This is a genomic window from Arcicella gelida (genome assembly GCF_034931025.1).
In the GTDB taxonomy this organism is placed as follows: Bacteria; Bacteroidota; Bacteroidia; order Cytophagales; family Spirosomataceae; genus Arcicella; species Arcicella gelida.
Genome location: NZ_JAYGIL010000022.1, coordinates 1 through 57671 on the forward strand (window position 1 = coordinate 1; position 57671 = coordinate 57671).

46 protein-coding genes (1 of these 46 running past the window's edge) are annotated in these 57671 nt (G+C 31.3%); 35 read left to right on the forward strand and 11 right to left on the reverse strand.

What is annotated here, in order from left to right; genetic code table 11:
* Positions 1-458 precede the first annotated feature (458 nt).
* The 3 genes from VB776_RS16505 to VB776_RS16515 all read right to left on the reverse strand — a co-directional run bounded on the left by VB776_RS16505 (position 459) and on the right by VB776_RS16515 (position 4130).
* On the reverse strand, positions 459-1208 hold the full coding sequence (locus VB776_RS16505) for an SDR family NAD(P)-dependent oxidoreductase (protein ID WP_323697943.1): 750 nt from the start codon (positions 1206-1208) through the stop codon (positions 459-461).
* Between the two features lie 31 nt (positions 1209-1239).
* Complete coding sequence (locus VB776_RS16510; RefSeq protein WP_323697944.1) at positions 1240-1998, reverse strand: NIPSNAP family protein; 759 nt, start codon at positions 1996-1998, stop codon at positions 1240-1242.
* A 71-nt stretch (positions 1999-2069) separates the two neighbouring features.
* Positions 2070-4130 (reverse strand): OmpA family protein, encoded by a 2061-nt coding sequence (locus VB776_RS16515; RefSeq protein ID WP_323697946.1) that lies wholly within the window; start codon positions 4128-4130, stop codon positions 2070-2072.
* A 91-nt stretch (positions 4131-4221) separates the two neighbouring features.
* Here VB776_RS16515 and pth point away from each other — a divergent pair, with 91 nt between their 5' ends.
* On the forward strand, positions 4222-4782 hold the full coding sequence (pth, locus tag VB776_RS16520; protein WP_323697947.1) for an aminoacyl-tRNA hydrolase: 561 nt from the start codon (positions 4222-4224) through the stop codon (positions 4780-4782).
* An 863-nt stretch (positions 4783-5645) separates the two neighbouring features.
* On the opposite strand, the gene rlmB is transcribed toward pth, so the two are convergent.
* Positions 5646-6431, reverse strand: a complete 786-nt coding sequence (gene rlmB / locus VB776_RS16525; RefSeq protein WP_323697949.1) for a 23S rRNA (guanosine(2251)-2'-O)-methyltransferase RlmB — start codon at positions 6429-6431, stop codon at positions 5646-5648.
* 536 nt (positions 6432-6967) lie between these two features.
* Between rlmB and VB776_RS16530 the strand changes: the two genes are divergently transcribed.
* Entirely contained in the window at positions 6968-7555 is a 588-nt protein-coding gene (locus VB776_RS16530) for a hypothetical protein (protein WP_323697950.1), read from the forward strand.
* Between the two features lie 142 nt (positions 7556-7697).
* Here the strand turns inward: VB776_RS16530 and VB776_RS16535 are convergent, their stop codons facing one another.
* On the reverse strand, positions 7698-8018 hold the full coding sequence (locus VB776_RS16535; RefSeq protein WP_323697951.1) for an MGMT family protein: 321 nt from the start codon (positions 8016-8018) through the stop codon (positions 7698-7700).
* 1 nt (position 8019) lies between these two features.
* On the reverse strand, positions 8020-8592 hold the full coding sequence (locus tag VB776_RS16540) for a DUF3109 family protein (RefSeq protein ID WP_323689088.1): 573 nt from the start codon (positions 8590-8592) through the stop codon (positions 8020-8022).
* 270 nt (positions 8593-8862) lie between these two features.
* Here VB776_RS16540 and VB776_RS16545 point away from each other — a divergent pair, with 270 nt between their 5' ends.
* Positions 8863-11280, forward strand: coding sequence for a LysM peptidoglycan-binding domain-containing protein (locus VB776_RS16545; protein ID WP_323697952.1), 2418 nt, complete (start codon positions 8863-8865; stop codon positions 11278-11280).
* Positions 11281-11425: 145 nt separating this feature from the next.
* Here VB776_RS16545 and VB776_RS16550 read toward each other — a convergent pair whose 3' ends face one another.
* Entirely contained in the window at positions 11426-12073 is a 648-nt protein-coding gene (locus VB776_RS16550; RefSeq protein ID WP_323697954.1) for an O-methyltransferase, read from the reverse strand.
* Between the two features lie 25 nt (positions 12074-12098).
* Positions 12099-13226 (reverse strand): glycosyltransferase family 4 protein, encoded by a 1128-nt coding sequence (locus tag VB776_RS16555; RefSeq protein WP_323697956.1) that lies wholly within the window; start codon positions 13224-13226, stop codon positions 12099-12101.
* A gap of 279 nt (positions 13227-13505) precedes the next feature.
* Between VB776_RS16555 and VB776_RS16560 the strand changes: the two genes are divergently transcribed.
* The 3 genes from VB776_RS16560 to mtgA all read left to right on the forward strand — a co-directional run bounded on the left by VB776_RS16560 (position 13506) and on the right by mtgA (position 16949).
* A complete protein-coding gene (locus VB776_RS16560) occupies positions 13506-14738 on the forward strand; it encodes a M16 family metallopeptidase (protein WP_323697957.1) in 1233 nt (410 codons plus the stop codon).
* A 108-nt stretch (positions 14739-14846) separates the two neighbouring features.
* Positions 14847-15968 carry a radical SAM family heme chaperone HemW gene (gene hemW / locus VB776_RS16565; protein ID WP_323697958.1) on the forward strand — a complete coding sequence of 374 codons (1122 nt, stop codon included), beginning with the start codon at positions 14847-14849 and terminating at the stop codon, positions 15966-15968.
* A gap of 174 nt (positions 15969-16142) precedes the next feature.
* Positions 16143-16949: a monofunctional biosynthetic peptidoglycan transglycosylase gene (gene mtgA, locus VB776_RS16570; protein WP_323697959.1), complete on the forward strand. Its 807-nt coding sequence runs from the start codon at positions 16143-16145 to the stop codon at positions 16947-16949.
* Positions 16950-16975: 26 nt separating this feature from the next.
* On the opposite strand, the gene VB776_RS16575 is transcribed toward mtgA, so the two are convergent.
* Both VB776_RS16575 and VB776_RS16580 read right to left on the reverse strand, forming a co-directional pair.
* On the reverse strand, positions 16976-18109 hold the full coding sequence (locus VB776_RS16575) for a glucosaminidase domain-containing protein (RefSeq protein ID WP_323697960.1): 1134 nt from the start codon (positions 18107-18109) through the stop codon (positions 16976-16978).
* Between the two features lie 135 nt (positions 18110-18244).
* Complete coding sequence (locus VB776_RS16580; protein ID WP_323697961.1) at positions 18245-19015, reverse strand: class I SAM-dependent methyltransferase; 771 nt, start codon at positions 19013-19015, stop codon at positions 18245-18247.
* 202 nt (positions 19016-19217) lie between these two features.
* Between VB776_RS16580 and VB776_RS16585 the strand changes: the two genes are divergently transcribed.
* The 27 genes from VB776_RS16585 to VB776_RS16715 all read left to right on the forward strand — a co-directional run bounded on the left by VB776_RS16585 (position 19218) and on the right by VB776_RS16715 (position 54907).
* The gene (locus VB776_RS16585) at positions 19218-20456 is read left to right on the forward strand and encodes a GWxTD domain-containing protein (protein WP_323697962.1); all 1239 of its coding nucleotides are present in this window, start codon (positions 19218-19220) and stop codon (positions 20454-20456) included.
* 708 nt (positions 20457-21164) lie between these two features.
* Entirely contained in the window at positions 21165-21830 is a 666-nt protein-coding gene (locus VB776_RS16590; protein WP_323697963.1) for a hypothetical protein, read from the forward strand.
* A 92-nt stretch (positions 21831-21922) separates the two neighbouring features.
* Entirely contained in the window at positions 21923-23497 is a 1575-nt protein-coding gene (locus VB776_RS16595) for a hypothetical protein (RefSeq protein WP_323697965.1), read from the forward strand.
* A 57-nt stretch (positions 23498-23554) separates the two neighbouring features.
* Positions 23555-25234 (forward strand): capsule assembly Wzi family protein, encoded by a 1680-nt coding sequence (locus VB776_RS16600; protein ID WP_323697966.1) that lies wholly within the window; start codon positions 23555-23557, stop codon positions 25232-25234.
* A gap of 153 nt (positions 25235-25387) precedes the next feature.
* The gene (locus VB776_RS16605; protein WP_323697967.1) at positions 25388-26227 is read left to right on the forward strand and encodes a polysaccharide biosynthesis/export family protein; all 840 of its coding nucleotides are present in this window, start codon (positions 25388-25390) and stop codon (positions 26225-26227) included.
* Positions 26228-26265: 38 nt separating this feature from the next.
* Positions 26266-28653 carry a GumC family protein gene (locus VB776_RS16610; protein WP_323697969.1) on the forward strand — a complete coding sequence of 796 codons (2388 nt, stop codon included), beginning with the start codon at positions 26266-26268 and terminating at the stop codon, positions 28651-28653.
* Between the two features lie 540 nt (positions 28654-29193).
* Entirely contained in the window at positions 29194-30387 is a 1194-nt protein-coding gene (locus VB776_RS16615; RefSeq protein WP_323697970.1) for a polysaccharide pyruvyl transferase family protein, read from the forward strand.
* A gap of 11 nt (positions 30388-30398) precedes the next feature.
* Entirely contained in the window at positions 30399-31604 is a 1206-nt protein-coding gene (locus VB776_RS16620) for a Coenzyme F420 hydrogenase/dehydrogenase, beta subunit C-terminal domain (protein WP_323697971.1), read from the forward strand.
* Positions 31605-31616: 12 nt separating this feature from the next.
* Positions 31617-32240, forward strand: a complete 624-nt coding sequence (locus tag VB776_RS16625; protein WP_323697973.1) for a CatB-related O-acetyltransferase — start codon at positions 31617-31619, stop codon at positions 32238-32240.
* Positions 32240-33757, forward strand: coding sequence for an oligosaccharide flippase family protein (locus tag VB776_RS16630; protein ID WP_323697974.1), 1518 nt, complete (start codon positions 32240-32242; stop codon positions 33755-33757). The genes VB776_RS16625 and VB776_RS16630 overlap by 1 nt, the downstream gene beginning before the upstream one ends.
* Before the next feature lie 16 nt (positions 33758-33773).
* Positions 33774-34997 (forward strand): hypothetical protein, encoded by a 1224-nt coding sequence (locus VB776_RS16635; protein WP_323697975.1) that lies wholly within the window; start codon positions 33774-33776, stop codon positions 34995-34997.
* On the forward strand, positions 34957-35961 hold the full coding sequence (locus VB776_RS16640; RefSeq protein WP_323697976.1) for a glycosyltransferase family protein: 1005 nt from the start codon (positions 34957-34959) through the stop codon (positions 35959-35961). Before VB776_RS16635 ends, VB776_RS16640 begins: the two co-directional genes overlap by 41 nt.
* A gap of 21 nt (positions 35962-35982) precedes the next feature.
* Complete coding sequence (locus tag VB776_RS16645) at positions 35983-37047, forward strand: glycosyltransferase (RefSeq protein ID WP_323697978.1); 1065 nt, start codon at positions 35983-35985, stop codon at positions 37045-37047.
* Positions 37044-37967: a glycosyltransferase family protein gene (locus VB776_RS16650; RefSeq protein ID WP_323697979.1), complete on the forward strand. Its 924-nt coding sequence runs from the start codon at positions 37044-37046 to the stop codon at positions 37965-37967. Before VB776_RS16645 ends, VB776_RS16650 begins: the two co-directional genes overlap by 4 nt.
* Positions 37964-40771: a hypothetical protein gene (locus VB776_RS16655; protein ID WP_323697980.1), complete on the forward strand. Its 2808-nt coding sequence runs from the start codon at positions 37964-37966 to the stop codon at positions 40769-40771. The genes VB776_RS16650 and VB776_RS16655 overlap by 4 nt, the downstream gene beginning before the upstream one ends.
* A 64-nt stretch (positions 40772-40835) precedes the next feature.
* Positions 40836-42029, forward strand: a complete 1194-nt coding sequence (locus tag VB776_RS16660; RefSeq protein WP_323697981.1) for an alginate lyase family protein — start codon at positions 40836-40838, stop codon at positions 42027-42029.
* 84 nt (positions 42030-42113) lie between these two features.
* Positions 42114-43289, forward strand: coding sequence for a delta-aminolevulinic acid dehydratase (locus VB776_RS16665; protein WP_323697983.1), 1176 nt, complete (start codon positions 42114-42116; stop codon positions 43287-43289).
* Positions 43276-43815, forward strand: coding sequence for an acyltransferase (locus tag VB776_RS16670; RefSeq protein WP_323697985.1), 540 nt, complete (start codon positions 43276-43278; stop codon positions 43813-43815). The genes VB776_RS16665 and VB776_RS16670 overlap by 14 nt, the downstream gene beginning before the upstream one ends.
* Positions 43816-43826: 11 nt before the next feature.
* Positions 43827-45134: a nucleotide sugar dehydrogenase gene (locus VB776_RS16675; protein WP_323697987.1), complete on the forward strand. Its 1308-nt coding sequence runs from the start codon at positions 43827-43829 to the stop codon at positions 45132-45134.
* Between the two features lie 11 nt (positions 45135-45145).
* Entirely contained in the window at positions 45146-46324 is a 1179-nt protein-coding gene (locus VB776_RS16680; protein WP_323697988.1) for a glycosyltransferase family 4 protein, read from the forward strand.
* A 552-nt stretch (positions 46325-46876) separates the two neighbouring features.
* A complete protein-coding gene (gene rfbB / locus VB776_RS16685; RefSeq protein WP_323697990.1) occupies positions 46877-47935 on the forward strand; it encodes a dTDP-glucose 4,6-dehydratase in 1059 nt (352 codons plus the stop codon).
* 11 nt (positions 47936-47946) lie between these two features.
* Entirely contained in the window at positions 47947-48810 is an 864-nt protein-coding gene (gene rfbA / locus VB776_RS16690; protein WP_323697992.1) for a glucose-1-phosphate thymidylyltransferase RfbA, read from the forward strand.
* Between the two features lie 35 nt (positions 48811-48845).
* Complete coding sequence (rfbC, locus tag VB776_RS16695) at positions 48846-49379, forward strand: dTDP-4-dehydrorhamnose 3,5-epimerase (protein ID WP_323697994.1); 534 nt, start codon at positions 48846-48848, stop codon at positions 49377-49379.
* A gap of 11 nt (positions 49380-49390) precedes the next feature.
* A complete protein-coding gene (gene rfbD / locus VB776_RS16700; RefSeq protein ID WP_323697995.1) occupies positions 49391-50251 on the forward strand; it encodes a dTDP-4-dehydrorhamnose reductase in 861 nt (286 codons plus the stop codon).
* Positions 50252-50303: 52 nt separating this feature from the next.
* Entirely contained in the window at positions 50304-51374 is a 1071-nt protein-coding gene (locus VB776_RS16705; protein ID WP_323697996.1) for a mannose-1-phosphate guanylyltransferase, read from the forward strand.
* Positions 51375-51770: 396 nt separating this feature from the next.
* Positions 51771-53165 carry an undecaprenyl-phosphate glucose phosphotransferase gene (locus tag VB776_RS16710; protein ID WP_323697998.1) on the forward strand — a complete coding sequence of 465 codons (1395 nt, stop codon included), beginning with the start codon at positions 51771-51773 and terminating at the stop codon, positions 53163-53165.
* 350 nt (positions 53166-53515) lie between these two features.
* Positions 53516-54907 (forward strand): undecaprenyl-phosphate glucose phosphotransferase, encoded by a 1392-nt coding sequence (locus VB776_RS16715; RefSeq protein ID WP_323698000.1) that lies wholly within the window; start codon positions 53516-53518, stop codon positions 54905-54907.
* A gap of 45 nt (positions 54908-54952) precedes the next feature.
* Here the strand turns inward: VB776_RS16715 and VB776_RS16720 are convergent, their stop codons facing one another.
* Complete coding sequence (locus tag VB776_RS16720) at positions 54953-55693, reverse strand: tyrosine-protein phosphatase (protein WP_323698002.1); 741 nt, start codon at positions 55691-55693, stop codon at positions 54953-54955.
* Positions 55694-55996: 303 nt separating this feature from the next.
* Between VB776_RS16720 and fucP the strand changes: the two genes are divergently transcribed.
* Both fucP and VB776_RS16730 read left to right on the forward strand, forming a co-directional pair.
* Positions 55997-57232 (forward strand): L-fucose:H+ symporter permease, encoded by a 1236-nt coding sequence (fucP, locus tag VB776_RS16725; protein WP_323698004.1) that lies wholly within the window; start codon positions 55997-55999, stop codon positions 57230-57232.
* Positions 57233-57450: 218 nt separating this feature from the next.
* On the forward strand, positions 57451-57671 hold the start of the coding sequence (locus tag VB776_RS16730; RefSeq protein WP_323698006.1) for a zinc-binding alcohol dehydrogenase family protein. 805 nt of this gene lie beyond the right edge of the window; 221 of the gene's 1026 nt are visible here — the first part of the coding sequence; it begins with the start codon at positions 57451-57453; its stop codon lies off the right edge, out of view.

A 57671-nucleotide genomic window follows, 5' to 3' on the forward strand; every position in this document is an offset into this window, starting at 1 on the left:
AAAATCAAACAAAATTGTATTTTTTAAATAAAGCACCTCAGATGAAAGCAAAAATCCACCCAGAACATGAGTGGATTTTATCGTAAAGCAATATCGAAAAACAATTTTCAAGGGAAGCCTATTTTTTGAAGTTCGTTCTAGTATAGCAAAACCGTAGAGAAATATACTCAATCAAATTCTACTAAAATCTAAATAAATTTAAGAAATACTTATAAATGAAATAAGGACAGGAGAAACCCCCGCCCTTATCTGTTTAACCTCTAAACCTATTTAACTATGAAAATTAATACAAATATAAGCTAAATTCTGGTTATTTAAACATTAAATGTCCCATGAATTTTTACTATTTTTTGACGAAATGGCATTTTAAGTGATAAGACTTGAAAATAGATGTACATACAGACATTTAATAAATTTAGTAAACAATTTATTAATGTATCAAAATGATAATTCTGTTTTCAAGCCCCACGATTGATGACAGTTGCCGATGCTTGTGCCACTGGAAATAGGGTAATGTCAGCCATGACAACATGAGCAGGACGACTAACGGCAAAAGCGATAATTTCTGCAATGTCTTCTGCCTTCAAGGGTTCAAACCCTTTATAAATAGCATCCGCCTTTTCTTCATCTCCTTTGAAACGCACTAATGAAAACTCAGTTTCAACTGCTCCGGGAGCTACGTTGGTTACTTTAATGCCGAATGGATTTAAGTCTAAACGCATTCCTTCTGAAATCGCTTCAACTGCTGCTTTCGATGCACAATATACATTTCCATTTGGATAGGTACTTTTGCCAGCAATTGAACTTATATTAACAATGTGTCCTTGCTTTCTAGCTTTCATCCAAGGCATAATTACTCTTGAAACATAGAGCAAACCCTTTACATTGCCATCAATCATAGCATCCCAATCGTCGGTTGAGCCATCTTGAATGGGACCCATTCCATGTGCATTTCCTGCATTGTTGACTAAGATGTCTATATCCTTTTCAGAAAGCGAATTCAGTGCTTTTTCTACTTGTTCTTTATCTCTTACATCAAAAGTTAGTATTTGTACATTTACTTTCTTAGAAAGATTTTCTTTTAAAGCATCAAGTTTTTCAATTCGTCTTCCGCACAAAATTAAATTGATTCCTAAATCTGCAAAGGCTTCAGCGGTAGCTTTTCCGATTCCAGAGCTTGCACCAGTAATAAGAGCTAATTTGGACATTGTTTCTATTTTAATAGATTAAGGCGTTGAATTATTTCAAAGGTGAAAATTCAACTGGGTACATATATTCTGATGTTACTTTTACTGTTAATGAACCTCCTCCTTTTTCTTCAGATGCTTTTCTTACTGATATCCACTCAGGGTCATCTCTGAAAGTCTTAAATGATGCTGTACCAGCTTCTTGACTTTTATGAGCTAACAGATAAATTAAAGTGTTTTCAGCACCTTGTTCTTTATCAGTTGGTGTCCAGTAAATGATATTACTCATGCCATGTCTTTCAAACAATTTCAAAGTATGATTTCTGAAACGGTCTAACAATCCTGAAAGATTATTTGGCGTAGCAATATAAGTTCTTAATTCAAAAACTCTGTCGCCAATACTTTTCAAATTATTAGGCGAAAAATCAGTTGTTTTCAAGAAAGTACTTTCTACTTTGGCTACAATTTCACCATTCGCTGTAGTTTCTTTGGCTACTTTAATCCAACCTTTATCTTCCGAAAATGACTTCCAAGATTTTTCACGAGCTTCACGAGAAGGATAGGATAACACATAAACCATTTTATTGTCTTTGTTATCTAAAGGCAACCAAAATCCTTCTAAACGCATTTTATGTTTCTTGAAATAATGAAGAGTATGTTCTTTGAAACGGTTCATCAATACATCAAATTTGCCATCACTAGCATAATAAACTCTTAATTCATATATACGGCTATTGGCATCATCAGCTTTGGCTTGCATCGAAAAGCTTGTCAATAAACATAAAAGAAAGACAACGATTTGGTTTTTCATGGTTTTTGGAAATGATTGATTTTGAATCAGTGAAAATAATTGTTTTGTTATTTGAAATACTTATTCAAAACTTATAAAACAGTCAATTCTACTCTTCTGTTTTTCTTTTTGTTCTCTTCCGAATTATTTGGCAAAAGTGGTTTATTACTTCCGTAGCCTTTGTAATGCAATCTATTTTCATTGATTCCTTTGCTGACGAAATAATTAAAAACAACTCTTGCTCTATTCTCCGAAAGGGCAAAATTCAGTCTTGTGTCTCCAATATTATCTGTATGTCCACTAATTTCAATCTTGACCTGTGGGGCATTTTTTAGCAACTCCACCATTTTATCTAGTTCTTCGTATGAAACCGATTGCAATATAAAACTACTTTGTTCAAAATAAACATTATCAAGCGTAATAGATTGTCCATGTTCAATCTGAACAAAATCTTTTATTTTAGAACTCTCGATGGGTGCTTTTGTTTTAGGAACATCTACAATTGTTACACTTTTGCTACTATTTGAAGACGGTTTTCTTTTCAGTAAAACTGTGTAAAAAACTGCTTTTTTAGAAGAAGAATATGGTACTTGTTCTACTTTTAGTTCGTAATCTTTTGCAAAAGATTCTATCTGATAATTATCTTTTTCTGTCAAAGCCAAGTGATATTCGGTTACATCATTAGAAGTATTTACCGTAAAGGCTTTCTTGGTTTTATTTCCAGTTATTTTAAAAGTAGCAGGTAAAATTTTACCACTTGTTGAATCAATCGCAGATAATACTAAGCCTTTTATTTTTTGTTTTGGAGTCAAAAAACAATCTAATTCGGCTTGTTTTAGTTTTACCAATTCCTGCTGATACTTTTCAAAACCATTAGTGTTGATTTCGAGATGATACTTATCTTCAGGAATTAAACTTATCAAAACATCCCCATTTTTTAGTTTTTCAATTTTGGGTTGATTGGCTTTATTACTAAGATTGACAAGCTCAATTTTATCTGCAATGATGGTTTCCCCATTGAGTTTATTTTTTGTTTTTATCGTTAAATGATGTAGATTTCTTTCAAGACGGATGGTATAAACATACTTTTTGGTAGGATTAAAATCTGCCATATTAAAAGTACTTTGCTTGGTAATATAATGTTCCGCAGCTGTTTCAACCGTGAAAATCTCTTGACTGCTTACTCTTACGCTAGCTTTTACTTCATTTTTGAAAACGATATTTCTCTTCAGATGCTCCAATTTAACATTAATGAAAGCTTTAATTGGCTTTTCTGTTTCTGCATCAATTACTTCAAAATGCACAGGAAGGCTGTTTTTATAGAGCATAAAATTGACTGAATTTCCTTGAGGTGCTTTCAGTACTTTTTCTTTGAGTTCTATATAATCTTCAGCATTGATGATGAATTCATATTTACTTGAAAGTTTCAAATTCGCACTATACTCATCAGAATTCGGTTTTTTTGACGCATTTTTAATTTCGGAAGCATTCAAATCAACCACTTTTACTTGTGCATTTTTGATAGATTCTTTCGTGTCGGCATCTAATACCTTAATTGATAATGGATAGCGTTCAAAAACCAATGGAATTGCAAAATCATGGTGATTGGTATTGACAAAATCTTTGATGGAAATCATTGAGTTACCATCCGCAAAACCATCCGCTTTGACCAATACTTTCAGATTATCTTGTTGTGATAATTGAATAGAAAAAAAAGTATTTTTTGAAGAAGTACTTCCTTTGAAAATCTCTCCAGTTCTTTCTGACGTAATTATAAAGTCTGCTAAAACACTTTCATTATTAGCTTTATTTATTGCAGTGAAATTGACAGTTACTGTCTTGTTTTGGACACCAGTTTTTGTCGTTGAAGCAATTGTATTATTAGTTTTTGTTGAAGTGTTTTTTAGGGAATCAAGAATGTTTTTTTCTGAAAAAGGCACTGATGCAAAAGACTCGGCACGATTTTTATAGTTTATTGAAGCAAGTAAATCATTTTTTGAATTGAACTCTACAGTGTTGAGGTCAGTAAGATTACCCCAATTAAATTGGGTTTCTGTTGTGCTTTGATTTTTTGAAAAGGCTGATTCCTTCATCAAGCACAACGTTAATGCGAGTAGGGCTGGGCTGATTTTAATAGTAGCTTTGTTTTTCATGGGTGGATAAATACTATACAAAATTACTTAATTTTGACGATTCATTCACGAAAAAGAGAATACAAAGTTAATTTCAAATATTTATTACAAAATGAAATACCTAATTGTTGGTCTTGGAAATATAGGTCCAGAATACTTGCTTACTAGACATAATGTTGGTTTTATGGTGTTGGATCGTCTGGCGAGTAATTTCGAAGTGAAGTTCTCAATGGGTCGTTTAGCTTATCATGTAGAAATTAAACATAAAGGGAAGCAAATTCATTTAATTAAACCAACCACTTACATGAACTTAAGTGGAAAGGCGGTGAATTATTGGATGAAAGAACTGAAAATCGAAAAAGAGAATACTTTAGTCATTACTGATGATATTGCACTCCCTTTTGGCAAGCTTAGAACCAAAGTAAAAGGTTCGCATGGGGGCCATAATGGTTTACGAAATATTGAGGAAATATTAGGTTCTTCAGCTTATCCTCGTTTGAGGTTTGGAGTAGGTGATGATTTTGGTAAAGGAAGACAAGTAGAATACGTTTTAGGAAACTTTGAAGGAGCTCAATTAGATGAACTACCAGAACATCTTGATCGTGCCATAGACATTATTTTGAGTTTTTGTTTACAAGGTGTAGATAAGACAATGAATGCTTTTAATCAATAATTGGATTATTCGAAGAATTTTAAAATTATTAAAAATAATTTATAACAAAATATTTGCAATGTTTTTGTTATGCAAGCAGAATAATATTTCGATTGTAATTGTTTTTGTTTCCTAATTAAGTGTTTTTCTGTTGATTTTTAGGTAGTTACTACTATAAAATTGGAAAGACTTAACACAAATCATTTGCATATTTATATAATATTGCACAACTTTGCATCGTTAATCATGTAAATGAATCTTTGTACAAAACCACGAATTATTTTTTTATTAATTTTAAAAAATAACTAAAAAAATAAACTTTTTTCAAATAAAAATTGTAGTATTGTTATAAAGAGGCGATGAAAGAGTTAATTGATAGTCGTTTAATAAAGTAGAAAATTATACATCGTTTATGAGGTCTGAATAGATTCATCCACCAGCGACGATTTGTTTATATAATTTAAGAATTTTCATAGTTAAATAGGTTTAGAGGTAAGATGGAAAGGGCGTTTCTTTTGGAGACGCCACTTTTTAAAAATTAAAGCTAAGTTTTGTGAATTTGGAATTGCGTTGAAAAAACTTAGTTTCTTGAATTGAATAGTTATTTTTCATAGTTAAATAGGTTTAGAGGTAAGACGGGAAAGGGCGTTTCTTTTAGAGACGCCTCTTTTTAAAAACAATTAGAGAATCAGGATGTGTTAAAGAATTGAGTTTATTCTTCTAATTTTTGAATTGAAAAGGTGCAGTTATTTTTCATAGTTAAATAGGTTTAGAGGTAAGATAATAAAGGACATAGCCATTGGGTATGTCCTTTTTTTTGTGTGTGATAAAAACAAAAAGCCCTCCGTATCCATTACGAAGGGCTTTCAAACGATGATTTGATTTTAAACTAATCGTTTACGAACTACTTCATAAAGGATTACTCCAGTCGCTACTGATACGTTTAATGAACCAACACGACCAACTAAAGGAATTGTAGCTAATTCATCAACCGAACGCATTAAATCATCCGAAATTCCGTCTTCTTCAGAACCCATGATGATGGCTGTAGGAATTGAAAAATCAACATCGTAAATATTTTTAGAAACCTTTTCAGAACAAGCTACCACTTGAATGCCAGAATTTTGTAAAAACCTAATTGTGTGGAATAAATTTTCTTCACGACAAACTGGTAAAAAGTTTAATGCTCCAGAAGAGGTTTTCATGGCATCTGCATTGATTTGAGCAGCACCTTTCGTAGGAATAACGATAGCATGAACGCCAGTACATTCAGCAGTACGAGCTATCGCACCAAAATTACGCACATCTGTAATTCTATCTAATACTAAAATTAGTGGTACTTCACCTTTTTCATACACATCAGCTACAACGTTCTCAAGTTTGGCGTAATTAATTGCCGAAACAAACGCAATAACACCTTGGTGATTTTTACGAGTAATTCTATCTAACTTTTCAACAGGTACTTTTTGAACTGGTACTCCTTTCAATCTAGCAAATTCTAAAACTTCTAAACTTCCAAGTTCTCTTTGAACAAGTAATTTGTCGATTTCTTTGCCAGAGCGAAGTGTTTCTAAAACTGATTGAATACCAAATACTATATCTTTATTTTCTGGTTTTGCTTGGTTAAAATATTTGAAAGGCTTCTTTGGTCCCTCAGAATGGTTTTCCATTGTTGTTGTATTTAATTGATTATTTTATTCGTCTTCAAGATATTGACAAAGCAATATTTATGCAAAGTTCGGAAACTTTTTACTCTATTTTTAATTTTTGATGAAGAAAGGCAATAAGAGTGTCTTTTTTACGTAAATATGAAGGTTTTTTAGGCTGTTTTTTCAAGTTTTATCTAAGAAGAAAAGGGTATAGGCAACTGATTTGAGCGATGGCGAAGCATCGCTTATTTATTAAACGGTTGTGTTTTACAAAAAAAATGTTTTATCTTTGCATCGTACTCTGTGGAAATGTACAAATCGTTCTTTGAATTCACATTAATATAATCCTTTCTTTAATTACTGTTTTTCAGTAGCTTACTTTTTATTATTTCATTCTCCTGAACAATCTCAGGAAACAAATTCCACAGAATAATCCTAATTACTAAATTTTCAAACATTATTTTTTTCTGTTAAGGTTTCGTCTTGCTTATCGAGTGATTCTTTAATTATTGTTCACGTAAACCAAAAGAGGTTTACCTAAATCCCAAATCAAGGATATGAAAAAATTGATTAAATTGACAGCAACCATGCTTATACTTGGTTCTGTAGTTTATGCTTGTAAGGTTAAGCAACAGCAACCTAGCCTTTCTTCCGAGATTAAACAAGCTATACTACCCAACAAAAGTGATGCTTTGATTACTGAAATGTTAGCCAAAAATTGGGTGATTAATGTAGTGAATTATCAAGCTGATACTCGTAAAAATGTTTTGTACGAACGTGGCGTAGCAGCCAACTTGCATGATTATTCGAAGGAGTCTTTTAGACTGACAACTGAGGAGCGTGTTGATTACACTGATGGTGCAGGAAAAAACCATCATGGTTCATGGACTTTGAAAGATGATAATACTAAATTACTAATGAATTTTGAGGATGGTCAAGAAATAACATGGGATATTATTAATACCGATAAAAACCATTTAGACTTACACCTTACTATTGATGCTAAAAAAGTAAAATGGGATATTCATGATTTGAATCATATTGATATACCGACTGCGGTAGTTTTTGCTGGTTTTTATGCAGGAATTGTAGATGAAGATACTCAGAAAGTAAATGTGACGTATCGAATGATGCCAAGAAGCTAAATAAGAGTTATGAATTATGAATGATGAGTTGTGAATTTAAAATATTTTTATAGTTATTTAATTCACTCAGTAACATCGTTTGTTTTACATAGACTACTTAAATTAAAAGCCATTTGTTGTTGAGGCAAATGGCTTTTTGATTTTATAGTAATTCCTTTGTTGGTGACCAGAAAAGCTCTTTAAAGTTTTGAATCTTGTCGTTTTTAACAATAATCCCTTCGTTTTCAAGTAATTCTTGCATCCTGTTCTCGCCAAAAAAGGCTTTGCCAGTGAGTACTCCATTACGATTCACCACTCTGTGTGCAGGAATCGTATCATCATTGTGTGAGGCATTCATTGCCCAGCCGACCATTCTAGCACCGCCTTTTCCGCCCAAATACTCAGCAATTGCTCCATAAGAACTTACTCTTCCATGTGGAATTAATCGAACTACTTCGTAAATATCATCAAAGGCATTTTTCATTTTATAATTGTTCTCGGTCTCTGGCTTCGTTCAATAATTCTTGATACCAAGCTTCTCCGTATTTTCTAATCAAAGGTTCTTTCAAAAATTTATACAGTTCAACACCCAATTGTTCTCCATGCGTGCAAGCATCTGAACAAATATGCCAGCGGTCATAGTTGAGGGCTTCATAATGTTCGTACTTGGTAATTCGGATAGGATAGAGGTGGCAAGAAATCGGTTTTCTCCAAGATATTTTACCATCAAAGAAAGCTTGTTCAATTCCACATTTCAGAATATTTCTATCATCATAAATAGCATAAGCACATTCTCTACCTTTGATGACTGGCGTAGAAAAATCGCCTTCCCAATCTTTTACGTAAATGCCTTCTTCTTCAATTGCTTTGATACCTTCTTGTGAAAGATATGGTTTTACATCTTGATAGATTTGTTCCATAATAGGAAGCTCGTCATCGTTCAATGGAGCGCCCAAATCGCCTTCCACACAACAAGCACCTTTGCATTTGATGAGGTCACAAACGAAGAATTTCTCAATAATATCGTCGCTGATGACGGTGTCTTCTATCAAAATCATATTCAATTTTTATTTTATGTACATCTTGGCATGCTTTTTTAGCAAGAAGAGGAAGCAAAATTACTTAAAATTTTATCGAATACCTGCAAACATAATAATTTGACTTTGGTCTTTTTGAAATTTCAGGCAAGGTTTTTGGTAATTACGCAATAAAGATATTTAACTATTGAAGCTTTAATTGTACTTTAGGTATTTATTTGAGTGTACTGATAAACTGTTTTTCGATGAAGAGAATATCTTTTCATATTAATTCTTAAGAGTTTTTAAATTATGAACAAGTACATTTTGTTATTAATTATTGTATTTTCTCCTTTTATTTCCTCTCAGGCACAGTCTTTACCTCGTAGTATAAAGGTGGGTTCTGTTAATGTAAAATATGATAGCTATGCACGAAACATCATTGAAAAAGAAATACAAAGTTTAAATAATAATCGTAAATACTTGGATGTTCTTGTGGACAAAATGGTTATTCACTTTCCAGTGATTGAACAAATTTTAGCCGATGCGGGTATTCCAGACGAAATAAAGTATTTGTGTGTACAAGAAAGTGTATTTGATCCAGATGCTATTTCTATTTCAGGGGCGGTTGGTTATTGGCAATTTAAAACTGAAACAGCCAGAGAAGTAGGTTTGAGAGTTGATAGTTTTGTTGATGAAAGAAAACACTTAGCGGCATCTACCAAAGCCGCTGCAATATATTTAAATAGGAATAATCAACTTTTAAAAAATTGGATGACAACCCTGCTTTCCTATCGTATCGGGCAAGGTGCTATTAAAAATCATCCTGCTACAGATTGGGTTGGTAAAAAGGAAATTACCGTTACCAATACTACAGATTGGTATTTACTTCGTTTTTTGGCACACAGATTTTTTTTAGAAAGTGAATACAACAAAGCTAAAAATAGTTCGACTAATGATTTCTTGTATGAATACAGCAACAGCAAAGGCAAAAGTGTTAATGAAATTGCCAATGAATTAGCGGTTAGTCCAGCATTTATTGTACAAAATAATGCTTGGCTGAAAGGAACTACTGTTCCTAAAGATAAAGATTATGTAGTTTATGTACCGATGAGCAACCAAAAGTATAGAGAACTTAGCCAAAATAATTTAAGTTCAAAGCCAATAGTTAATCAAAGTGCTCAAGTACAAGATATAGGATTTCCAGTACTTGTGAGGCTTACACAAGGAAACAGTAAAACTGAGCCAATTTTTTATGAGATAAACGGAAAAAGAGGAATCCTTTCAATTGATGGTGATACTCCTGCAAGTATTGCCAATCGTGGTGATATTAGTCTGAGTAAATTCTTGAAATTTAATGATTTAGATGCAGATAGTAGAATTATTCCTAATGAAGTTTATTATTTAAGGAAAAAAGACCATCGTGCGATGGTGGCTTATCATACCGTAGAAAGCAATGAAACACTTTGGTCAATCGCTCAAATGTATGGCATTCATTTAGAGGATTTAATGGCTAAAAATAGAATTCCCCAAATGCAACGCTTACAGAAAGGAAGACTTTTATGGTTAATTGAAACCAGACCAGATACACCGATTCAATATGTAGATTCAAAGAAAGATACTCCTAAAACAAGTAACACTACTGAAAAAACTGTGGTTGTTACTAATGTGCCAAAAGAAACAGAAGATAAACCTGTTGTCATCACAGAAAAGCCAAAAGAGGAAAAGAAAGCTGAAATTGAAACTAAGGAATTAAAGCCTGCGAATCCTATTGTAGTGGAGACAAAAGAAAAAGTAATTGCCAAAGAACCAATTCCTACAACTGATAAAGTAAAAACAACAGTGGTTGCTCCAGAGTCTTCTAATATTCCTAAAGTGGAGGATAAAGTATTAACCAGAGAAATAAAAGCTCATGTTGTTTCTGCTAAAGATACTTATTTTGGCATTGCCCAACTTTACGATATGAAAGTAGGCGAAGTATTGAGTTTGAATAATATTAAACTTGATGAAAAATTGCAAATCGGGCAAGTAATTAAGGTCTATAAACCAGCAACTTCACTAGTTTCGGGAGCGAGAGAAAGCGAAAAGACACCAGAAGTAAAGATTGTTGAAAATAAAACGAAAGATAAAAATATTACCACTAAACCTGAGCAGGTTGTAAAAATAATTCCAGAAGTAAAGCCGAATACAAAAACCAATGTTTCGACAAAAGAAATAAAAGATGCAGTTGAAAAATCGCCTGCTGGAAACCCTAGTACAAGTAAAATATTTACAAAAGACGAGAAAGATATTCCTAAACCAGACGCTTCTAAAGTAATTGCCAAAGAAGAAACAGCGAAATCTAGTTTAAAGAATACGCATACTGTTAAAGCCAAAGAAACGCTTTTTAGTATTTCAAGAATGTATGGAATTACAGTAGCTGAAATCAAAAAATGGAACAAACTGAATAGTAATATTGTAGAAATTGATCAAGAATTATTGGTATCTAACAGTACAATTACGCCTTCAGTAAAATTAGTGGAAGAGCCAGATTCAGAAAAAGTTGCTCCGAAAGTAATTAAAGAAACTATTCAAACAATTGATAATAATGTATATCATGTTGTCAAAACTGGAGAAACTGTTTTCAGAGTATCCAAGATTCATGGAGTTACCGTTGACCAAGTGGTGAAATGGAATAATCTGAAGAATTTCTCAGTAAGTGTTGGACAGAAGTTGTTGATTAAGAAGTGAGAGTCAAGAAGCAAGACGTGAGACTCAAGATACAAGAATCGAGATGAGAAAGGTAAGACGTGAGATACAAGATGAAAGAATTTTACTGTTTTTTTCTTGCGTCTCCCGTCTTGCATCTTGCTTCTTTTCTCTTGTGTCTTGACCCCTAAAGTTTCCTACTAATCATCAAACCGTCTCTCAAAGGCATCAAAATATTTTCGGTTCTTGGGTCGTCGTGACACATCTTGTTGAAATTCAAAAGGTTTTGAGTGTCTTTGTCGATTTTTTTGCCTTCCTCAATATTCGCTACTTTTCCACTCCAAAGTACATTGTCAGAAATAATATATCCTCCTTTTCTTACTTTATCAAAAACTAACTCATAGTATTTTGCATAACTCATTTTATCAGCATCAATAAAAACGATGTCGAATACTTCATCCAAGTTTGGAATAATTTCAGCAGCATCTCCAATTCTATAATCAATCTTATCGGCATATTCAGAATCATTAAAGAATTGTTTAGTAAAACTTTCTAACTCTTCATTGACATCAATCGTGATAATTTTTCCTCCTTCTACCAATCCTTCTGCCAAACATAAAGCCGAATAACCAGTATAAGTACCAATTTCCAAAATACTTTTGGCTTGCATCATGTGCGAGAACATCGCCAATACTCTTCCTTGCAAATGTCCAGAAAGCATTCTTGATTGTAAAATCTTAGCATGCGTTTCTCTGTTGAGTTTTGCTAATAATTCACTTTCTGGAGAAGTATGGTTTTCAGAATAATCGTTGATATGTTGGGGTAAAAAGTCCATTTTTGAGATTGAGATTTTGATAAAATTATGCTAAAGTATTTTGATAAATATTGACTAATTGTTTGGCAATGTTTTCGGCTGAAAATTGAGCAATGTGTTGTTTCCCATCTAAAACCATTTTTTTTCGCAAAGATTTATTCGACAAAACTTGTAGGATTTTACTTGATAAATCATTCAAATCGTCAGGATTAGCGTATAATGCTCCTTTTCCTCCAGCTTCTTCCAAACATGAACCTGTAGCCGCAATCACTGGAGTGCCTGAATGCAAAGCTTCTAAAATAGGAATACCAAAACCTTCAAAAACTGAAGGATACACAAATAAAGAACTACCTTGATACAAAGCGGGTAAATCTGCAAAAGGCACTTTATTGAATATTTTGATATTGGTCAGTGAGTGTTCTTGAATATAGCTTTCTATTTGTTTTTGATAGTCAGATTTTCCACCAACCAGCACTAATTCATAGTCTGCTAAATGTAATTTATGAAAGGCTTTTACCAACATTAATTGGTTTTTTCGTTCGGCGATAGTGGCTACACAAAGCAAGTATTTTTTATGAATATCGTACTTTGCTTTTATGGTTTCTATTTGCTCTTCCTCAAGTTCTATCTTAAAACTATCGTCTGAATCTTGATAAATAACTTCAATTTTATCGGGATTTATCTGATAGAAATTTACGATGTCTCTTTTAGTTTGCTCACTAATGGCTACAATTACATCGGCATGTTGACAAGCTTTTTTAAATTTAATTTGATAAATGAAGCGGTCGAAAGCTGGATATAAATTGGGATAACGTTCAAAAATCAAATCGTGGATGGTAACGATTGATTTGATTTTCTTTCTTTTCAATCCAATGGGCAATTCATTACTTAATCCATGAAAAATTTGAATTTCATCTTTTTTTAAATCTTTACTGATTAAAAAACTTCTCCAAAAAGATTTTAACTTTTTCGATTTAGGCAATTTAATCTGGAAGTTGGCTAAGGCTTCGTTTGTGTATTTTTCAGTAAAAGGAGCTTTATTGATTTTGGGTGTGTAAGCAAAATAATTGTTTTCGGGAGCGTACTTTAGTAATGCGTCAATGATAAACCGACTATAATTTCCCAAGCCTGTATTGTTATTAAAAGCTCTTTTGGCATCAAAACCGATTTTCATTTTTATTAATTAATGAGTGAAAATAATGGGCAATTGGTGTAATTAGAAAATTATTTTCATGGATTACAGCACAAAATTACCCTGATTTGGGTTAAATAAAAACGAGTAAGGTTTCTTTCCTGTAATTCAGAAAATGATTTTCTGTTTTTGCAGTCGATTCAAGACGATTACTCTTTTTGTTTATGGCATACTAGCCTTAAATTAATAACTTTGTATTTAGATTAAATTTTTATAAAGTATTCAATTCATAAATTTAGCATTGAATACAAATTAATACGCATGTTAGATATACAAGAATATAGATTGCCGAATGGAATCAGAGTAGTGCATCGTCAAGTAACACATACTGCTATTTCACATATCGGAATCATGTTGGATATGGGTAGTCGTGATGAAAAAGAACACCAACAAGGTTTAGCACACTTTTGGGAACACATGGCTTTTAAAGGTACTAAAAAACGTACTTCATTACAGATTATCAATCGTTTAGAAATTGTTGGAGGAGAATTAAATGCCTACACTACCAAAGAAAAAATCTGTTTTCACGCTTCAGTTCTTACGCCACATTACGAACGGGCGTTAGAATTGTTGGCTGATATTACTTTCAATTCTAATTTTCCTGACAAACAAGTTGAGCGTGAAAGAGGAGTGATTTTGGAAGAAATGGCGATGTACTATGATTCGCCTGAAGATGCTATTCAAGATGATTTTGATGAAATCGTCTTTGCAAATCATCAATTAGGAAAAAATACGCTGGGTAATCAAGAAAGTGTTTCAAAGTTTAGCAGACAAGATTTATTAGATTTTATCGCTGAAAATTTAGATACTGGAAGAGTGATTTTTTCATCCATTGGTAATATTCCTTTCAAAAAAGTAATTCATTATGTAGAAAAATTTTTGAAAGATATTCCTGCAAAATCTTCCAATTTGGTACGTGTAGCTCCTGTAGATTATAAACCGCAAAATATTAGTATTACCAGAAGTATTACGCAAGCCCACGTTGCCATCGGAAGAAATGCTTATGCTTTGGCTGATGAAAAGCGTTTGCCTTTTTTTATGTTGGTTAATTTATTAGGCGGTTTTGGGATGAATTCCAGATTAAACCTTGCTGTGCGTGAACGCAATGGCTTGGTTTATGCCATTGATGCAGGTTATACTCCTTTTATTGATACTGGATATTGGGGTATTTATTTTGCCACAGAAGTAAAGCGATTGAATAAAGTAAATACGCTGATTTTAAAAGAACTGAAAAAGCTTAGAGATATTTCGCTCACAAAAACGCAATTGATTAATACCAAAGAGCAATTGATGGGACAAATGGCGATGTCTGAAGAAGGCAACATGAGCTTTATGTTGATGATGGCGAAAAGCCTTTTAGATATTGATAGAATAGATACTTTGGATGAATTATTCGAGCAAATCAAGCTTGTTTCAGCGATTCAATTACAAGATTTAGCCAACGAAATGTTTCAAGAAGAGGATTTAAGTTATTTAACTTTCCTACCAGAGTAATTTTAATTTGAAAATTTAAACCGATTTGAAAATTTGAAAATGAAAGCTTGAGAATAATTAATATCATTTTCAAATTTGCTTATTTTCAAATTTTCAAATTATTTTCACTTGCATTTATACATCCATATTCCCTTTTGCCGACAGGCTTGTCATTATTGCGATTTTCATTTTAGTACTTCTCTGAAGGTAAAAGATGAAATGGTAAATGCTATTTGTCAAGAAATTATACTTCAAACAAATTATCTTCAAGATAAAAATTTAAGTACGATTTACTTTGGTGGAGGAACACCATCTTTATTAGAAGAAAAGGATTTAGCTCTGATTTTTGAAACAATTCATCGACATTATCAAGTAATTGATGGTGCTGAAATTACTCTGGAAGCCAATCCAGATGATTTGAATGCAGAAAAACTACGTTCTTTTAAACGCTTTGGTATTAATCGTTTAAGTATCGGTATTCAATCTTTTAACGAAAGTCATTTAAAAAAAATCAATAGAATTCATACTGCTCAGGAAGCTGAAACTTGTGTAAAGCTATCTCAAGATGTAGGAATTCATAATATTACAATTGATTTAATTTATGCCATTCCTGCTGATAATCATGCTATTTTTGAAAATGATTTGGCAAAAGCTACAACGTTAAACTTGAATCATATATCTGCTTATTGTTTAACGATTGAACCCAAAACTGTTTTTGGAAAATGGCTTAAACAAGGGAAAATCGAAGTAATTAATGATAAATTTGCCAGTCAACAATTTGAAATGTTGGTGAGTCATTTAGCTTCAAATGGTTTTGAACAATATGAAATTTCTAATTTTGCCAGCAATAATCAATATGCAAGGCATAACACAAGTTATTGGAAACAAGAAGAATATTTAGGAATTGGTCCTTCTGCACATAGTTTCAATCATTTAAGTCGCCAATATAATATTGCTAATAATACTCAGTATCTAAAAGCTTTGGCTACGAATCAAATTCCAGCAACGATAGAAATTCTGACGAAAGAAGATAGAATCAACGAGTACTTATTGACTGGACTAAGAACTAAATGGGGCTGCGAGCTGAAAAAATTAAATCAATTATCAGAAAATGATTTTCTGGAATTCAATCAAGATATTTTAAAAAATCAGCTTTCAGAAGGTTTTTTACAGATTGAGAATGGTACTTTATTAATTACAGAAAAAGGGAAATTATTTGTAGATAGAATAGCCTCAGATTTGTTTTTTTAGCTCTAAAATGAGTTTGTGAATTTCAAAGGAGCTTTTCTTTTCAGTGAATTCTTCGTTTTTTTGTATTTCTGTTAATTGTTAACCGTTATCTGTTAATGGTTAACAATTTCTCTACTATTTGGGGAACTATTATATTTCAGAAAGGATTTCATTTAACCGAAAACCATTTTATACATGGCTAAAAATACATTTAGAACTCCTCCGCAAGAAGAGAAAACTAACAAGAAGCGTACAGTTCAATCTTCATTGAATGATGATATTGACGTATCCACCAACAAACGTCATCCAATTGTTCAACTTGTTATTTCTTATTGTATTAAGTTTTTGATTTACTTCTTTTCCATTTCATTGGTTTGGGTATTAGTTTTGAAGTTTGTACCGATTTGGGTTACTCCAACCATGATTGACCGAAAAGTTACAGCCATTTTTGAAGGTAGAGATTCTGAAATTCATTCTGATTGGGAACCTTACGAAAATATTTCAAAAGAAGCAGCTTTGGCAGTTGTTGCTTCAGAAGACCAACTTTTTCCTCAACATTTAGGCTTTGATTTTAATGCCATGTGGGGAGCTTTTCGTCATAATTTAAAAGGGAAAAAAATAAAAGGAGCAAGTACTATTTCTCAACAAGTAGCCAAAAATGTATTTCTTTGGCAAGGAAGAAGCTATGTTAGAAAAGTATTAGAAGTGTATTTTACTTTTTTAATTGAAGTAATTTGGGGTAAAGAAAGAATCCTAGAAGTATATCTGAATGTGGCTGAAACTGGAAAAATGACTTTTGGAGTAGAAGCTGCTGCTTTGCGTTATTATGGACACAGTGCGAAATTAATTAATCGAGCAGAAGCAGCTAGAATTGCAGCCGTTTTACCAAGTCCCAATAGATTTTCAATTGCTAATCCTTCTAAATATGTTCAAAAAAGAACAAATTTCATCATGCGACAAATGAGAGGACTAGGTGGCAAAGCTTACATTGCTGATTTGTAAGTTTAATCTGATTTTGTATGTTACTCCTAATCATATTGAATCAGATTATACTTATCTACTAATTTCATAATTCTATCTGCATAATATTTTCCACCTTTGTGTGAATAGCCTTTTTGTCCAATTGAATATACAAATGTGTAAGCGGCTGAGTATTTATCTACACCCTCAGCAATTTGCCCTTGATAAAATCTTGTAATATCGCTGTAATCACGTTTCCACAAACCTGTTTTGTGTAAAAAGATTTCCTCAACCAAAAAGGTCATACAATCTGCACGAGAATTAAAACGCTTATACCAATTATCAGGACGATTTTCTTCATCATAAATATATTGACCTTCGTCTGTAATTTTCAGAATTTGTACTTTGCCTTCATGTTCGTCTGGCTGACCTTTTAATTGATAAGCATTAGAATTGTTGCCTTTCCATTGCTTAATACCTAGAAAATTGTTCGCATAAACTGCATTTCTGCTAAAACCATAGCCACTTTCTAAGGCTGCCATCGCAATAACAATACTGGCTGGGATTTGATATTTTCTTGACAAAAACTGAGCATCTGTGCTAATATCAGCAATGAAATTACGAGCTTCATCGGCGGTAGGATGACCAATTGCTGTAGCATAGACATTTTGGTTTTTACCAAAAGGATCTTCGTTGGGAGTAGGAGGGAATCTGAGCGAAGTATTGACTCTGTTAGGAAATAAATATTCACTAACAGCATCTTTGGGTAAGTTTACGTCATTAGATGCAACTACATTGTTATCACTTTGAGCATTTTTACGTTCATAAGTGATGACATCATTCTGAAATATTTTCCCAGTAATCACTATTTCTCCATAAGATACATTAACAGTATCGTTGTTGGAAGAAATACCAATAAATTTTAATTGTTTTACGCCAGAATAGCTAAACAGAAAAGGGAAAATAGCTTTGTTAGATGCTACGAAAGCAGTACCTAAGCTTCTATTATCAGAATAAACTTTTACTCTATGAACATTATCACCAACGTGAAAGACGAATTTTACTTCATCGCCTACTTGGGCTTTAGCGACATATTCAACATTAAAAGTAAAGCGGTTAAATTTTTGTGATGAAAATGCAAAAAAAATCAAACCCAGCAATAAGATACTTATTACTTGGTTGTTAAATACTGTTTTTATCATTAGTGATGTTTTGTTAGATTTTGATTTTAACTCAGCGGCGGATAAGATGAAACCTCTTGTTAATCTTAACAAAAAAGAATGTGCTTAATTTTTATAGATTAAGCACATTGCAATATATAATTTTTTTTACAAATATTACTTCGTTGCAATATAAAAAAAATCAAAACATTCTTCAGCATCGTCTGAGAGGAAGTAGTCTTGATAAGTAATTCCAGTGACCAATTTGTTATCTGAACGTTGAATAATGTTTCTACTCATTCTGTTTGCGATGTCATAAGGGATTTGTAACATCCATCTTGGCAGACGGTATTGTAAATTGAAAATATCAAAACGAGTGATTTTTTCAACCGAACGTTTATTTTCTTCATAGTAATTCATCACCTTTTCGTTGCCATGAACTCCTTGCGTTTGGATTGAAGAAAAGTGCTTTAAGATGAGATTTTTAAGTTCTGTTGCTAAATATTCTCTTACATGCCAAGGGTTTCTTGAAAGAGAATATTTTTTATTTACCGTTGTTAAAATTAGTTTCCCTCCAGGTTTTAATACTCTGTAGGCTTCTTTAATAAACTCATTATCGTCTTCAATATGCTCTATTACTTGGAAAGTAACGATATAATCAAAAGTATTATCTGCCAAACCTTTCAAAGGAGGCAAAAACATATCAATGAATTTGAAGGAAGGATATTGTGCGCTAAGTTGCGTCATTAAAGGCTCATTTTTATCGACACCAGTATAATTAGCAACCGAAGGAGCTAAAACAGCTACGCCACGCCCGGTACCACAGCCAATTTCAAGCAAGTTTCCAGAAACGATTTTAGCAGCTTCAATATATGGGAATAGTAATCTTTGATGAACAGGATTATCTGAAATGATTTCTGAGGAAGCAATCTCGGTTGTTTTGTACATGATATCAGGTAAAAAAGGAAATAATTTTTAATTTTATCCCAAATTTAGGGCATTTGCTTGACATCAGGAAAATACTTATTAAATTGAATTCGTTATCAACTCAAATTATCTTGTCGAATTTGTAATAATTGACATATTTATATTTGTTAATTTTCTAATATAAACGCTTTGAGCTTGAGGCTTACAGCTATTCTTTCAACTGATGAAAAAAATACTTCTATTCGTTCCAATCATTTTGTTCTTGGCAAGTTGTAGCTCAACTTCACCTAAAAAAGCCAAAGAACAAGGCGAAAGTAAAGTGCTTTTACAAAGATTTCTGAGTAAAAGTCGATTCCTAGATAATGGCTCTTCCGTAAGAATTTTTTTAAGTATTGATATTGATAGAACTTTTACTTTAGCCGAGGCAAGTAAAGATTTTGTGATTTCATACAATCTTTATCCTGATTACAGTGCAAAACAAAACAGTTTAAATTCAGGTAATGTTTCTATTACAGCTGACAATGCTAGTCAAGAAGGAGGATTATTAACCGTTTGGTTTGATATTTCCAAACCCAAAGATTTGTTAACAGGTTTGGCACTTACTGAAATAAAAGATTTAAGAACAGGGAATAAAATTTTTAATGATTGTTTTCTAAGATTTCAATCTGGAAAAGTAGGCGATTACTTTATGTTTTATGATAAAACAGGAAAAACGCCATTGGCTAGAAATTATTTTACTGTTCAAGATACTGTTGTTCTTAAAAGCCTTTCTGATAAACAACAAACGTTTAAAGTCTTCAAATATCGTTATGATTTTGAGGCGGCAATTTCGCCAATGTCAACTACACCAAGAGCAGCTTCAAAAAGTCTGTTTGTGGATTCTTCCTTTACTGTTACAAGTAATAAGCCTTTTGTATTAAAAAGTGATGCACTGTATTATTTCACAAGAGATACAACAGAATCGTATGGAATAGGAATGGTAGTTGCTGATAAGCGATTTCCTAAAATGACTCGTCCTGAAAAATTAGTAAGACCATTAATTTATGTAAGTACTAATGCAGAAACAAGCGATTTGTATAATTCAAGAGATCCGAAGCGCTCCTTAGATAATTATTGGTTGAATATCATGCAAGGAAATCAAGGTACAGCTAAGAGGACGATTAAATCATATTATCAAAGAGTGGAGCAGGCAAACAGATTGTTTACAACGTATAAAGAAGGCTGGAAGACTGACAAAGGGATGGTTTACATCGTTATGGGCGACCCGACGAGAATTACCAGAACGAAAGACAAAGAAGTATGGACATATACCCGAAATAGTCAATATTCAGAAGTAAACTTTACTTTTACCAGAAGAGCTAATCAATTTGCAGATGACCATTATGAATTGCAGCGTTATGCAGAATATCAATCCATTTGGTTTCCAACAGTAGAACAGTGGCGGAATGGGGATAAGATTTAAGTAAACAGGGATTAAAAAGATAAAGCCTTTTTAATCCCTGTTTTTTTTTGCTACTAATATGAGTAACACCGCTATTAACCTCCTAACACACCCCTTTGAGACTCCTTTTAACCTCCTTTGAACCCTACTTAACCTTTGGGAAATTATATATTCTCTGTATTATTTTGGTTGGTTTAAGATGACATTTAATGAAATGTTAACTTTCAATTCTTCAATTAATCCATTATTTCAATAATTTTTAATTTCTTTATCATTCTTTAATAAATACAATTTTAAAATAGTCTAGCTTTAGTATTTGCTTTTCATGAGTTATTACGAATGGGAATAATCGTTAAATCAATCTCTATGATACTTAGAAAAGTTTAATTGTGTACAGAATTAAAAGAATTGTTTGAAGACTTATGGGTAGTTAAAATTGATGTTTTATGTTTAATGATGGATTATAAATTTTGTTTTATCCTATAATTAGCAAATATTATTTCGAATATTAATTTTTGGCTATTTTAAGGATGAAGCAATATTACTATTTTGATAAAGAATAACAAATTTCAGATAAAATATACCGTTTAATAATTTTTTTATTTGAAAATCGAAAATTGTTCTTACTTTTGACTTAGAAGAATGCAAAAATTCTAAGTTTTATCATAGTACTTGAAATTTTAATTCTTTATGCAGTCTAAACGCTATCTAACTTTCATACTATTTATTATGGCATTTTATCTATGCCCTAATAGTGATGTTTGTGCGATAGCCGACTCAACAAACGTTCATAAACATAATGTATCAATCGGTGTCTCATTGGGAACAAATGGCTTAGGTTTAGAATTAGCTAAAACATCCCCTTACAAAAAAATATTTTGGCGAGTAGGAACAACCTACCTTCAGTATCATAGATTGTTTGATGTCAATCTAAATACTAAGTCAAAAATCAATATTGAATCTGATTTAAAATTCAACCAGATTTTTTTAGCGACTCAATTTTACCCTTTCAATAAAGTAACTTTTCACTTAATAGGTGGAATTAGTTATTTATATAATTTCAATGTTTCCGCATTTGTTGACACAAACACAGGAATAAGCTTTGAAGGAGTAGAAGTAAACGCTGAAGATTTTGGAGAAATTAGTGTGAAAGTTGATTGGAATAAATTTGTTCCTTTTGTTGGATTTGGATTTGGTAGAGTTATCCCTAAAAGAAGACTAAGTTTTAATGGAGAGATTGGTTGCTATTACATGGGTAGTCCTAAAATTATAAGTGAATACTTTGGTATTTTAGATACTACGAATGCAGACGAATTAATTCCAATAATTGAAAGAAATATCAAAGATTACTCTTATTTACCTTTTATTAATTTTAAAGTTAGATACAGCATTTGAGATTAGTGTTATTATTTAGTGATTAATTGGTTTTATACATGGGTCTAATGTCTTGAATCTTTTGTCTGAAATCTTAAAGTCTATTCAGAAAAATGAAATACCTTGGTTACTCCATATTATTGATTTTTTTTGTAAGCTTATTTGATGCTTGTAACAATCCTTTAGAAAATGTTTCCATCAAAATAAAGGATGCTCTTACTGAATCGGCAATTAATCTAACTTATAAAAATGCCGTATCAAGTGATACAACACTAAGACCCAAAAATATTAAATTTACTTTTTTAGGGGAAGATGCAGAAGGAATAGTAAGTTCGGTTGGTAATAATAAGATTAATATTAGCAGAGAAGGATTACTTGGAATAGCAATTGCACCAGATTACATAAAAAGACCGGCTAATATTAAAGTAGTAGCACAGTTAGATGGGTATTTGACAGATATTAATTTAGTGACTGTACAAGCTAAATCTAATATTAATAGAACAATAAGAATGTTTAAAATCAATAATCTACCGTCTGGTATGAGTGTTGATTTAAAGCAACTCAATGCTAAAGATATAGTAGAGCAAACAGTAAGTCTAACGACAAACGGTCAGAAAGAAAAAGCAAACCTAGTTATAAATAATAATACAAATGTTATAGGTAAAGCAGGTACTGTATTGTCAGGAAAATTTGAATTACTTTTAAGTCATTTTGAAAATAAAGCAAGAGAATTCGTTCCTTCAAATTATACAGTATATCAGGCAATTGGATTAGACAATAAAGTTTTACCACCCTTTGAGTTTCAATCTTATGGCTTTTTTTCATTTAAAATAATAGATGAGAAATTTGAAGAGGCTAGCAACCTTTCTAAACCATGTTCCGTAAGTATTGAAATTAATGAAGATAGTTACCATACGAATGGCACAAAATTAAAAGAAGGAGATAGTATTCCATTTTGGGTATATGCAAACAATACTTGGAAGATGTTAGCTAATCCTGTTTTAAAAAGAAATACAAATGGTAAATTATCAATTACAACAAGTATTTCATCACTTAGTTATTATGCTTTAGGTGAAATGTTCCCTGTTTGTGAGAAAGGTCCAACGATAGTTGTAAATAGTGTAAACAAAGGACTGGATATTTATCACTACAGTCGATTAATTGAAAAATCATCAGGGAAAAGTGTTGGAGATTTGTATTTGAGTTTGAATAATGGAGCAAGGTATTCTTTAGCAGGTAGAAGAAAAAATACAGTTTATTTACAAGTGTTTAATTACAATAATCAGTACGGTGGAGATTTATCAAAGCCAATTTTTCAAACTGAAGCGTTTGACTTGTGTGATGAGAAAAACATACCAATTAATATAGTAGCACCTTCTCCGCAGCCTGTTAATGTTGAATTAATCATTGAGTGTGCTAAAGGACAGATTGTTAATGAAGAAGCCGTACCAGCCAAAGTTGATATTCAATTTCAACCTAAGGGTGCTGCTGCAAATGATTGGAGAGATTTGATGCAATTAACAAGAACTCAGCGCTCTGGGAGTACTTATAAATTAAAAGTTGGAAGTACTTATTCTATTAGAGCTTCTCCTAATCCAGCTCAAGGGTGGTTATTTTATAAAAGAGATACTTTGATTAAAGATAGAAACTATAGATTTTATATTGAGAATAAAGATTATTGTAAGTAAAAACCTTTGAGTGAGGAGTTTTGAGTGCTGAATAAATATTAAAATATAATTAATTTGATGAGAAAATTTACTAAACTGTTAACCATTTTAACGCTTCCCTTTTTATACTTACTCGCTTTTCAAGCAAAAGCACAAGTAGTGTATGAGCCTAGCTATAAGACAGTTTATCCTTTTCTATCGAGATTAGCACAAAAAGGAGTCATTGATTTAAATGATGTAACATTACCCTTATCTAGAAATTATATCTTATCAAAATTAGATACTTTAAATAATCACACTCAATTATTGACTTCTCTTGAAAAAGAAGAATTGGTATTTTATTTAAAAGAATATACCATTGAGAAAAATCTAAGCGAGGGTTTAACAGCAGAAAAACCTTTTCAAAGTATTTTACAAGCAAAAAATAACGATAGAATTAGGTTTGCGGCTTACCAAGACAAGCAATTTGCCTTTAACATACAACCTATTATAGGTTATCAAGTAGAAAGTATTGATAATGCCAGTATCAGTCAACGTTGGATTGGGGCATGGATTTATGGATATTTAGGAAAGAGTATTGGATATAGTGTTGATTTTAGAAATAGCCAATTGAATAATTTGACATCAACTTACGACTACAAGAAAAACTTTAGTCCTGATCAAGGTAGAATTGGGGATTTGTTAGTAAATGGTAGTCGTTTTGATTTTAGCACCATCAATGCATCCATAACCGCACAATGGAAATGGGGTCACGCTACTTTTGGTAAAACACCATTAACCTTTGGATATGGTACGGCTGGAAAGCTTATTTTGTCTGAAAAAGCACCAACTTATCCGCAGATAAGATTGGACATTAATCCAGTGAAATGGTTATCATTCACTTATGCTCATGGATGGTTAAATTCAAATTTAGTAGATTCTAGTTCTATTTATGCCACGTCTGTACCAGGTAGAAGCCAGTTTGAATATAGAGGGAAATATTTAGCTTTTCATGCACTAACGCTGAAGCCATTGAAAGGTTTGAGTTTTTCAATAGGAGAATCAACGATTTATAATGACAACATTAAATTGGCTTATTTGATACCGATTGCGCTTTTCTCAGGAATGAATCATTATTTAGGCGAAGCCAGTAGCGGTAAGAATGCTACCAATACCATTTCAAACTCTCAAATTTTTCTACAGTTAAGTTCAAGAAATCATATTCCTAAAACGCATTTATATGGTAGTTTTTTTGTGGATGAAATAGAGTTATCCTTAACAGGAGGAAATGCTATTGAAAGGAATAATAGAAATCATACTGCTTACCAAGTAGGAGCCAGTATCTCAGATTTTCCTGTGAATAATCTAAATTTAACCTTAGAATATACCAAAGTGCAACCTTTTACTTATGTACATTTTATAGAAGCTCAAACTTACCAAAACAGTAATAATAATTTAGGTTATTGGACTGGTGCAAATTCTGATCAGCTTTTTGCACAATTTCATTACAGGGTGTTGCGAGGTTTGGATATAAAACTAATGTATAATTATATCAGAAAAGGAGCTATAGGTTCCGGTCAACAGCAGACTGATTTTAAAACGAATTATCCATTTTTATGGGGTACACAAAGAAAATATGATTTTGTACAAGCACAGGTTCAATACGAGTTTGTTCATGACTTATTTTTTAAACTTAATTTTTTGAGTGGCAATAATACGAATACGATAAGTAATACCAATAGTAAAAGTTTTTCGATGTCGGTAAATTATAGTTTTTAGAAATATGTTTATGTTTTCAATTCATTCTTTAGACTAATAAATACGATTTAAGCAATGCTCTTGTTTTTTAAATGACTGATAAATAAAGGATTGAAGTGCTTATCACCAATCATTATTTATCAATCACCCATTAACATCTTCAATAACAATTTTATGATGAAATTATTTTTCAATATGAAGAACATTCAGAATATCAAATTACTACTATCAGTAGTGATGTTTTCATTATTTCTTAGCTCTTGTGTATCTACAAAAAATGTCACTTATTTTCAGGGTTCAGACCCTTTAGATACAGTACGCTATTCAACCTTAAAAACGATAACACCACTCATACCTAAAATTCAACCAGATGATATTTTAGCAGTTACAGTTAGTTCATTAAGTGCAGAATCTAATGAAGTATTTAACTTCCAAAATATAACACCTTTAATTACCTCTAATTTCCCAGGCGGTACAAGTAGTGGTATAACTAGAAACCAACCATTGGGCTATTTAGTTGACCCTGCTGGAAATATTGAGATGCCTCTAATAGGAAAGGTTCACGTGGCAGGCTTAGCATTAGAAGAAGCAGGAGTGAAAGTAAAAGAGGAATTAGAAAAATATCTAAAAGAGCCTACTGCCAATGTAAGATTTCTGAATCAGAAATTTACAGTGTTAGGAGAGGTTAATAGACCAGGGATTTACAATTTATTGGATAATCATACTTCATTACCAGAGGTATTAGGTGTTGCTGGAGACTTAACCATTTTTGGTAGAAGAGATAATGTCATGTTAATGCGCACCACTGATGGAAAAAGGGAAATTGTCAAGTTAAACCTCAATTCAAAAGAAGTCTTAGAAACCCCTTTTTATTATATTAGAAGCGGAGATATGATTTATGTGGAACCCACCAAAGGAAAGATAACCTCTTCCGACAGGACTTTACAATTAATTCCAATTGCCACTGGTATCACCACCTCTTTAGTATTATTACTCAATCTACTATTTAAGTAAACTTTAATAAAATTTTAATAAAATAATTTCAATTAGCTATGACTGAGAATTCTCTGGATTTTGCTGAAAATAATGAAGACAATTTTGATATTAGAAAAGTCTTTTTAATGTATTTTCGCTATTGGTATTGGTTTGTTATCGCTATTGGTATGGCTGTTACTGGGGCTTATTTTTATTTGCGCTATACAACACCTATCTATAATGTTAGTGCAGTCCTTTTAATTAAAGATGAGAAAAAGGGAATGGGGGGCAACGATATGCTCAAAGAGCTTGAGATGTTTTCTGGTAATAAGCTTGTGGAAAATGAGATGGAGGTTTTAAAATCTCGTAGCCTTATTACAAAGGTTGTTGATGATTTGAATCTTACTGTAGCATACTTCCAAAAAGGAGAAATAAGGGCTTACGATGAAATTTATAAGTCATCACCAATATGGGTACAACACGGAGAATTAAATCCTATTGCTTACAATGAACCTTTATTAATTCATATCATTAATCAGCAAAAATTTGAATTGCAAAATGTAAACGGAACTTTATTAGGAACTTTTGGCTATGGGCAGAATATTAGAAGTAAATATGGAGCTTTTAGGGTTTTTATTAATGATTCATTATACCGTCATGATAATGATTTAATAAAAATTATATTTATTAATAAGAATAATTTGATAGAAAATCTTCAAAATCAAATTAAAGTGGAGTTACTAAACCTAAAAAGTACTGTTCTTAAACTTTCTTTAGAAAGTTCTTTACCATTAAAAGGAAAGTCTATTTTATCCAAATTAATTGAATCTTATACTTTTTCTGCTTTAGCAGATAAAAATATGGAGGCCACTGCTACTCTTCAATTTATCGATCAGCGTTTGCGATTAATTACAGGAGAGCTTGGAGACGTGGAGAAAGATGTTGAAACCTATAAAAGTTCAGAGGGTATCACAGATTTGAGTGTTGAAGGTAATTTGTTTTTGGAGAAAGTTAAAGAGAACGATACTAAACTCAATGAGGTTGATATACAATTAAAAATCTTAGATGGTGTTGAAAACTACTTAAGGAGTAGTCAGAGTGGGATAGCTCCTGCTACACTGATGGTGAATGATCCTGTATTAATTGGCTTATTAAGTAAGTTAAATGAGCTAGAAATACAAAGAGAAAAATATGTAAGAACAGTTCAGCCTGATAACCCTATCTTAGGGACTATTAATACACAAATTGCTAATACTAAATTGGCTATAAAGGAAAGTATTGCCAATCAAAAACAAGGTTTACAAGTAACAAAAGCTAGTTTGAAGGGTTTAAATAGCCGTTTTGAATCTTCTATTCGTACCATTCCTAGAAAAGAAAGAGAATTTGTTAATATTAAAAGACAACAAGGTATTAAAGAAAGTCTTTTTTTAATGTTATTGCAAAAGAAGGAGGAAACAGCTATTTCTTATGCCTCTACTGTTACCGATAGCCGTTTAGTAGATGAACCTTATAGCACTCCCAAACCCATAAAACCTAAAAGAAGTATAGTTTTTTTGATAGCCTTAGTTTTAGGAATTGTTATCCCTGCAGGTGCCATCAATCTAAGAGAATCTTTTAATGATAAGATTCAAACTAGAAAGGAAATTGAGGATGTTACTGGTATTTCTGTTTTTGGAGAGATTGGTAAAAAGCCTAAAGAAATGAAGGATAATATTGTAGATATGAAGAGTACATCTTTCTTGGCGGAACAATTTAGAACTATACGAACTAATTTACAGTATGCTGCAGGTGGTATTCATATAGATGGAAGAGGTAAGGCGATTTTATTAACCTCATCAATAGGTGGCGAAGGGAAGTCTTTTGTCAGTATTAATTTAACTGCGAGTATTGCTTTGTTAGATAAAAAAGTAGTTGTTTTAGAGTTAGATTTGCGTAAACCCAAAGTATCTGAATATTTAGGTGTTTCCAGAGAAGTAGGTATTTCTAATTATTTAGTAGGTCAGGTGAAACTGAATGAAATTATTAAGCAAAGTTCCTTAAATCCTAATATGTATGTGTTGCCTTCTGGTCCTATTCCTCCTAATCCATCAGAATTATTGTCGAATGGTAAAATGGGTATTTTAATTGAAGAGTTAAGAAAACAATTTGATTATGTGGTTTTGGATACTCCTCCAGTCGGTTTGGTTACAGATTCTACCATTTTAGGGCAATATGTAGATGCTGTATTCTATTTAATGCGTTATGAACATACGCCTAAATCTTATTTAAAAGTGGTAAAAGATTTAAAGGACAAAAAGAAATTTAACTCCTTAAATATTATATTTAATGGTGTTGATTATAAAAATTCTAAAGAATATGGTTATGGCTACGGCTACGGCTACGGCTACGGCTACGGCTACGGATACGGTTATCATGGGGATAAAGAAAATGTTAGTTTTTGGGAAAAACTAAAAAACTTATTTTAGTTGTGTGTTTTAATTGCAAAACCGTGATTTTTAGCTATAGGTTTTAATTTAATGATTAGAGTAATTTTTTAAATAGAATCGTAATCTAAAGAATTACTCCAAGATATGAAAATATCAGTATGATTATTAGCAAAGATATAGTAGCATATTTTCATGAATTTATTGCTATTCCGTTTTTTAACACTATTGCAACATAAATCTCAACAATTTTTAATTCTATTAAAAAGGTTGATTTTATAAAGTAAGACATTCTTTTTACAAATGTTTACTTTATCCTGTTTTGTCCCAATCAATTCTTTAAATTGCTTTCGACATACTTTTAAAGTTTTCTGGTTTTTTTAACATTTTAAGTTTGTTGCAAAGTGCTTGATTTAAAATTTGTCCATAGAGATTAATTAGTAATATCATTTAAATCGCTTTTTCATCAAACTTTCTACTATATTTTAAAACCTGATTATAAGATTTTGTTCGCTTAATAACTTAAATATTTGATGGGTGATTTTAATAAGAATAACAATCCCTAATACTTATATAAATTAAATGAAAAAAAAAGTAGCAATTGTGTGGGCAAACCCATATAACAAAAATCTTGGAGTTGGAGCTTTAGCTTACTCTGCATTGGCTTTTTTGAACGATGTATTTAAGGAAAATAATATTGACGCAGAGTTTTCTTTTGTTGGAAGCTCAAGTAATGCTTATGATTCTGTTATCATAAATTCAAAAGAAATACCTTTTGGGAATTTTAAAGGGCTTGACTTTCTGAATTGGAAGTCTCGATTGAAACTATTTTTGCTTTCAAAAAAGTTTCAGTCTCAAAAAATCAAGCAATTTGATTACGTTTTTGATATCGCTGAAGGAGATAGTTTTACCGACATTTATGGGGCACAACGTTTTTGGAAGATTTTAAATTCGAAAAGATTCTTTAGACGCTTTGTGAAAAAACAAGTTTTGTTGCCACAAACAATTGGGCCTTTCAAAGATAAAGTCCATGAGGAAGAGGCATTTAAAACGATGCGTCAACTTGATTTTGTAATTAGTAGAGATAAACAAAGCTATGATTATAGTGCTAAATTTTTACCTAAAGATAAAATTAGTGAGACTATTGATGTTGCTTTCTATATGCCTTACGAAAAAACACAGTTCAATAACGGTAAACTAAATATCGGGATTAATGTGTCAGGTTTATTGTGGAATGGAGGATATACAAGGAATAACCAGTTTAATATGAAAACTGATTATAAGTCTTTAATTCTGGATGTATTGTCTTATTTTAACTCATTAGAAAATGTACAAATTCACTTAGTCCCTCATGTTATCCCGACGGATCAGCCTGTTGAAGATGATTACAGTGTAAGTGAAGAGTTAAAGTTACAATTTCCAAACGTTATTGTTTCGCCACGATTTAAAACTCCAATTGAGGCCAAGGGCTATATTAGTGGAATGGACTTTTTTACAGGTGCAAGAATGCACGCTTGTATTGCTGCTTTCTCAACTGGTGTACCTGTTTATCCAATGGCTTACAGTAGAAAATTTAATGGATTATTTGGAGAGACATTACAATATAAAATTATGGGCGACTGTGTGAACTCCTCAAATGAAGATGTTTTTGAAGGTTTAAAAGATGCTTTTATCAATAGAAGTGAGTTGAAAAAGCAAATAAGGGAAACAGAATCAAATATTATTAAGCCTCGATTGAATAAATTAAAGACAATAATTTCTGAAATTATAAAGTAATAATAACGGCGATGAATAATTCAATAATACATCAAATTGATAAAAACAAACTTTGTTTGGGGTGTGGGTTCTGTGAAAGCATCTGTGGAAAAGAATCCGTAGAAATGAAGTTAGGTATTGATGGTTTTTTTCATCCAGAAGTTAAGAAAATAGATATTGAGAAAGAGAAAGTTGTTAAAGAGATATGCCCAGGATTAAATGTTATCAATGATCTTGAGTTTGAAGAAAACGAAACTATTTGGGGTAAGATTGAAAAACTATATTCAGGGTATTCTTATGATAGTGAAGTTAGAACTAAAGGTTCTTCAGGAGGAATTGTAAGTGCCATCGCTATTCATCTATTAGAGACTAAAATTGTAGATTCTGTCTTACAAGTTGGAGGGGATGCTAATGATTACGAAAGAAATACTTTAAACATTTCAAAAACTAAAGAAGATGTTCTAAGATGTGCTTCGTCAAGATATGCTCCGGCACTTATTTTTAATGAAATACTGCATTTATTATCAGACACAAATGATGTGTTTTGTTTTATCGGAAAACCTTGTGATATATCTGCTCTTAAAAACTTTCTTAATAAATACCCTCAATTTAAAAATAGATTTAAACTCACAGTTTCTATTATATGTGCTGGTATGCCCTCATTTTCAGGTACTAAGGCAATTATAGATGAATTTAAAGCTGAATTGCCCGTAAAAAATCTTATTTATAGAGGAAATGGATGGCCTGGTTATTTCTCATTTATTGATAAAAAGGGAACAGCTTTTAGAAAAACATATAATGACTCTTGGGGTAAAACCTTGAACAGATACTTGAATTTTAGATGTAAAATATGCCCAGATGGAATAGGGCTTCAAGCTGATATTGCAGTGGGTGACGCATGGGATACGAAGGATGGTTATCCTGATTTTACAGAAAAAGAAGGTCATAGTTTAATAATTGTGAGAACTCAACAAGGAATCAATGCTATTAATGATGCCTTGAATGACAAACAAATTTTTGTAGAAAATCTTGCTTTGGAAAAAGTTGGTCAGATGCAACCATATCAATATGCCAGAAGAACAAGAGTAGGTGCGAGATTATTGGCTTTTTATCTTGTCAACTTTAGAGTAATGGTGAATTTTGATAAACTAAGAATATTTTCAAATATGAAGCTTGTTCCTAAGAAAACATTAGCAAATGAGTTTTTAGGAACTTTTAAAAGATTAGTTAACCGGTAAATTGGTATTTCAATGTTGTATAGATTATGTTTAAAATTTAGTTTTTTCCTCCCCAATTTTATTAATAAAAAAATTATTAATAAAATTGTTGCAAAAGAAGGTGGTCAGATGTACTCTAAGACTATTAGAGAAATATACAAAAATAAATACAATATTACGATTGGATATGGTAGTTATGGAGGATGCTTTTCAAATACAAATATTCCTCCAGGTGTAGAATTCGGAAACTATTGTTCTACAGCTAAAAATATAAGAATTTTTAGAGCTAATCATCCTAAAGACACTTTTACTTCACATCCACTTTTATACAATCCAGTAGCTGGTTATGTTCAAAAAGATATGTTAGTTCGTCCAAAACTTAGTATTGGACACGATGTATGGATTGGAGAGTGGGCTGTGATTTTACCAAATGTTATCACTATTGGAAATGGAGCAATTATAGGTGCTGGTAGTATTGTTACAAAAAATATTGAACCTTATTCAATTGTAGCTGGTAATCCAGCCAAAAAAATTGGTATGAGATTCTCTGAAGAAGTAATCCTTGAGTTAGAAAAAACAAAGTGGTGGTTAAAAGAAAAGAGTCAATTAATAGAGTCTATACCAGACTTAAATAGCATACTCACTAATAAGCCATAATGAAAAAGAAAAATAATTATGTAGTCAAATCCTTCCTATGGGGTGGAGGTGCTAAAATTTTGGATGCTTTCATAAAATTTATATCAGTGCCTCTACTTCTTTCTTACTTTGGAAAGTCGAATTTTGGTTTAGTTTCATTGGCTGTCTCTGTGAATGCTTATTTGGGTTTACTCGATATGGGTATAAATACAGGTGCTATTAAACACTTTTCTGAGTGGATAGCCAGTAAGAAATTTGATTTAGTAGATTCTGTGGCAAGAACGAGCATAACATTCTATATGATTATTGGCTCAATAAATAGCTTAGTGCTAATTATAATTGCTTTTTCTGGGATAAACATTTTCTCATTAGATAGTGAGCATCAATTAATGATGCGAGATTTGTTTTTGATACTTGCTGTTTTTGCAATAATCAACTGGAGTACTTCTGTATTTAATCAATTACTAACGGCAAATGAAAATATTTCCTACATACAAAGGTTTAATGTTTTCAGAAGTATTGCAGGTTTAATACTAATTTTTTTAACAACATATTTCAAACTTAGTCTAACTAATTATTTCTTTCTATTTACTTTAATCAATAGTTTAGTATTAGTACCATTCTATTTAAAAGCAAATAAGGATGGTCTGATTAAAAAGTTTAAACCAGCATTGGATTGGACTAACTTCAAAGCAGTGTTTAAATATAGCTTAGCCATTTTAGCTATAGGGATTTTTTCTTTTTCAGCGACAAAGTTACGACCAATTATACTTGCAATGTTTTCTGAAGGAAGTATAGGAGCTGTATCTGATTATAGAATAATGGAGACTATTACTCTTTTTATTATTTCAATTGGAGGAATGTTCATATCTATTTTTCTGCCTAAAACAACCAAGTTGCTATTAGAAAATGATAAATCCAAAGTTGAAGCTTTTGCTTATGAAGCTACGACTTACACTTCTATTATCTGTATAGTACTATGTTTACCAATAATGCTTAATAGTAATGAAATACTTACTTTATATGTTGGTGAAAAATACGTCTATCTGTCAAAATGGCTAAATTTATGGGTAATAACAATTCTGTTTTACTTACACAACAGTCCAATAGCAAGTTTAGTATTGTCAACAGGAAAAACAAAACTATTAGTTTATTGCTCCGCTATTTCGTGTATGGTTTCTATAGCTATTAATGCTTTTTTGTGTAAATATTTAGAAGCTGGTTCAGCAGTTGTTGGCTATTCAGTATATATATTAATTCAAATGTCATTTTATTATTTTTATTTTAATAATAAAGTATTAGGATTAAGCTCGTTTAAGGTATTTAAATCTTTTGTCTTCCCAACCTTTTTAGGTGGTGTTTCTTTTTTGATTATTTATTTAGTTAAGATAAAATTTGAAAATATCGTATTATCAATTTTATTACGAAGTACACTTTGGTCTTTAATATTTATATGCTTTTTATTTATTACTAAAATTCTTAAAATTAAGTTGATACAAGAACAATTAGTAGCAGTACTTAATAAAAAGGGGAAATGAAATACTAGTTCATAAAATGCGAAATAAAATAAGAGTCGTTGTATTTATAATTTTAGTCAGTATAAGATTTTGGTCATTTCAAATAATTCCTGATAGTTATTTTGATGTTTTAGATCTTGTCTGTATTAGTTATATGGTATTTATTAGTATAACTCAGAAACATAAATTAGTATTTAAAGGGATGTTTTTACACAAAAATATCTTATGGATGCTCTTTTTTATTCTATTTAGTACAGTACCAGCTTTTTTAGTTCATAATCAATCTTTTTTTTATTCATTATTGGCTTTGAGAATGATGGGGTATTGGTTATTCTATTACGTTTTACATTGCTATAGTATTGATTCTAAAGTGATTTTGAAAATTTTGGCTACAATTGCAGTTATTTGGGTAACACTTCTAATTGTACAACAATTTACTTACCCAACAATTTATTTTTACACAAGGGGGTTAGGTATCAATGGTAAAGAAATTGAGATTAGGAATTATATGTATAGATTTATGACATTAAGACATCATTATGCGATGATATGTGTTATACTATTTTTCATTTACTATTTAAAAACACGTAAATTATCCTGGTTGATGATTAGTATTTATTGTTTGTTAGGTATGTACGTGTTTTCTACGAGGCAATATTTATCAGCAACGGTTTTGGGAATGTTTTTATCTATTTTTTTCTTGAAAGGTAGCAGTAAAGTATATGGAGTTATATTATCTGTATTTATTGCAGTAGTTGCAATATATAACTTGAATGCACTTTTTGGTGAGACCATTGCAAAAACGCAAGGGGAATTAAATGAAACAAATGTTAGATATCTTGCTTATAACTATTTTCTTTTTGAATTTTCAGATTCTACGATTGGATATATTTTTGGAAATGGGTTAGCTCATGATTATTCCTCTTATGGAGAAAGAGTAACGAAAATTAATGAATTAGGCCTTTATCAGGCTGATATTGGCTTGATAGGTTCGTATAGCAAGTTTGGGATATTTTATGTGATTTGTGTTTTAGCTATTCACTTTAGAATAATTTTTTATAAAATGAGTAAAAATGGCCTATACTTGAGAATCTTTATGATTATTAATCTAATATTACTTTCGTTGTCAGATTTTTTTACAGTTCCTTCAGCGATTCCATTTTATTGTATAGTTTTTTATCTATTTGATAAGAGTTTACATGAACAAAAGATTAGTATTTATGAACAAAAAGAAAGTTTACGTTTACCCAACAATACTTGAAGGGGAAACAAAAAAAAATCCATATATCCTTTGTTTGTTAGAGGGGCTTAAGAGCGGGAGTTATGAGGTTGTAAATTTTACAAAAAATGGAAAAAAAGGAATTAGTGATGTTTTTCAACATTTAGATAGTAATATTTTTATTATTAATTGGCCTGAGAATTTGGCTGATAGAAGGTTCGGTTTTATACAAGTTATATTTTATTTGTTTTTTTTATTAATAGCCAAAGTGAAAAATACAAAACTTGTATGGGTTATGCACAATAAGGAAGCCCACAATAAGAGTTCCTTTTTGTCAAATATGTGTATGTTTTTCACAGCTAAATTGTCCACATTTGTACTTACACATTCGGTTGAGGGTGTAGATTACTTTAAAAAGAAATACAAAAAGGATAATATTTTTAATTTTCCACATCCAGTATATCCAAATTTATCATTTCCACTGGATGTAGAACCTAGGTATGATTTTATTATTTGGGGGTCAATAGATCCTTACAAAAATATTATAAGTTTTCTGAGCTTTGTAAAAGAGAATCCACAACACAAAAATTACACTTTTTTAATTTGTGGGAAGTGTAAAAATGAACAATATGCACAGCAGATATCCTCTTTGATTAAAGACTTGCCTAATATTACTTTTATTAACGAGTTTCTAAAGGATAATGAGTTGGCAAAATATATTGCTGAATCTAAGTCGATTTTATACACCTATAATCAGTCATCTGTGTTGAGTTCAGGTGCTTTGATATATAGTTTAAGTTCACATAAAAAAATTATAGGTCCCAATTTTGGAAACTTTAAAGAGTTAGCTGAGGATAAAATTATTGCAACATACAGCCATTTTGGTGAAATATTTGAAATATATGATACATTTAATGCTGATATTACGCAAATCGAGCATTATGAGCATATATATACTTGGCAAAAATTTGTTGAATACATTGCTCAGTTAGAAGAAAAGTTTTGATAATTAACACACTGAAATATTATGGAGAAGATATTACTAATTTCTAATTATGCTCATCATTATCGCTTGAAAAACTACAATTACTTTTCAGAGCAGTTCAAAAAATGTGGCTACGAATTTGTACTTTTAACTGAAGGTATGGATAAAGTTGATTTTAGTATTAACTATCCGATTATTGTTGAAAAACAAAATATTACTAAGTACATTCAAGTAATTGAAGAAACAAAACCCAGTGCTGTAATCATTTTTTTGCACTTAAAAGATATTGTTAATTATCCAGTTTCTATTTACTGCAAGTTGAAAAGCATACCTTCCATTTTTTGGAACAAAGGTATTAATATCAAGACTCCAAATAACTTTATTAAAAACCAATTCTATTATTTTCTCCACAACATTGCTGATGCTATTGTTCTTTATACTCCGAATGAAATAAAAGACATTAGACCACGAAACCACAGTAAAGTTTTTTTTGGGTATAATACTTTATCATTTGAGGGACTTGATAAAGATAAAGTACCTGATCTTGCTTATGTAAAAAATAAGTATGGAATTAAAGAAGATAATATAGTATTGTTTGCAGCTACTATTAAGGAAGATAAAAAGTTAGATGCTTTATTAAAAGAACCATGTTTAGATAAATCCATAGCTGTGGTAATAGCCGGAAAAGGGATCAATGAAGAGCAGCTTACCTTGATAAATTCATATAGCAACTACTATTATATCGGTACAATTCCCTACGATGATTATGAAATGAACGCTTTATTCAAGGCTTGTAAATTTTTTACAACTCCAGGGGACTTAGGTTTAGCATTGAATCAAGCGCTATTTTGGGGAAAACCTGTTGTTGCATTAGACGTTCCACACTCGGTCGAAATCTATTATTTAGTGAATGATTACAATGGTTATTTAGCCAAAAATATGAAAGATTTTTGGAGTTTTATCCAAGATTTGAATCAAGATAGCGATAGATATATGCAATTTTCAGCAAACTGTTTTGAGAGCTTCGATAATAAGGCTCACATTTCTAATATGTATAATGGTTTTGAATCAGCTGTGAAATTTGCCACTAAAAGAGATACAAAATGAATATAACCATAGGAATTATAATTGTTGATTATCACACAGTTTTGCATACGATTAACTATATTAATGAACAGCTTGTTCTTAATACAGTTTCGAATAAAATTGTTATAGTACTTAATGATGTGCTTCAAACTGAGGTTGATCAAATAACCTCAGCTTTAGATTGTGAAGTGATAAATGGACAAAAGCAGATTGACTTACAAAAAAATATATATGTAATTCTCTCGCCTGAAAATTTAGGATATGCCAAAGGAAATAACTTAGGTGCGAAATTTTTAGTTGATTTTTTTGAAGTTGATTTTTTGTGTATTTGCAATAATGATTTAAATTTTAGAGGTGAGAATCCTTTTGTCAAATTAATATCAAAATTAGAAGAAAAGCTTGATGTAGGTGCTATAGGACCTAAAATTATAGGATTGGAAAATGAAAATCAAAGTCCTCATAAATTTGTATCTATATTTGATAAATATCTTTTTAGAAATATTCTAACGCCATTTATCAATTTGTTTAGTAAAACTTCAAGATATAGTGCAGTCGTTGATAATGCACAAGAAGGATATTATTATCGTTTGATGGGCTGTTTTATTGTATTGAGGACAAAATCATTTATTGAGTGTGGAATGTTTGATGAAGGTACTTTTTTATTTGGGGAGGAAGCTATTTTATCAGAAAGGTTATTGCGTATTAGTCAAAAATGTTACTTTGTACCAGATGTATGTATTGTACATGAGCATGGTAAAACCATAAGTAAGTTTTTTAAGAAACGAAAAAGATTAGAACAAGAATTTATTACTGATAAGTACTATTATATCAAGTATTTAGGCGTTAGCGAATTTTCAGTCATGTTGGCAAAAATTTGTTTTTATATATTCATTTCATTGAATTATTTTAAGGATAACATAAAAAGCACATCAAAAAAATGAGTTTTGAACTTAATTCCATACAATTGTTTGAAGTTATAGAGATTGGCATAGCATCAATTCTGTCATTTTCATTGGGTTTGAATATAAATGGAGGGGACATTTATAAGCCTATTTATCATTCAATAAATAAGACTTATTTATATTTTACTTTATTATCATGTTTTGTATTAACATCATTTTTGGTTATTACTAATCTTTCAGAGATTTATTTTCCGATACTATTGATAGCAAGTTTTTTCCTAAATATTTGGCCAGTAAATGGCCAATATTTAATACGAAAAACAACTTTGAATAGTTATTCTAACTTGTTTTTTTTATACTTGTTGATAGCATTTGCTTTTATTGATGTATTTTCTACTTCAGATTACAAATTGCCTGCTATTAATTTTGTAGTCTTCGTGGTACAAACGCTTTTAATTGGTAATTTATTAATCTGGGTCATTAATAGATTTCTTTATAGAAGTTTGAGGGCATCAATGGTTTTTCTATTTATAGTCATGTTAATAATTTATAAAATCAATTCTGACCTATTCTTGTATTCAAATATAATAGCTACTATTTGGTTTGGCTATAATGTTAGAAACACAGTTTTTAGTACTGCTTATAGAAAAAATATAAATTATATATTAGCTAAGGATTATTTGATTTTAGTAGCTACATTGGTCTGTACTATCGTGCTTTTACCTAATTTAATTATCTCTGAATATACCATAACAATATTATCCTCATTTGCTTTCTGTTTTTTACTTATTGTTGTCAACAAAAAGGTATTTGTTGGGAAGTATTTCGCCTCTGTATTACTAAGTATTATCTGTCTGAGTAAAAGTAGTTTGCCAACTGAAGATACTTTATTTTACAACCAGATTTTGATTTTTTTACTTATTTTATCGCTTAGTAATTATGTCTTATTTACCTTGAATAAATCCAAATTTGAAATTTATGTAAATAAAGAAAATTCTGTTGAAAAAGAATCGGATAAGTCCAATTCTAAACTATTTGTAGATTTTATTGAAAATCCCATAGGTTCAAGATTGCAAGATTTTTCATTTGCTGGTTTTAATTATAAGGGTGATGTCTCTTTAACTAATCTAAAAAACTTAAGAGAGTATAATGTTAGTGAGTTCGGAATAAAACCAAATTTAAATATTGATTCAACGAGAGATATACAATCTTTGGTTAATGATATTGGTCAAAAAGGAGGAGGTGTCTTATTCTTTCCTGCTGGAAAGTATAACTTGAATGCAGATAAGCATCAAATGAATTTCCTTGAAATTAATTATTCAAATATAATTTTAAAAGGTGAAATAATTAATGCCAGTAATAAAACTGTTTTTGTATCACACAATCATACGTTAATTGGCAGTAAAAACCCTTGGTTATCCCCTTTCTTAATTACTTATGGGACAAGGCTACAAAAAACAAATTTATTTTGGGGTTTACAGTTTAAAAATAAAAAGCAGGTTAAAACAAGAAGTAATTCACTTACTGATCCTGGTAGTGATGGCGTAATTCAATCTCCAGAGTTTGCAACAAATATTACATGCGATTCATATAAAGGAGACACAATTTTAAAAGTTTCCGATTCATCTACATTGATTGATACCAAATGTATTTTGATTGGTATGTATAATACCACTGAGGATGGGAATTTGATAAAGTTGCTTTTAAATAGAGATGTATTACCTGATGAATGGCAAACTGCACATAGAGCTGGCCCAGAAAAAGCTCCTTCTTTTCAATGGTTAGTTGAAATCGATGAAATTATCGACCAAAATACTATACGCTTAAAACAACCTTTAAGGAGAGACATTATTACAGAATTTGAGCCTGAAGTTTATTGTGTTCCTATGATTGAAAATGTAGGTATCCAAGATATTACATTCGACTGTAAATGGGATGGCGTATTTAGACACCACGGTGCCCCTATTTATTTTTCTACAAAACAGTCGCAAATAATGGATTATGGTTGGAATGCAGTTAACTTCTGCCGAGTTTCACATGGATTTATGAGAAATGTTGAAATTTTAAATTTTACAAATCCAATCTATGTTCAAGATAGTAGAAATGTAACAATTGAAAATGTAAATGTAAGTGGTCACGACGGACATCAAGGAATCAAACTTTATGGGCATTCTTGTGATAATCTAATGCGAAATATAACATTTTCTAATCATTATGCTGATATGATTGGTGGTGAAGGAAATTGTTATGGGAATGTATTTACAGAAATAAGTTATGTGAATTCAGAGAATAAACCAGTTGACTTTGATTTTCATGGATTTTCTGAAGGTCCCTTTAGCCCACCGTCATATACATTATTTGACAATTGCCATGGTTTTCGAGGAATTAAGGCATCGGGTACTTTATTTAATCAACCTGCTTGTGCTTTAGATAATGTTTGGTGGAATATATCAAGCGAGGGTTTTGAGGGCTCTACTGAGATTTTTAAACATGATCAATATAAATTCAAAAGTAAAATACGTGTGAATCTGAGTGCAATGTATAGAGCAACGATATATTGTCTTCAAAGAAGCTTGTTTGACTTCAAAACTTTTGCTTATGCTTTTAGTCTGAAAAAAGAAGATTTGATTAAGACAGGTTTAATCAGAGAAAAGCACTTTACTATTTTTAAAAACTCTATTATTATTGGTTATCGAAACCCTAATAACGTAACCATTGGTGGACGAAAACATGATTATTCAAATGAATCTGTTTTTATAGAGAATCTAAATAAAGTGAAGTCTGTCCCCGTTTCTTTGTATAAAGAGCAGCTAAGGCTTAGAACTGAAAATTTAATATTATAGTATCAAAAAGGTGTTCTTACTGTAAGATGGTGTAACAGATAATAGTGTTTTAAATTCAGATGGTATGTTAAAAATATTGTTATTTCCCTTTTGTTTATTGTATTCTAATAATTTGTATTCCCCTATTCCCAGAGATTCTATTCAATTATTTTTTACAAATTTCAAGGAAATTTCAAACACGAAAAAGTTAGCAAAAGTAGATGATATTATTAGAAAAAATATAGATATACTCACTCATGAAGCTGATAATTTATTTGAAAAGCCCTTGTATTCGATAAGTAGTAAAAAAACAATGCCTCCTAGCGGTGATTTCCATGATTATTTAAGCATGGCTTATTATTGGTGGCCTGATTCTTCAAAATCGGATGGATTACCCTACATACGAAAAGATGGTCAAAGAAATCCTGAAAGCTTAAAAATTGAAGATTCTCGTAATCTAAATATTATGATTTCTATGGTATGGAAGTTGTCATGGGCATATTTTTTTACAGAAAACGAAAAATATGCATCTAAGGTTGCTCAAATCTTGAGATTTTGGTTTTTGAACCCATCTACAAGAATGAACCCTAATCTTAACTATGCACAGTTTATACCTGGAATAGTCGAAGGAAGAGGAAGTGGAATTATTGATTTTCACAGATTACCATTTATAATCGAATCAATAGGTTTAATAAGTTGCTCAAAGTTCTTGACAAGTCAAGATAAAATTGGATTAAAAAACTGGTTTGAAAATTATTTGGATTGGCTACAAAACAGTAAAAATGGAGCTAAGGAATCAAAAGCTAAGAATAATCATGGTTCATACTACAATACTCAATTAGCAATATGTGCGTTATTTACTGGAAATACTCACGTGGCTGATCGTACATTTCAAAAGAGCTTTGACCTTATTTCATATCAAATTGATAGCGAGGGTAAACAGCCCGAAGAATTAAAAAGAACTCTGAGTTTCATGTACTCATCCTTCAACTTGCAAGCATGGCTATTGTTGGCCAACATGGCACAAACAAGAGGAGTAGATTTGTGGCATTATCATTCAAATGATGGAAGGAGCTTAGCTAAAGCGATTAGCTATTTAGTTCCTTTTGCAACTGGGACAAAGAAATGGGAGTACAATCAAATCAAACCCATTAATACCGAAGGATTATTTGGCTTGTTTGTGGTTGCATCAAAGAAATTCAATGATAATAAATATAGAAATGCTGCCTTAATGATAGAGGGCAAGGAAGATGTAATCTCCAAACTGATTTTTAGATAAGTTAGGATACATTGATTTACATAGTTTGTTTTACTAGATAATTACAGTATTAAAAGTAGGTAATATTATTTAAATTCAAAATGTATGATTGAGCATAAACAAGTGTTTGAGAAACTGAAAAATTATTGCGAAGATAACAATTTTAAAGGTTATGATCCATTTGATGGACTTAACAGTACTTTTTTCCAATCAGTACCATTTGCAAAAAACAATAGTTTAATAAGACTTACTTGGCTTCAATTTTTTAAAAGATCTCCAATAAATCTTAGAAAGATTGCAGGGGTTTCAAAAGACTTCAACCCAAAAGGATTAGGACTTTTTCTACAAGGCTATTGTAATATTTACAAGATTAACCCGCAAAAGGAATATCTTAATAAGATTGAATATATTATAGGAGAAATTAAAAAACTAGTCTCTCCAGGATATTCTGGAGATTGTTGGGGATATAATTTTGATTGGCAGGCTAGGGCTTTTTTTCAACCTAAAGGTACCCCAAGTGTTGTCGTTACTTCTTATATTGCCTGTGGATTGCTAGATGCCTATGAAATTCTTAAATCAGAAGAGCTATTGAAAATGGCGAGATCAGCCTGTGATTTTGTACTTAAAGACTTAAATAGGACATATGATAATGATGGGGATTTTTCGTTCTCCTATTGTCCATTAGACCATACACAAGTTTTTAACGCTTCGTTGTTAGGTGCTCGTATCCTATGCCGAGTATATTATTATACACAAGAAGAAATACTTATTTCTGAATCCAAAAAGGTTGTTTCATTTGTCTGCAAATATCAAAACCCAAACGGTTCATGGGCATATAGCCCATTGCCTTATCATAAATGGATCGACAATTTTCATACTGGTTATAATCTTGAATGTATTTATTTGTACAAAACAGTGTCAAATGATGACTCTTTTGATGAATTCATTGATAAAGGGTTAGACTACTATTTGAATACTTTTTTTGAAGAATCTGGTTTGCCTAAGTATTATAGCGATTCCAAATACCCGATTGATATGCACACAACTGCTCAGCTTATTGTAACGTTATATAAGTTAGGTAAACTTAATGAGAATATTAAATTAGTAGAGAAAGTATTAAAGTGGAGTTTTGATAATATGTTCGACCATAAAAGAGGGTATTTTTATTACTACAAAGAAAAGTGGGGAACTATTAAAATATCTTATATACGTTGGATTCAAGCTTGGATGTTTGTAGGATTATCATATTATATAACATTCGACGAAAATGAGAAAAATTAAATTACAATGCTTTTTTATTTTACTTCAACTTTTCAATTTTATATACTGGATTTGCTTCCCTTTATTCATTAGAAGGTTTCTGTTATTACTTACAGGTTCGAAAATTGGAAAAGATTCTGTTGTCCAAAATGTAAAATTTTTTTCATTTGGAAAGCTAAATATAGGTAATAATACAATTATTAATTCAGGTTGTTATTTAGATAATCGAAGAGGTATAACAGTCGGAAATCATTGTGTTATAGCCCACGATACAAAAATTTATACATTGGGACATGAGATAGATGATTTAAAATTTAAAACAAAAGGTAAAAATGTAGACATTGAAGATTATGTCATTATATTTTCAAATGTTTTAATTATGCCTGGTGTAAGCATTGGAAAAGGGAGTGTCATTTTGCCTGGAAGCGTTGTTACAAAGGACATCCCAACAATGAAAGTAGTTGGAGGTAACCCTGCAAAAATTATTAGAGATAGACAGGTTCTTCATTCAGATAAAGAACCTTATAAATATTGGTTTTCACTATAATTTTTTCACACATGAGAATAAGTATTTTTGGATTAGGCTACGTAGGATGCGTAAGTTTAGGCTGTTTAGCAAAAAATGGTCATAATGTAATCGGTGTAGATGTAAACATCGACAAAATTAATCAAATCAATTCAGGGAAAGCTACTATAATTGAAGCTGAAATTGAAGATATTATCGAGGAAGGCTTCAAAGCAGGTAAATTATCAGCTACAACTGATATTGTTTATGCTATTGAGAATTCAGAAATCTCAATAGTTGCTGTTGGAACCCCTTCGACAGAAAAAGGACACTTGAATCTTGATTATATCTTTAAAGTAGCAGAAAATATAGGTGCTGCTTTGAAAGATAAAAATGAGTATCATGTAATTGCAATTCGTTCTACTGTGTTACCTGGTACTTGTGAAAAATTTGCTCGAATTGTTGAAGAGAAATCTGGTAAGAAAAGTGACGTTGATTTTGCATTGGTGGATAACCCAGAATTTTTGAGAGAAGGAACTGCTGTTAGAGATTATTTTAATCCGCCTCTAACTTTAATTGGGGGAACTAGCGAAAAAGCGACTTCTATTATGGCTAAATTATACGAGAACCTACCAGGGGAGATAATTATTGCTGATACAAAAGTAGCTGAAATAATGAAGTATGTTAACAACACTTATCATGCTTTGAAAATATCATTTGCAAATGAAGTTGGTAATATATGCCAAAGCCTTGGTATAGACTCGCTTAAAGTAATGGACATTTTTAGCAAGGATAAGGAACTTAATATTTCACCATATTACTTTAAACCTGGTTTTGCTTATGGAGGATCATGTTTACCGAAAGATTTAAAAGGTCTACAAACACTTGCACATGATTTGTATGTTGATGTTCCAGTTATTAGTAGTATTGATAAGACAAATCAGATTCAATTAAATAGAGCAATTAGTTTGTTGAGTAAATATTTTGGAAAGAAAATAGCTGTATTAGGTTTAAGTTTTAAGGCAGGGACAGATGATTTAAGGAATAGCCCATCGGTAGATATTGTTGAAACTTTGATTGGAAAAGGTTTTGATATTTCCATATATGATGCCAATATTCAAATGGCACAATTGACAGGAAAAAATAAGGATTATATTGAGAAAAGAATTCCACATTTATCTAGTTATATGGTAGAAAACTTGGAAAATTTAGTTCATAATTCAGATATAATTGTTGTTGCAAATAATGAGAAGGAGTTCAAAGAGGTATTAGTGTCTGTTAAAGGTAAAGTAATTATAGATATGGTGCGTTTACCTAAAGATGTAAGGGTAAAGAATCAATACATTGGTATCAACTGGTAAACACACACTTAATGAGAAAGCATATACTTTTTATTGTGGAAAATCTTCCCGTACCCTTTGATAGAAGGGTATGGCAAGAAGCCACCTCTCTTCAGGAATCTGGATTTGATGTTTCGATAATATGTCCAATAATGAAAGGATATACAGAGAAATATGAACGCTTAGAAAATATAGATATTTACCGACATCCACTTCCAATTGAGGCAAGTGGCGGTTTTGGATATTTAGCAGAATATTCAATAGCCATATTTTGGTGGTTTGTCTATAGTTTTAAAATTTATTTTAAAAAACCCTTTCATGTAATTCATGGCTGTAATCCTCCTGATTTAATATTTTTAGTTGGAATTGTATTTAAATTATTTGGTGTAAGGTATGTATTTGATCATCATGATATTAATCCTGAGTTGTATGTAGCTAAATTTGGTAAAAAAGATATACTTTACAAGTGTATGGTACTTTTTGAAAGACTAACTTTTAAGGTCGCTGATTTTAGTATTGCTACAAATGAATCGTATAAAGAAATTGCCATAAGAAGGGGAGGAATGAAACCTGAAAATGTTCAAGTTGTAAGAAGTGGTCCAAAAATTGAAAAATTAAGAATTACTCCTGCTAAAGATGAATATAAGAAAGGTAGAAAGTATTTAGTAGGTTATATTGGCACAATCGGTGAACAAGAGGGTATTGATTTACTATTGGATTCAGTAGCCATTATTGTCAAAAAACGTAAAGATGTACAGTTTGCCATTGTTGGAGGAAGTACTATCCTTGAAGAATTAAAATCCTTAACTGCCTCAATGGGACTATCTGAACATGTTGATTTTTATGGTAGAGTTCCTGACCAGATTTTGCTTGATATTCTTAATACAGCCTCCGTTGGTGTTAATCCTGATAAACCGACAGAGATGAATAACCTATCTACTATGAATAAAATCATGGAATATATGGCATTGAAAAAGCCAATTGTTCAATATGATTTAAAAGAGGGGAGATATTCTGCTCAAGAAGCGTCATTGTACGTAACCCCTACTGATACTAACGAGTTTGCAGAAAAAATTATGTATTTATTAGATAACGAAGAGATACGAATTAAAATGGGTAATTATGGTTATAATAGGGTTCTAACGGAATTATCTTGGGATTTTGAGAAAGTTAAACTTGTGAAGTTTTATAACACTGTTTTGACTTCGTAGTAAAAAGATATTTAAGTGAATATGTCAATAATTTTAGTAAAGTTCCAATAATTATTTTTGTTTGTAACAAAGAAAATATTAAAACAAATCAAAGAGGTCAAATCGTCTCATTTTCTTGTTACTCTTAATTGAGTATAGGCATAACGTCTATTAAGTGGATAGTAGAAGAACTTATTAACTGACATAGAGTTTGTTTAGTTTAACTTAATTTCATATTATGTTACATCAACGAATATTATATACCTTTGAGCAATAATCCAAATATAAATCAATAACTTCCTGATTTTTGACTAAACTTCTTTAATTTATCAGTATTTTATATACAACCATTCATTTTCAGTTTTATTGAAATTAACGTTTCATAGTTGTTGTTCTTGAATGAAGTCTATTTTTACATGAACTCAAGATAAGTATATTTATTTCTCAAACTGGGAAATAAATATACTTTAGAAATGTCTTAATAAAGTAGTATAAATATGAAACTTTGTGAATTTTTGGGTAAAATAGTGTCGATACGTCGTTGTGCATACAATATTTAACACATTTCAATTTATGAAGAAACTATTAATCACAGGTGGAGCGGGTTTTATTGGCTCACATGTTGTCAGACTATTCGTTACTAAATATCCTGAATATCAAATATTTAATTTGGATAAATTAACTTATGCTGGGAATTTAGAGAATTTAAGAGATATTGAAAATCAACTTAATTATACTTTTGTAAAAGGCGATATTGTTGATGCTAGTTTTATCGACGCATTATTTGCAGAACATCAGTTTGATGGGGTTATTCATTTAGCTGCAGAGTCTCATGTTGACCGTTCTATCTCTGAACCAATGGCTTTTGTCATGACCAATGTTGTAGGTACTTGTAATTTATTAAACGCTGCTAAAAATACTTGGAAAGCATCTGGTTATGAAGGGAAACGTTTTTATCATGTTTCTACCGATGAGGTTTATGGAGAATTACACAATCCAGAAGATTTCTTTACAGAGACAACTCCTTATGACCCTCGTTCTCCTTACTCTGCTTCAAAAGCTTCGTCTGATCACTTTGTAAGAGCTTATGGTAATACTTATAAGTTACCCGTTGTTATTACGAACTGTTCTAATAACTATGGCCCGAATCATTTCCCTGAGAAATTATTGCCTTTAATGATTCACAATATATTGAATAATAAACCATTGCCAGTGTATGGGAAAGGCGAAAATGTAAGAGATTGGTTGTTTGTAGTTGACCATGCTAGAGCAATTGATACCGTTTTCCATGACGGAGTACTTGGCGAAACTTACAATATCGGTGGATTTAACGAATGGAAAAATATTGACATCGTTATGTTGGTTTGCAAAACGATGGACAGTAAACTTGGAAGACCAGAGGGAACTTCAGAACAGTTAATTACTTATGTAACTGACCGTGCTGGACATGATTTAAGATACGCTATTGATGCCACAAAAATCATGAACGAATTAGGTTGGAAACCATCATTACAATTTGAAGAAGGTCTTGAGAAAACCGTAGATTGGTTTTTGAACAACCAAGAATGGCTTGATAATGTTACTTCGGGGAATTATCAAAAGTATTACGATTCGATGTACACAAACCGATAAACCGATAAAAAATGAAAGGAATTATTCTAGCTGGTGGTTCGGGAACCCGTCTTCATCCACTAACCTTAGCAGTAAGTAAACAATTAATGCCTGTTTACGACAAACCGATGATTTACTATCCGCTTTCTATTTTGATGTTGGCGGGCATTAAAGAAATCTTAATTATTTCAACTCCTCACGATTTACCACATTTCAAAAAGCTTTTGGGAGATGGTTCACAAGTAGGCTGTAGATTTGAATATGCAGAGCAGCCCTTACCAAATGGATTAGCTCAGGCTTTTGTGATTGGAGAAGAATTTATTGGAGATGATAAAGTCGCTTTAGTTTTAGGTGATAATATTTTCTACGGAAGTGGATTGAGTAAATTACTTCAATCTAACAACGACCCAGAAGGCGGAGTGGTATATGCCTACCAAGTACATGACCCAGAAAGATATGGCGTAGTAGAATTTGATAATGATTTCAATGTACTTTCTATTGAAGAAAAGCCAGTTGAACCAAAGTCAAATTATGCAGTACCAGGTTTATACTTTTATGATAACTCAGTGGTTGAAATTGCTAAAAATATTGCACCTTCGCCAAGAGGAGAATATGAAATCACAGATGTGAACAAAGAATACCTAAAACAAGGTAAACTGAAAGTTGGTGTATTGAATAGAGGAACAGCTTGGTTAGATACTGGAACTTTTGTTTCATTGATGCAAGCAGGACAATTTGTACAAGTCATTGAAGAAAGACAAGGATTAAAAGTAGGTTGTATCGAAGAAGTGGCTTACAGAATGGGATTCATTGATGAAGAACAACTCAGAAAAGTAGCAGAACCACTCGTTAAAAGTGGGTATGGAAAATACCTTTTGGGGTTGTTGAAAGCATAATTTAAATCAAGCTATAGCATAAAAAAATATCAAAGATGAAAGTAACAGAAGCTAGTTTAAAGGATGTGTTAATTATTGAACCTACTGTATTTGAAGATGCTAGAGGAGTATTTTTTGAGTCATTTAATAGTATTACATGGGCTAAGCAGGGTTTGCCATCAGAATTTGTTCAAGACAATCAATCTTTCTCTGTAAAGGGAGTTTTAAGAGGCTTACATTTTCAACAAGGAGAATTTGCTCAGGGGAAACTAGTTAGAGTAATTACAGGAAGAGTACTCGATGTAGCAGTTGATATTAGACCTGATTCTCCAACTTTTGGAAAATGGGAGTTTTTTGAGTTAGATGGAAAGTCTAATAAAATGGTTTATATTCCAGTTGGTTTTGCTCATGGTTTTTTAGCTTTAGAAGATAGTATATTCTCTTATAAATGTACTGCAGGATATAATAAAGCATCAGAAGGTGGAATTATTTGGAATGACCCTGTTCTGAAGATTGAGTGGCCAGTTGAAAACCCTAATATATCTGATAAGGATTTGATACTACCAACATTTGAATCATATTTTGTTTAATATAAGATAATATGAATATTTTAGTTTTTGGAGGTGTTGGGCAGTTAGGTCAATGTCTAAAGAAAGTCGCCGATACCCGTAAAATAGAAGGATTAATCTATTTAGATGAGGTTCAAGGAAATATAGTTGACACTGCTTTGTTGAAAAGTTTATTTGAGCAATACCAACCTCAATATGTTATTAATTGTGCAGCATATACTGCTGTAGATAAGGCGGAAGATGAGGTTGATTTGTCAAGATTAATCAATAAAACAGGTGCTGAAAATATTGCCAATGCTTGTGTGGAGCATAACACAATTTTAATTCATATTTCCACAGATTTTGTATTTGAAGGAAATGTACCTAAAGCCTTGAATGAGGAAGATGTGGCAGAACCTATCAACGTATATGGATTAACAAAATTAGAAGGAGAACAAGCAATTGCACAAATCACCAATCAATATTTTACCTTAAGAACAAGTTGGTTGTATTCTGAATTTGCTAATAATTTTGTTAAAACAATGCTACGATTAGGTAAAGAGCGAGATGAATTAGGGGTTATTATTGACCAAGTAGGTTCGCCAACTTATGCAGTTGATTTAGCTGGTTGTATTTTGGAAATAATTACTTCTAAAAGTGACGCTTATGGTTTATATCATTATAGTAATGAAGGTGTAACTTCTTGGTACGATTTTGCTAAAGCAATTTTTGAATTGTCTAATTGTCCAGTTAAAGTAAAGCCTCTAAAAACAATAGAATATCCTACAAAAGCAACAAGACCTACTTATTCTGTAATGGATAAAAGTAAGATTAAAAGCTCATTAGGAATTGAAATTCCTTATTGGAGAGATAGTTTGGCCATATGCATTAAAGTGTTAAGTGCAAAAAGCTAAACAGCTTTTTCGTAATGTTTAAGAGGTTAATTATATTAGCAAACACATCAGAATGAAAAATAATTATGTGGTAATCATGGCAGGGGGAGTTGGTACTCGCTTTTGGCCTTTCAGTAGAACTAATAACCCTAAACAATTTCACGATGTTTTAGGTACTGGTAGAACGCTATTACAACAAACAGCAGATAGGTTTGAGGGAATATGTTTGCCTGAGAACATCTATATAGTCACTAGTGATATTTATGTTGATTTAGTAAAGCAACAATTACCTTTTTTGAAGGATGAGCAGATACTTATGGAGCCATGCAGAAAAAATACAGCTCCATGTGTTGCTTATGCTAGCTTTAAAATAGCTAGTCTTAACCCCGATGCCAATATCGTAGTTGCCCCAGCTGATCATATTATACTGAAAGAGGAGACTTTTAAGGATAAGATTAAAATATGTTTAGTTGAAAGTGAAAAAAATGGAGCTATTGTAACTTTAGGTATTCGTCCAACTAGACCTGATACAGGTTATGGTTATATCCAATTTGAGCAAAATGAAAAGGCAGAGGTGCTTAAGGTAGAAAGTTTTAGGGAAAAGCCTAACCTGGCATTAGCAAATGAGTTTATCGCCAGCGGTAATTACGTTTGGAATGCTGGTATATTTATTTGGACTGCCAAAACTATCAAAAAAGCATTTTTTGATTACAGTACAGCACTTGCAAATATCTTTGAAAAAGGGAACGAATACTATTATCGTTTAGAAGAACAGGGTTTTATAAATGAAATTTATCCTAGTTGTGAGAGTATTTCTATTGATTATGCTATTTTAGAGAAAGCTAATAATGTTTATGTAGTACTTGGTGATATAGGTTGGTCTGATTTAGGTACTTGGAAATCGCTTTATGAGGTGTCGGCTAAAGATGAGAGTAATACTGTGGTTGATGGTAATGTCATGTTGTATAATGTGAAAAATACAATTGTCAAAACGCCTAAAGAAAGATTGGTGGTAGTACATGGTTTGGATGGCTACATTATTGCGGAGTTCGATAATGTACTGATGATTTGTCAGAAAGAACAGGAGCAACAAGTCAAAACTTTTGTGGCAGATGCAGCGAAGATAGATGAAAAATATGTTTAGATATAAACCATCAAAAAGCCACCAATCTTACAAGATGGTGGCTTTTTTAATACTTATTTTATCCTTAAAAATTAATAAAATAAGTCAGTGCTGCCAAAAGGATGATTAAAGTAATTCTTCCCCATATTTGAAGTGTGTATTTTGATTCATTGCTCATAATGTAAAGGAGGTTTAAGATATGTAAATGATAAACAAAACTAAATTGTATTCAAATTTACGATTATTTAAGCTAAATTTAGTTGAAATAAAGCATCAATTTATTAAACGGTAACAATTATACTGTTTTTGTCAATATTCTAAGAAATAATTGTCTTTCATTTTGAGTTAAAAGTTTAAATCCAATTATTGTCATTCGACATTTATAATTCGCTAACATCCCAATAAATATTTTCTATTATGCCTCAAAGTATAAGTAAAGTGAGTTATTTCAGGTTGTTGTCTGATATCATCGCTATCGTATGTGTTTTTGTATTTTCTTCATTTATCACTAAACCTGAATTTGAAAAAAGTGATAGCATATTATTAATATTACTTATTATAGGTTGGTATTTTTCCACTAAAATATCAAATACTTATGATGACTTTAGAACGGAAAGATATATAGGAGAATTGTTGTTAATCTTTCAGAATGTTCTTGTTCAATCTATTATAGCTGGACAGGTTTTATTCATTTTGAATAGACATGAATATACTCGAAGATTTGTACTAGCATATATTATCATTCTATCAATCGTCTTAATTATTAAAAACTATATTATTAAAAAAATACTATTGAAGTACCGTCAAAAAGGAGGTAATATAAAAAATGTAGTATTTGTTGGTTATAATGAAATTACTTCAAATCTAATATCACAAATTCAAGATAATCCGCATTATGGATTTAAAGTAATTGGTATTATCGCTAAAGAGGAAGAGGGCTATGATTTTGGAGGGAACACTTATTTAGGAGATTTGCAGAAATTTCTAACAATGAATGAGGATTATAAAATTGATGAAATTATTATCACTACTGAAGAGATTTCCAATCATTTAATGCAAAAAATATTTGTATTATCAGAGAGAAGGGCAATCAGAACTAAAATTGTTCCAAGTTACATTACTTATTATCCAAGTAGATTACAATTCAAGTTTTTTGGTAACTATCCATTAATTACTTTTAGAAGTGAGCCTTTACAGGAATATCATTGGAGATTAGTAAAAAGAGTTTTTGATATTGTATTCTCATTATTTGTCTTTGTATTTATTTTCTCATGGTTATTTCCTATCGTGGCTATCTTAATCAAGTTGGATTCTAAAGGGCCAGTGTTTTTTAGGCAATATCGTTGGGGTAAGGATAATAAAAAATTCAAATGTTTTAAGTTTAGATCAATGAAAGCTGAGAGTAAAGATGTTACCGAAAAGGGTACATTTAATCAGGCTCAAATGAATGATCCAAGAATTACAAAGTTAGGTCAGTTTTTAAGATCATCCAGCCTAGATGAATTGCCTCAATTTATCAATGTATTATTAGGTGATATGTCAATAGTTGGTCCAAGACCACATGCTCATGAACATAATATTCGTACTAAAGATGAAGTAGATAGTTATTTAGTGAGACATTGGATTAAGCCGGGAATCACAGGATGGGCTCAAGTAAATGGATATAGAGGAGAAACAAAAACTATTGAGCAGATGGAACAAAGAGTGAAATACGATATTTGGTATATTGAAAATTGGTCTTTGGGGTTGGATTTTAAAATTATATTCATGACAGTTTATAATGTAATTAAAGGAGAAGAAATGGCATATTAATTTATTGAGAATGATGATTTTCAATAATAAATAAAAAGCAATACGATATTATGTTGTATTGCTTTTGTCATTTAAATCAAAATATTGTAATATTTTGATTTTTATTGTGTTTATTTTGTAAATATTTTATTTTCTATTTAAATTGAAATTTATAAGAAAACTATTGTTTATGGTACTGTATATCAGGAAATTACAAGTTGGTAATGTTTTTTTGTAAGCTTTGACTCAGTTTTTTTAGATAGTTTGAAGCTTATAAATATACCGTTTAATAGATTTTTTTGTGACTATCCAACATAGATTGTAAATTTGCCTCAGGAGAACTCAATCAATAGCACATTAAATATAAATTTATGATGAAAGACTACTTTGGAAGAGAACATTATTATTTACGATTGCTCACTGATATTTTAGTGTTGTCATTATCTTTTTATCTGACTTCGGTAGTTAGTAATCGTAATAGTTTTATTCACGATAGAGAGGTTTTTGTACTTTTGGTAATAGTTTGGTATTTTTCAAGTAAAATTATTCATGTTTATGATGATTTTAGAACGCTTAAGTTTATTGATGAATTTTTACTATTAGTACCAGTAATTGCTATTCAAGCATTAGTGATTATCCTCTTTTTGTTCTTTCTTAACGATAGAGACAACGCCCGTAGGTTTGTTGGTGAATATTGTGGGATGCTTTTTTTGTTTCTTGCTATCAAAAAATATTTATTAAAAAAGTTTTTCCAATTCCTTAGGAAAAAAGGTAGAAATACTAGAAATCTGTTAATTGTAGGTAGTTCGGAAATGGGTATTTCTTTTTTTGATTTTGTAAAGAATAATACTCAATTTGGTTATAATCCAGTAGGTTTTATAGATGAAACAAAGTCTGTGTATCTCAATGGTTTGTATAAAGGTAATTTTGAGGAGGTTGATAAAATTATTGTTGAGAATGGTATTGATGAAATTGTCGTTGCGATGCCTCAGTTCAATAAACAACAGCTAGATAAAATTATAGCTGCTGGCGAACGAAATGCCATTAGGACTAGAATTATTCCCGATTACTTTAGGTTTAGCTCAAATAAATTTAAAATGGGTATGTTCGGTAACTTTCCGATGATTACTGTAAGAGATGAACCTTTAAATCAATTACACTGGAGACTTATCAAGAGAACTATTGACTTAGTTTTTAGTCTATTGCTGTCGGTATTTATTTTTTCTTGGCTGTTTCCAATCATCGCAATCCTTATTAGGCTTGAATCAAAAGGGAGTATTTTCTTTATTCAGGAAAGATGGGGACGAAATAAAGAAATCATTCGTTGTTTGAAGTTTAGGACTATGTATAGCGAAAGTAAAGTAATAGTCGATGGTAAATTCCAACAAACTACTGAAAATGACCCAAGAATTACTAAAATCGGTAGATTTTTGAGAAAAACTAATTTAGATGAACTTCCACAATTTTTAAATGTAATAGGTGGCTCGATGTCAGTTGTTGGTCCTAGACCACATGCTGTACAACATAATATTGAAAGTCAGGCTTTGATTAATAATTATGCTTTACGTAATTGGGTAAAACCAGGAGTAACTGGTTGGGCGCAAGTAAACGGTTTGAGAGGAGAAACAAAAGATTTTAGTTTGATGCGGAAAAGGGTTGTATTTGATATTTGGTATATTGAAAACTGGACGCCTTGGTTAGACTTTAAAATTGTGATAATGACAGTTTATAATATGTTTAGGGGAGAAGATATGGCATATTAATTGAAAGAAAAAGGCTTGAGAACTAAATTCTCAAGCCTTTTTCTTTTATACTTTCTGGTTCAAGTGCTTCATTTTTGATATTTTACTGAGAATACTTTTGGACTGTAATACTTTGTTTAATATTCTCAAATCTTCTGGTCTGTGTAAATCTGTTCCAAAGAACTCATATACATTCATATCTAATAGTTTATTGGCAACTTCATTGGCTTTCCCTCCATACTGATTTACTAAAGACATTAAGTTTAGCTGTAAATGACAGCCCAATGCCTTTAATTCTTCAAATTTACTAAGGTTTTCACTCAAGTATAAATACCTTTCAGGATGTGCAATGATAGGACGATACCCTTTTGTCCGTAAATTAAAAATAGTAGATTCTAAATTGATTGGTGCCGCCACAAATGAAAACTCTACTAGAATATATTTATCTCCGAAGGTTAATAAATTATCGCTTTCTAATAATCCTGTAAATTGCTCATCTATCTTATATTCTGCAGCTACTTCTATTTCAATATCAATATTAGCTTCTACTAAGGCTTCTTTTAATGTTTTTAATCCTGCTTTAATGACTTCAGGCGTATTCGGATATACTTCTGCCATGATGTGTGGCGTAGTAATGATTTTGGAGAAGCCTAATTCTTTTAATTTTTGAATACAAATAATTGAGTTTTCAATATTTGTACAGCCATCATCAATTCCTGGAATGAGATGAGAATGAATATCCGTACCAATAAATGAAAAATCTGTGACTTTAGGAGTATCTGATGATTTTTTGAAAAATGAAAACATATCTTTAATTTAAGCTAAGAGCTGGTAGCTTTGAGCCATGAGCTTTTTTTTTGACCTATTGGTTTTGTACTTTGACCTACTATCTTAATTTTTATACAAAAATCTCTATTTAAGTGGTAAAGCAGAAAGAATCATGCTAAAATACCATAAATCTTTGATAATAATGTGAATGATATATGTTTGTAAATGTTTTTTCTTTGTATTATCAAATTATTAATGAAAAAGAAGAGTAGTTTATGATTTTTTCTACTTGTTATAGACGATTCAACATGTATCAATCTTAAACTATTAATATATTTATTTATGAAAAACAGATATTTAGTACCTTTTATTTTATTGACTACCTTGTTTTTCCTTTGGGGATTTGCACATAATTTAAATCCGATTCTAATTCCACACCTCAAAAAAGCTTGTCAGTTATCAGATTTTCAATCTTCATTAATTGATGGCTCTTTTTTTATTGCATATTTCATCATGGCAATACCAGCAGGGATGGTAATGAAACGATTTGGTTATAAAACTGGTATTATTGCAGGCCTACTTTTATTTGCTATTGGTGCATTCTTATTTATTCCTGCTGCTAATACAAGAGTTTTTGGACTTTTCTTAACAGCTTTATTTGTGATTGCTAGTGGATTAACATTTTTAGAAACAGCAGCTAATCCTTACATGACTGTACTGGGTGAACCCGAAGGAGCAGCACAAAGACTAAATCTTGCGCAATCTTTCAATGGTTTGGCTGCAACGATTGCTCCGTTATTGGGGGGACTTTTTATTTTATCTGGGAATACTTTAACGAGTGTCGAGACAGCTTCGATGTCAACAGAACAAATGAGTGCGTTTTTAGATGGCGAAGCCGCAACTGTAAAATTGCCTTATTTAATCATCGGGATTATCGTGTTATTGGTAGCTGTTTTATTGTACAAAAGTAAATTACCTGAAATTACTGAGGCTGGTCATGATATAGAATTACCAACAGGTAGCCAGTCGATTATGCGTCATAAACATTTGGTTTGGGGAATTGCTGCTCAGTTTTTTTATGTAGGAGCGCAAGTGTGTGTATCTAGCTTTTTTATTCGCTATTTAGGAAAAACGGCTGGTATTGATGAAAAAACAGCAGCGAATTATTTATCGGCTGCATTATTATGTTTTATGGTTGGTCGATTCATTGGTACTTTCTTAATGAAATATATTAGTCCAAATATACTGCTAGCCATATACGCTTTGGTAAATATTATTTTGTTAACTGTGGTAGTTATTTATGGCGGAATGATTTCGGTATATGCTTTGATTGGAGTAGAGTTCTTCATGTCAATCATGTTCCCAACCATTTTTTCTTTAAGTATTCAATCGTTGGGGAAAGAAACAAAAATTGGTTCGTCTTTAGTAATTATGTCAATCGTGGGTGGAGCAATATTTCCACTTATCATGGGCAGAATGTCAGATTTGATGAGTATTCAAGTGGCTTATGCTGTTCCGTTAATTTGCTTCTTTGTCGTTTTTTACTTCGGTTGGAAAGGTTCGAAAGTAAAAGCATAAATCTGATTTTTAGCGTATAAACCTATAAGGATTTATGCTCTAAATTCTCATTATAAGATAATTAAGGAAATCCTTATAGGTTTAATCAGATAGTTATTTGTAATGTTTAGTCAAAATCAACTGCGAACTCATTCGTTCGCAGTTGAGACGCTAATGTCTTTACAAATGATTTCGGTATAGTTTTTAATCAAGCATAATAATTAAATATATTAAAATTAGTGAAAACAATTATTCTAAATCAACCTGGCGAGTTTCAGTTAATCTCAAGGGAAATTGATGATAAGTTGGCCGATAATGAAGCACTTATCAAAATTCATAAAATTGGTATTTGTGGAACGGATTATCATGCTTATCGAGGAAAACAACCTTTTTTTTCGTATCCAAGAGTACTAGGTCATGAATTAGGAGCGGAGGTTATTGCTTTGGGAAAGGCGGTAAA

Excerpts from the sequence above, each read along its gene's own strand:
- VB776_RS16505 (WP_323697943.1), bottom strand. The coding sequence starts at position 1,208 with ATGTCCAAATTAGCTCTTATTACTGGTGCAAGCTCTGGAATCGGAAAA.
- VB776_RS16510 (WP_323697944.1), bottom strand. The coding sequence starts at position 1,998 with ATGAAAAACCAAATCGTTGTCTTTCTTTTATGTTTATTGACAAGCTTT.
- VB776_RS16515 (WP_323697946.1), bottom strand. The coding sequence starts at position 4,130 with ATGAAAAACAAAGCTACTATTAAAATCAGCCCAGCCCTACTCGCATTA.
- pth (WP_323697947.1), top strand. The coding sequence starts at position 4,222 with ATGAAATACCTAATTGTTGGTCTTGGAAATATAGGTCCAGAATACTTG.
- rlmB (WP_323697949.1), bottom strand. The coding sequence starts at position 6,431 with ATGGAAAACCATTCTGAGGGACCAAAGAAGCCTTTCAAATATTTTAAC.
- VB776_RS16530 (WP_323697950.1), top strand. The coding sequence starts at position 6,968 with ATGAAAAAATTGATTAAATTGACAGCAACCATGCTTATACTTGGTTCT.
- VB776_RS16535 (WP_323697951.1), bottom strand. The coding sequence starts at position 8,018 with ATGAAAAATGCCTTTGATGATATTTACGAAGTAGTTCGATTAATTCCA.
- VB776_RS16540 (WP_323689088.1), bottom strand. The coding sequence starts at position 8,592 with ATGATTTTGATAGAAGACACCGTCATCAGCGACGATATTATTGAGAAA.
- VB776_RS16545 (WP_323697952.1), top strand. The coding sequence starts at position 8,863 with ATGAACAAGTACATTTTGTTATTAATTATTGTATTTTCTCCTTTTATT.
- VB776_RS16550 (WP_323697954.1), bottom strand. The coding sequence starts at position 12,073 with ATGGACTTTTTACCCCAACATATCAACGATTATTCTGAAAACCATACT.
- VB776_RS16555 (WP_323697956.1), bottom strand. The coding sequence starts at position 13,226 with ATGAAAATCGGTTTTGATGCCAAAAGAGCTTTTAATAACAATACAGGC.
- VB776_RS16560 (WP_323697957.1), top strand. The coding sequence starts at position 13,506 with ATGTTAGATATACAAGAATATAGATTGCCGAATGGAATCAGAGTAGTG.
- mtgA (WP_323697959.1), top strand. The coding sequence starts at position 16,143 with ATGGCTAAAAATACATTTAGAACTCCTCCGCAAGAAGAGAAAACTAAC.
- VB776_RS16575 (WP_323697960.1), bottom strand. The coding sequence starts at position 18,109 with ATGATAAAAACAGTATTTAACAACCAAGTAATAAGTATCTTATTGCTG.
- VB776_RS16580 (WP_323697961.1), bottom strand. The coding sequence starts at position 19,015 with ATGTACAAAACAACCGAGATTGCTTCCTCAGAAATCATTTCAGATAAT.
- VB776_RS16585 (WP_323697962.1), top strand. The coding sequence starts at position 19,218 with ATGAAAAAAATACTTCTATTCGTTCCAATCATTTTGTTCTTGGCAAGT.
- VB776_RS16590 (WP_323697963.1), top strand. The coding sequence starts at position 21,165 with ATGGCATTTTATCTATGCCCTAATAGTGATGTTTGTGCGATAGCCGAC.
- VB776_RS16595 (WP_323697965.1), top strand. The coding sequence starts at position 21,923 with ATGAAATACCTTGGTTACTCCATATTATTGATTTTTTTTGTAAGCTTA.
- VB776_RS16600 (WP_323697966.1), top strand. The coding sequence starts at position 23,555 with ATGAGAAAATTTACTAAACTGTTAACCATTTTAACGCTTCCCTTTTTA.
- VB776_RS16605 (WP_323697967.1), top strand. The coding sequence starts at position 25,388 with ATGATGAAATTATTTTTCAATATGAAGAACATTCAGAATATCAAATTA.
- VB776_RS16610 (WP_323697969.1), top strand. The coding sequence starts at position 26,266 with ATGACTGAGAATTCTCTGGATTTTGCTGAAAATAATGAAGACAATTTT.
- VB776_RS16615 (WP_323697970.1), top strand. The coding sequence starts at position 29,194 with ATGAAAAAAAAAGTAGCAATTGTGTGGGCAAACCCATATAACAAAAAT.
- VB776_RS16620 (WP_323697971.1), top strand. The coding sequence starts at position 30,399 with ATGAATAATTCAATAATACATCAAATTGATAAAAACAAACTTTGTTTG.
- VB776_RS16625 (WP_323697973.1), top strand. The coding sequence starts at position 31,617 with ATGTTGTATAGATTATGTTTAAAATTTAGTTTTTTCCTCCCCAATTTT.
- VB776_RS16630 (WP_323697974.1), top strand. The coding sequence starts at position 32,240 with ATGAAAAAGAAAAATAATTATGTAGTCAAATCCTTCCTATGGGGTGGA.
- VB776_RS16635 (WP_323697975.1), top strand. The coding sequence starts at position 33,774 with ATGCGAAATAAAATAAGAGTCGTTGTATTTATAATTTTAGTCAGTATA.
- VB776_RS16640 (WP_323697976.1), top strand. The coding sequence starts at position 34,957 with ATGAACAAAAAGAAAGTTTACGTTTACCCAACAATACTTGAAGGGGAA.
- VB776_RS16645 (WP_323697978.1), top strand. The coding sequence starts at position 35,983 with ATGGAGAAGATATTACTAATTTCTAATTATGCTCATCATTATCGCTTG.
- VB776_RS16650 (WP_323697979.1), top strand. The coding sequence starts at position 37,044 with ATGAATATAACCATAGGAATTATAATTGTTGATTATCACACAGTTTTG.
- VB776_RS16655 (WP_323697980.1), top strand. The coding sequence starts at position 37,964 with ATGAGTTTTGAACTTAATTCCATACAATTGTTTGAAGTTATAGAGATT.
- VB776_RS16660 (WP_323697981.1), top strand. The coding sequence starts at position 40,836 with ATGTTAAAAATATTGTTATTTCCCTTTTGTTTATTGTATTCTAATAAT.
- VB776_RS16665 (WP_323697983.1), top strand. The coding sequence starts at position 42,114 with ATGATTGAGCATAAACAAGTGTTTGAGAAACTGAAAAATTATTGCGAA.
- VB776_RS16670 (WP_323697985.1), top strand. The coding sequence starts at position 43,276 with ATGAGAAAAATTAAATTACAATGCTTTTTTATTTTACTTCAACTTTTC.
- VB776_RS16675 (WP_323697987.1), top strand. The coding sequence starts at position 43,827 with ATGAGAATAAGTATTTTTGGATTAGGCTACGTAGGATGCGTAAGTTTA.
- VB776_RS16680 (WP_323697988.1), top strand. The coding sequence starts at position 45,146 with ATGAGAAAGCATATACTTTTTATTGTGGAAAATCTTCCCGTACCCTTT.
- rfbB (WP_323697990.1), top strand. The coding sequence starts at position 46,877 with ATGAAGAAACTATTAATCACAGGTGGAGCGGGTTTTATTGGCTCACAT.
- rfbA (WP_323697992.1), top strand. The coding sequence starts at position 47,947 with ATGAAAGGAATTATTCTAGCTGGTGGTTCGGGAACCCGTCTTCATCCA.
- rfbC (WP_323697994.1), top strand. The coding sequence starts at position 48,846 with ATGAAAGTAACAGAAGCTAGTTTAAAGGATGTGTTAATTATTGAACCT.
- rfbD (WP_323697995.1), top strand. The coding sequence starts at position 49,391 with ATGAATATTTTAGTTTTTGGAGGTGTTGGGCAGTTAGGTCAATGTCTA.
- VB776_RS16705 (WP_323697996.1), top strand. The coding sequence starts at position 50,304 with ATGAAAAATAATTATGTGGTAATCATGGCAGGGGGAGTTGGTACTCGC.
- VB776_RS16710 (WP_323697998.1), top strand. The coding sequence starts at position 51,771 with ATGCCTCAAAGTATAAGTAAAGTGAGTTATTTCAGGTTGTTGTCTGAT.
- VB776_RS16715 (WP_323698000.1), top strand. The coding sequence starts at position 53,516 with ATGATGAAAGACTACTTTGGAAGAGAACATTATTATTTACGATTGCTC.
- VB776_RS16720 (WP_323698002.1), bottom strand. The coding sequence starts at position 55,693 with ATGTTTTCATTTTTCAAAAAATCATCAGATACTCCTAAAGTCACAGAT.
- fucP (WP_323698004.1), top strand. The coding sequence starts at position 55,997 with ATGAAAAACAGATATTTAGTACCTTTTATTTTATTGACTACCTTGTTT.